General features: G+C 53.1%; 57 protein-coding genes and 1 riboswitch (2 of these 58 running past the window's edge). Of the genes, 47 read left to right on the top strand and 10 right to left on the bottom strand.

Translation table 11 applies throughout. The annotated features are described in order from the left end of the window. The 15 genes from BUC22_RS04990 to BUC22_RS04920 form a co-directional block, all read left to right on the top strand. On the top strand, positions 1-462 hold the 3' portion of the coding sequence (locus BUC22_RS04990) for an acetyl-CoA carboxylase carboxyltransferase subunit alpha (RefSeq protein WP_013379915.1). Its footprint begins 345 nt before the window's first position; only the last 462 of its 807 coding nucleotides appear in the window; its start codon lies off the left edge, out of view; the stop codon is at positions 460-462. 2 nt (positions 463-464) lie between these two features. Further along, positions 465-1,403: a beta-ketoacyl-ACP synthase III gene (locus tag BUC22_RS04985; protein ID WP_013379916.1), complete on the top strand. Its 939-nt coding sequence runs from the start codon at positions 465-467 to the stop codon at positions 1,401-1,403. A 130-nt stretch (positions 1,404-1,533) separates the two neighbouring features. Beyond that, positions 1,534-2,490: a DUF561 domain-containing protein gene (locus tag BUC22_RS04980; RefSeq protein WP_013379918.1), complete on the top strand. Its 957-nt coding sequence runs from the start codon at positions 1,534-1,536 to the stop codon at positions 2,488-2,490. Beyond that, positions 2,474-3,559, top strand: coding sequence for an NAD(P)H-dependent flavin oxidoreductase (locus BUC22_RS04975; protein WP_013379919.1), 1,086 nt, complete (start codon positions 2,474-2,476; stop codon positions 3,557-3,559). Before BUC22_RS04980 ends, BUC22_RS04975 begins: the two co-directional genes overlap by 17 nt. Then, the gene (gene fabD / locus BUC22_RS04970) at positions 3,556-4,473 is read left to right on the top strand and encodes an ACP S-malonyltransferase (protein ID WP_013379920.1); all 918 of its coding nucleotides are present in this window, start codon (positions 3,556-3,558) and stop codon (positions 4,471-4,473) included. The genes BUC22_RS04975 and fabD overlap by 4 nt, the downstream gene beginning before the upstream one ends. A gap of 14 nt (positions 4,474-4,487) precedes the next feature. Beyond that, complete coding sequence (gene fabG / locus BUC22_RS04965) at positions 4,488-5,225, top strand: 3-oxoacyl-[acyl-carrier-protein] reductase (RefSeq protein WP_013379921.1); 738 nt, start codon at positions 4,488-4,490, stop codon at positions 5,223-5,225. After that, entirely contained in the window at positions 5,222-6,457 is a 1,236-nt protein-coding gene (fabF, locus tag BUC22_RS04960; RefSeq protein WP_013379922.1) for a beta-ketoacyl-ACP synthase II, read from the top strand. The genes fabG and fabF overlap by 4 nt, the downstream gene beginning before the upstream one ends. A gap of 2 nt (positions 6,458-6,459) precedes the next feature. After that, on the top strand, positions 6,460-6,885 hold the full coding sequence (gene fabZ, locus BUC22_RS04955) for a 3-hydroxyacyl-ACP dehydratase FabZ (protein ID WP_013379923.1): 426 nt from the start codon (positions 6,460-6,462) through the stop codon (positions 6,883-6,885). Between the two features lie 166 nt (positions 6,886-7,051). Continuing rightward, complete coding sequence (locus BUC22_RS04950) at positions 7,052-9,688, top strand: valine--tRNA ligase (protein ID WP_041690150.1); 2,637 nt, start codon at positions 7,052-7,054, stop codon at positions 9,686-9,688. 90 nt (positions 9,689-9,778) lie between these two features. Then, entirely contained in the window at positions 9,779-10,483 is a 705-nt protein-coding gene (locus BUC22_RS04945; protein WP_013379926.1) for a response regulator transcription factor, read from the top strand. Then, positions 10,473-11,492 (top strand): sensor histidine kinase, encoded by a 1,020-nt coding sequence (locus BUC22_RS04940; protein ID WP_013379927.1) that lies wholly within the window; start codon positions 10,473-10,475, stop codon positions 11,490-11,492. The genes BUC22_RS04945 and BUC22_RS04940 overlap by 11 nt, the downstream gene beginning before the upstream one ends. Before the next feature lie 171 nt (positions 11,493-11,663). After that, entirely contained in the window at positions 11,664-12,653 is a 990-nt protein-coding gene (locus BUC22_RS04935) for an efflux RND transporter periplasmic adaptor subunit (RefSeq protein WP_013379928.1), read from the top strand. Continuing rightward, entirely contained in the window at positions 12,643-13,371 is a 729-nt protein-coding gene (locus BUC22_RS04930; RefSeq protein ID WP_013379929.1) for an ABC transporter ATP-binding protein, read from the top strand. The genes BUC22_RS04935 and BUC22_RS04930 overlap by 11 nt, the downstream gene beginning before the upstream one ends. After that, positions 13,358-14,614: an ABC transporter permease gene (locus BUC22_RS04925; RefSeq protein WP_013379930.1), complete on the top strand. Its 1,257-nt coding sequence runs from the start codon at positions 13,358-13,360 to the stop codon at positions 14,612-14,614. Before BUC22_RS04930 ends, BUC22_RS04925 begins: the two co-directional genes overlap by 14 nt. A gap of 389 nt (positions 14,615-15,003) precedes the next feature. Then, a complete protein-coding gene (locus BUC22_RS04920) occupies positions 15,004-17,691 on the top strand; it encodes a calcium-translocating P-type ATPase, PMCA-type (protein ID WP_013379931.1) in 2,688 nt (895 codons plus the stop codon). A 47-nt stretch (positions 17,692-17,738) separates the two neighbouring features. On the opposite strand, the gene BUC22_RS04915 is transcribed toward BUC22_RS04920, so the two are convergent. Further along, positions 17,739-18,269 (bottom strand): DUF4364 family protein, encoded by a 531-nt coding sequence (locus BUC22_RS04915; RefSeq protein ID WP_013379932.1) that lies wholly within the window; start codon positions 18,267-18,269, stop codon positions 17,739-17,741. Between the two features lie 87 nt (positions 18,270-18,356). Here BUC22_RS04915 and BUC22_RS04910 point away from each other — a divergent pair, with 87 nt between their 5' ends. The 5 genes from BUC22_RS04910 (at position 18,357) to BUC22_RS04890 (ending at position 22,999) form a co-directional block, all read left to right on the top strand. After that, complete coding sequence (locus BUC22_RS04910; protein ID WP_073382426.1) at positions 18,357-19,049, top strand: 4Fe-4S double cluster binding domain-containing protein; 693 nt, start codon at positions 18,357-18,359, stop codon at positions 19,047-19,049. A 23-nt stretch (positions 19,050-19,072) separates the two neighbouring features. Continuing rightward, entirely contained in the window at positions 19,073-19,750 is a 678-nt protein-coding gene (locus BUC22_RS04905) for a DUF975 family protein (protein ID WP_070081172.1), read from the top strand. 101 nt (positions 19,751-19,851) lie between these two features. Continuing rightward, positions 19,852-21,150, top strand: a complete 1,299-nt coding sequence (locus tag BUC22_RS04900; RefSeq protein ID WP_154557243.1) for a DUF512 domain-containing protein — start codon at positions 19,852-19,854, stop codon at positions 21,148-21,150. A gap of 11 nt (positions 21,151-21,161) precedes the next feature. After that, on the top strand, positions 21,162-22,481 hold the full coding sequence (gene der, locus BUC22_RS04895) for a ribosome biogenesis GTPase Der (RefSeq protein WP_013379938.1): 1,320 nt from the start codon (positions 21,162-21,164) through the stop codon (positions 22,479-22,481). Positions 22,482-22,537: 56 nt separating this feature from the next. Next, positions 22,538-22,999 carry a GNAT family N-acetyltransferase gene (locus BUC22_RS04890; protein WP_013379939.1) on the top strand — a complete coding sequence of 154 codons (462 nt, stop codon included), beginning with the start codon at positions 22,538-22,540 and terminating at the stop codon, positions 22,997-22,999. A gap of 42 nt (positions 23,000-23,041) precedes the next feature. Here BUC22_RS04890 and BUC22_RS04885 read toward each other — a convergent pair whose 3' ends face one another. From BUC22_RS04885 to BUC22_RS04875, 3 genes are read right to left on the bottom strand one after another with little or no spacing between them, the layout of a single operon-like run. After that, positions 23,042-23,251, bottom strand: a complete 210-nt coding sequence (locus BUC22_RS04885; RefSeq protein ID WP_013379940.1) for a hypothetical protein — start codon at positions 23,249-23,251, stop codon at positions 23,042-23,044. Position 23,252: 1 nt separating this feature from the next. Next, a complete protein-coding gene (gene trpD / locus BUC22_RS04880) occupies positions 23,253-24,362 on the bottom strand; it encodes an anthranilate phosphoribosyltransferase (RefSeq protein ID WP_013379941.1) in 1,110 nt (369 codons plus the stop codon). A 24-nt stretch (positions 24,363-24,386) separates the two neighbouring features. Further along, a complete protein-coding gene (locus BUC22_RS04875) occupies positions 24,387-25,424 on the bottom strand; it encodes an alcohol dehydrogenase catalytic domain-containing protein (RefSeq protein ID WP_013379942.1) in 1,038 nt (345 codons plus the stop codon). Between the two features lie 96 nt (positions 25,425-25,520). Beyond that, positions 25,521-25,695: riboswitch (cobalamin riboswitch) on the bottom strand. A 123-nt stretch (positions 25,696-25,818) separates the two neighbouring features. Between BUC22_RS04875 and BUC22_RS04870 the strand changes: the two genes are divergently transcribed. The 12 genes from BUC22_RS04870 (at position 25,819) to BUC22_RS04815 (ending at position 39,632) form a co-directional block, all read left to right on the top strand. Beyond that, positions 25,819-26,289 carry a hypothetical protein gene (locus tag BUC22_RS04870; protein WP_013379943.1) on the top strand — a complete coding sequence of 157 codons (471 nt, stop codon included), beginning with the start codon at positions 25,819-25,821 and terminating at the stop codon, positions 26,287-26,289. A gap of 183 nt (positions 26,290-26,472) precedes the next feature. Then, positions 26,473-27,174: a response regulator transcription factor gene (locus BUC22_RS04865; protein ID WP_013379944.1), complete on the top strand. Its 702-nt coding sequence runs from the start codon at positions 26,473-26,475 to the stop codon at positions 27,172-27,174. Then, entirely contained in the window at positions 27,171-28,928 is a 1,758-nt protein-coding gene (locus tag BUC22_RS04860; RefSeq protein ID WP_013379945.1) for a sensor histidine kinase, read from the top strand. Before BUC22_RS04865 ends, BUC22_RS04860 begins: the two co-directional genes overlap by 4 nt. A gap of 445 nt (positions 28,929-29,373) precedes the next feature. After that, positions 29,374-30,315 (top strand): radical SAM/SPASM domain-containing protein, encoded by a 942-nt coding sequence (locus BUC22_RS04855; protein ID WP_013379947.1) that lies wholly within the window; start codon positions 29,374-29,376, stop codon positions 30,313-30,315. Positions 30,316-30,567: 252 nt separating this feature from the next. Then, positions 30,568-32,370, top strand: a complete 1,803-nt coding sequence (locus tag BUC22_RS04850) for a YfjI family protein (protein ID WP_013379949.1) — start codon at positions 30,568-30,570, stop codon at positions 32,368-32,370. Between the two features lie 249 nt (positions 32,371-32,619). Next, positions 32,620-32,931: a hypothetical protein gene (locus BUC22_RS04845; RefSeq protein ID WP_013379950.1), complete on the top strand. Its 312-nt coding sequence runs from the start codon at positions 32,620-32,622 to the stop codon at positions 32,929-32,931. Between the two features lie 341 nt (positions 32,932-33,272). Continuing rightward, positions 33,273-33,944 (top strand): response regulator transcription factor, encoded by a 672-nt coding sequence (locus BUC22_RS04840; protein WP_013379953.1) that lies wholly within the window; start codon positions 33,273-33,275, stop codon positions 33,942-33,944. A 1-nt stretch (position 33,945) separates the two neighbouring features. Further along, complete coding sequence (locus BUC22_RS04835; RefSeq protein WP_013379954.1) at positions 33,946-34,968, top strand: sensor histidine kinase; 1,023 nt, start codon at positions 33,946-33,948, stop codon at positions 34,966-34,968. Positions 34,969-35,038: 70 nt separating this feature from the next. Continuing rightward, positions 35,039-35,710, top strand: a complete 672-nt coding sequence (locus tag BUC22_RS04830; RefSeq protein WP_013379955.1) for an ABC transporter ATP-binding protein — start codon at positions 35,039-35,041, stop codon at positions 35,708-35,710. A gap of 32 nt (positions 35,711-35,742) precedes the next feature. Continuing rightward, positions 35,743-36,432, top strand: coding sequence for an ABC transporter ATP-binding protein (locus BUC22_RS04825; protein ID WP_041690155.1), 690 nt, complete (start codon positions 35,743-35,745; stop codon positions 36,430-36,432). Positions 36,433-36,434: 2 nt separating this feature from the next. After that, positions 36,435-38,636: an ABC transporter permease gene (locus BUC22_RS04820; RefSeq protein WP_013379957.1), complete on the top strand. Its 2,202-nt coding sequence runs from the start codon at positions 36,435-36,437 to the stop codon at positions 38,634-38,636. 231 nt (positions 38,637-38,867) lie between these two features. Next, positions 38,868-39,632 (top strand): electron transfer flavoprotein subunit beta/FixA family protein, encoded by a 765-nt coding sequence (locus BUC22_RS04815; protein ID WP_013379958.1) that lies wholly within the window; start codon positions 38,868-38,870, stop codon positions 39,630-39,632. A gap of 72 nt (positions 39,633-39,704) precedes the next feature. Here BUC22_RS04815 and BUC22_RS04810 read toward each other — a convergent pair whose 3' ends face one another. Then, a complete protein-coding gene (locus BUC22_RS04810; protein WP_013379959.1) occupies positions 39,705-40,853 on the bottom strand; it encodes a 1-deoxy-D-xylulose-5-phosphate reductoisomerase in 1,149 nt (382 codons plus the stop codon). Positions 40,854-41,063: 210 nt separating this feature from the next. Here BUC22_RS04810 and BUC22_RS04805 point away from each other — a divergent pair, with 210 nt between their 5' ends. After that, a complete protein-coding gene (locus BUC22_RS04805) occupies positions 41,064-42,488 on the top strand; it encodes an ATP-binding protein (protein ID WP_013379960.1) in 1,425 nt (474 codons plus the stop codon). Between the two features lie 192 nt (positions 42,489-42,680). Here BUC22_RS04805 and BUC22_RS04800 read toward each other — a convergent pair whose 3' ends face one another. Continuing rightward, the gene (locus BUC22_RS04800; RefSeq protein WP_013379962.1) at positions 42,681-43,136 is read right to left on the bottom strand and encodes a DUF3021 domain-containing protein; all 456 of its coding nucleotides are present in this window, start codon (positions 43,134-43,136) and stop codon (positions 42,681-42,683) included. 10 nt (positions 43,137-43,146) lie between these two features. Then, positions 43,147-43,587 (bottom strand): LytTR family DNA-binding domain-containing protein, encoded by a 441-nt coding sequence (locus tag BUC22_RS04795; RefSeq protein WP_013379963.1) that lies wholly within the window; start codon positions 43,585-43,587, stop codon positions 43,147-43,149. Between the two features lie 252 nt (positions 43,588-43,839). Between BUC22_RS04795 and BUC22_RS04790 the strand changes: the two genes are divergently transcribed. Then, positions 43,840-44,172 carry a GDSL-type esterase/lipase family protein gene (locus BUC22_RS04790; RefSeq protein ID WP_073382423.1) on the top strand — a complete coding sequence of 111 codons (333 nt, stop codon included), beginning with the start codon at positions 43,840-43,842 and terminating at the stop codon, positions 44,170-44,172. 174 nt (positions 44,173-44,346) lie between these two features. Here BUC22_RS04790 and BUC22_RS04785 read toward each other — a convergent pair whose 3' ends face one another. Then, the gene (locus BUC22_RS04785; RefSeq protein WP_013379965.1) at positions 44,347-44,892 is read right to left on the bottom strand and encodes a phosphatase PAP2 family protein; all 546 of its coding nucleotides are present in this window, start codon (positions 44,890-44,892) and stop codon (positions 44,347-44,349) included. Positions 44,893-45,018: 126 nt separating this feature from the next. On the opposite strand from BUC22_RS04785, the gene BUC22_RS04780 reads away from it, so the two are divergent. The 12 genes from BUC22_RS04780 (at position 45,019) to BUC22_RS04735 (ending at position 54,776) form a co-directional block, all read left to right on the top strand. Continuing rightward, entirely contained in the window at positions 45,019-45,576 is a 558-nt protein-coding gene (locus tag BUC22_RS04780) for an LptM family lipoprotein (protein ID WP_013379966.1), read from the top strand. 25 nt (positions 45,577-45,601) lie between these two features. Beyond that, complete coding sequence (locus tag BUC22_RS04775; RefSeq protein WP_013379967.1) at positions 45,602-46,096, top strand: hypothetical protein; 495 nt, start codon at positions 45,602-45,604, stop codon at positions 46,094-46,096. A 751-nt stretch (positions 46,097-46,847) separates the two neighbouring features. Beyond that, positions 46,848-48,314, top strand: coding sequence for an anthranilate synthase component I (gene trpE / locus BUC22_RS04770; RefSeq protein ID WP_013379969.1), 1,467 nt, complete (start codon positions 46,848-46,850; stop codon positions 48,312-48,314). Then, positions 48,314-48,895, top strand: a complete 582-nt coding sequence (locus BUC22_RS04765) for an anthranilate synthase component II (RefSeq protein ID WP_013379970.1) — start codon at positions 48,314-48,316, stop codon at positions 48,893-48,895. Before trpE ends, BUC22_RS04765 begins: the two co-directional genes overlap by 1 nt. Beyond that, positions 48,892-49,920 (top strand): anthranilate phosphoribosyltransferase, encoded by a 1,029-nt coding sequence (trpD, locus tag BUC22_RS04760; RefSeq protein ID WP_013379971.1) that lies wholly within the window; start codon positions 48,892-48,894, stop codon positions 49,918-49,920. The genes BUC22_RS04765 and trpD (BUC22_RS04760) overlap by 4 nt, the downstream gene beginning before the upstream one ends. Then, complete coding sequence (gene trpC / locus BUC22_RS04755; protein WP_013379972.1) at positions 49,907-50,695, top strand: indole-3-glycerol phosphate synthase TrpC; 789 nt, start codon at positions 49,907-49,909, stop codon at positions 50,693-50,695. Before trpD (BUC22_RS04760) ends, trpC begins: the two co-directional genes overlap by 14 nt. Beyond that, a complete protein-coding gene (locus tag BUC22_RS04750; RefSeq protein ID WP_013379973.1) occupies positions 50,692-51,321 on the top strand; it encodes a phosphoribosylanthranilate isomerase in 630 nt (209 codons plus the stop codon). The genes trpC and BUC22_RS04750 overlap by 4 nt, the downstream gene beginning before the upstream one ends. After that, positions 51,318-52,502 (top strand): tryptophan synthase subunit beta, encoded by a 1,185-nt coding sequence (gene trpB, locus BUC22_RS04745; protein ID WP_013379974.1) that lies wholly within the window; start codon positions 51,318-51,320, stop codon positions 52,500-52,502. Before BUC22_RS04750 ends, trpB begins: the two co-directional genes overlap by 4 nt. Continuing rightward, entirely contained in the window at positions 52,495-53,295 is an 801-nt protein-coding gene (gene trpA / locus BUC22_RS04740; protein WP_013379975.1) for a tryptophan synthase subunit alpha, read from the top strand. Before trpB ends, trpA begins: the two co-directional genes overlap by 8 nt. 353 nt (positions 53,296-53,648) lie before the next feature. Then, entirely contained in the window at positions 53,649-53,813 is a 165-nt protein-coding gene (locus tag BUC22_RS21715; protein ID WP_013379977.1) for a hypothetical protein, read from the top strand. A gap of 11 nt (positions 53,814-53,824) precedes the next feature. Next, on the top strand, positions 53,825-53,950 hold the full coding sequence (locus BUC22_RS22420) for a hypothetical protein (protein WP_013379978.1): 126 nt from the start codon (positions 53,825-53,827) through the stop codon (positions 53,948-53,950). Positions 53,951-54,032: 82 nt separating this feature from the next. Continuing rightward, entirely contained in the window at positions 54,033-54,776 is a 744-nt protein-coding gene (locus BUC22_RS04735; RefSeq protein ID WP_013379979.1) for a GH25 family lysozyme, read from the top strand. Between the two features lie 192 nt (positions 54,777-54,968). Here the strand turns inward: BUC22_RS04735 and BUC22_RS04730 are convergent, their stop codons facing one another. Next, positions 54,969-55,394, bottom strand: coding sequence for a hypothetical protein (locus BUC22_RS04730; protein ID WP_013379980.1), 426 nt, complete (start codon positions 55,392-55,394; stop codon positions 54,969-54,971). A gap of 421 nt (positions 55,395-55,815) precedes the next feature. Here BUC22_RS04730 and BUC22_RS04725 point away from each other — a divergent pair, with 421 nt between their 5' ends. Next, positions 55,816-56,979, top strand: coding sequence for an NAD(P)-dependent malic enzyme (locus tag BUC22_RS04725; protein ID WP_013379982.1), 1,164 nt, complete (start codon positions 55,816-55,818; stop codon positions 56,977-56,979). Positions 56,980-57,022: 43 nt separating this feature from the next. On the opposite strand, the gene BUC22_RS04720 is transcribed toward BUC22_RS04725, so the two are convergent. Next, positions 57,023-57,199, bottom strand: the final stretch of a protein-coding gene (locus BUC22_RS04720) for a DUF3089 domain-containing protein (RefSeq protein WP_013379983.1). The gene runs 825 nt beyond the window's last position; 177 of the gene's 1,002 nt are visible here — the last part of the coding sequence; the start codon falls outside the window, past its right edge; it ends in the stop codon at positions 57,023-57,025.

Here is a 57,199-nt window from a genome sequence, read left to right as displayed (position 1 = left end):
GCTTACCCGGGCAGGGGAGCAGAGGAGCGGGGACAGGCCTCGGCCATTGCCGAATGTCTCAAGGTTTTTTCAGACCTCAAAGTGCCGGTGCTGTGCCTGGTTATCGGTGAGGGAGGCAGCGGCGGCGCTTTAGCCCTGAGTGTGGCAGACCGTATTTATATGATGGAACATGCTGTATACTCGGTACTGTCGCCCGAAGGCTTTGCGAGTATCCTGTGGAAGGACGATTCACGCGTGCAGGAGGCGGCTGAGGTCATGGAGCTTACCGCCCAGGATCTGCACCGCAAGGGCATTGTGGATGAAATCATCAGTGAACCGGAAGATGGTGTGGAGCAGTGCGTGGATTTCGTCGTCTCACAGATGGACGCTCTGATTGAGCGTGACCTCAGGGCGTTGGGCCGGAAAAAGACAATGGAGCTGACAGCAGAACGCTATGAGAAGTTCCGAAAAATAGGAGCGTAGCAATGGGAATACAAATATTATCAAGCGCTTTTTCCGTACCGGAAAACTGCGTGACCAATGATGATCTGGCCAAGAAGGTTGATACCAGCGACGAGTGGATCAGGAGCCGTACTGGAATCGGCGCGCGTTTTATCGCAGAGCATGAGACTACCTCGGATCTGGGATATGCAGCGGCAGCCAAAGCCATTGAGCGTGCCGGGCTGAAACCGGAGGATATTGACTGTATTGTCACTGCGACCTTTACGCCAGAAAATTTCACGCCCTCCTGCGCCTGCCTGATCCAGGAAAAGCTTGGAATAAGGGAGCTGCCGGTTATGGCGTTTGATGTCAACGCAGCCTGTTCGGGCTATCTCTACGCTATGAATGTGGCTTCAGCTTTACTGGAAACAGGACAGGCAAACCATGCCTGTGTGGTGGGGGCTGAGGTGATTTCAAATGTGCTGGACTGGGAGGACCGGAGCACCTGCGTGCTTTTCGGAGATGGCGCAGGCGCCATGGTGTTAAAGGCAGACCCGGCCAGACAGTCCTGTTTTTACGCGGCGGCCAGAGGGGATTCTTCAGGGGCGCTGGAGACAAAATCACTTCCAGTGCACCGGCCGGTAACCATGGATGGCAATGCGGTTTTTCGCTTTGCAACAAAAGCCATGTCGGAGGCAGTGGACAGGGCCTTGGAAAAATCCGGCCTCACCATCGCCGACATTGACTGGATCATCCCGCACCAGGCCAACATCCGCATCATCGACTATGTGGCTAAAAAGGCAAGGATTGACCGGAGCAAGGTTTATGTCAACATTGACCGTTACGGCAACACCTCCTCTGCCAGCATTCCCATCGCCTACGCGGAGATGGCGGAAAAGGGACTGCTGAAGCCTGGCATGAAGGTGATCATGGCTGGCTTTGGCGCAGGCTTTACCTGGGCTGGAGCGCTGATCGAAATTTAAAATTGAAAATGAAAAATTATGGGACGAATTTGCGCCGCAAATTTGATTATAATCAAATCGGCTCTGCCGATTTGTTCCTTCATTTTCCATTCATAAATCTTATGCATAAAAAGTAGCAAGGAGTATAAAATTGATCAATCAACTACTGAACATAAAGTATCCCATTATCCAGGGAGCAATGGCGAATATTGCCACACCGGAGTTTGCGGCGGTGGCCTCAAATGCCGGCTGTCTTGGTATCATCGCGAGCGGGTCCATGACGGGTGAGGAAACGCGTGCGGCAGTCCGCCGCTGCCGTGAGCTGACCGACAAGCCCTTTGGCGTCAATGTCATGCTGATGAACCCCCATTCTGATGATATCATGACGGTTTTAATTGAAGAAAAGGTTGCGGCGGTAACCACTGGCGCAGGAAATCCGGGCAAATATCTGGACGCGCTGAAGGAGGCTGGTGTTAAGGTTTTTCCAGTGGTGGCAAGCGTTGCGCTGGCCAAGCGCCTGGCACAGAATGGAGCAGACGCCATCATTGCTGAAGGAACCGAATCCGGCGGACATATAGGCGATATTACCACCATGTCCCTCGTCCCGCAGGTAGCCGCAGCAGTGGACGTACCTGTGATTGCAGCCGGCGGCATCGCTTCCGGCAGACAGCTGAACGCTGCGCTTTGCCTGGGAGCAGAGGGGATTCAGATTGGGACCTGCCTGCTTCTTGCAGAGGAGTGCCCGATCCATGAAAACTACAAAAAAGCAGTGATCAAGGCAAAGGACCGTGACACTGTCGTGACAGGCAGAAGCCTGAATGCGCCGGTGCGCGTTCTGAAAAACGCCATGACAACAGAGTACCTGAAAATCGAGCGCGAGGGGATTGAGCGGGAAGAAATGGAGCGCCTGACGCTGGGCTCCCTGAGAAAAGCGGTTGTGGAGGGCGATGTAAAAAACGGCTCTTTGATGATGGGCCAGGTTGCAGCCATGTGTAAGGAAGTCAAGCCTTTCTCACAGATTATCGACACCCTTTTGGCGGAAGCGGCAGAAGATAAGAAGGCCTTTGAGAAAAAAAGTCAGGAACTGATCTATGGTAAAGAGTGTTAAGATTAAAGATAAGATGCTGGAGATTCCCATTATTCAGGGCGGCATGGGCGTTGGCGTCTCCCTCGCGAATCTGGCGGGCAATGTGATGAAAAACGGCGGCATGGGTGTTTTATCCATGGCCCATCCCGGCTATCGTGAGCCCGATTTTTTGGCGGACAACCTGGCTGCCAATATCCGCGGCTTTGCGGGAGAAGTAAAAAAAGCGCGTGAGACCGCAGGCGGCAGAGGACTTTTGGGTGTTAATATCATGGCGGCCCTCAAAAATTTTGAGGCCTATGTGCGGGCTGCGGCAGACGCCGCTGTGGACGCCATCATCGTTGGGGCAGGGCTGCCTTTGGAGCTTCCTAAATATGTGGAGGATGACCGCATCGCCATTGCGCCCATTGTGTCCAGCGGCCGGGCAGCCAAGCTCATTTTAAGAGCCTGGGATAAGCACTACGGGCGGACCGCAGATTTTATTGTCATTGAAGGGCCCCTGGCAGGCGGCCACCTTGGATTTAAGGAAGCCGACTTGCTTGAAGGCAAATGCCCGTCCCTTGAGGAGATTCTCGCGGATGTTAAAAAGGAAACCGCCGGCTTTGAAGAAAAGTTTGGGCGGAAGATTCCTGTCTTTGCAGCAGGCGGTGTCTACGACGGAGCGGATATTGCCCGTTTTCTGAAGCTGGGCGCAGACGGCGTACAGATGGCTACCCGGTTTATCGGAACCTATGAATGTGACGGCGCGGAGGCCTACAAGGCTGTGCTGTTGAACGCAGAGGAAGAGGACATCGAAATTGTCAAAAGCCCGGTCGGCTTTCCGGGGAGAGCTGTGAAAACAGATTTGATTGAGCGGCTGTCCCGCGAGGGCCGTATTCCACCGGACAAATGTGTGGACTGTCTGAAGCCCTGCGATCCGGCAAAGGCGCCCTACTGTATTCAGAGCGCGCTGATAGCTGCTGTTGAGGGGAATGCGGACAAGGGCCTGTTTTTCTGCGGAACCAACGCGTACCGTATGAAGGCGCTGACCAGTGTCAGAGAGATCATGGAGAGCTGTGTGGATGAAGCCAGCAGACTGATGGAGGAAATATGAAAACTGCATTTTTATTTGCCGGACAGGGTGCCCAGAAGGCAGGCATGGGAAAGGATTTTTACGATGCTTTTCCAGAGGTCCGGGATTTTTATACAGATAATGATTTGGATTTTGATTTGGCCAGGTGCTGCTTTGAAGGGCCGGAGGACAGGATCAATGATACCGCTTATGCCCAGAGCTGTCTGCTGATCACATCCTATGTGATGGCGCGCTGCCTTAAAAGGGAGGGCGTTATCCCGGATATTACCGCAGGGCTGAGCCTTGGCGAGTACACAGCCCTGACCTACGGCGGGGCGTTTACGCTGAAGGACGCTTTGAAGGTTGTACGCAAAAGAGGCCAGCTCATGGCCCACGCGCTGCCAAAGGGCACCGGTATGATGGCGGCAGTGCTGGGAGCTGACGCCGAGACCATCCGGCAGGCCTGCACAGATGCCTCTGATTTAGGCGTCTGCGAGGTGGCGAACTATAACTGTCCGGGACAGATCGTGATCAGCGGTGAAACCCTGGCAGTAGAAAAGGCCAGGGCACTGCTCCTTGAACGCGGTGTGCGGCGTGTCATGCCGCTTAATGTCAGCGGCGCTTTTCATTCCTCATTACTTTTGGAGGCTTCAAAGGAGCTCTCCGATTTACTGGATACGGTTGAGATCAAAACGCCGTCGATCCCGGTGGTTTCCAACGTGAGCGGCGATGTTGAGACAAGGCCTGTGAAAGCTGTACTGGTACAGCAGATCCATTCCTCGGTTTATTTTGAAAAGGGCATCCGCCGCATGATTGACATGGGCGTCGATACCTTTATCGAGGTGGGTCCGGGCAAGGCATGCAGCGGTTTTGTCAAGAAAACTGACCGGTCTGTAAAAGTGATGAACGTGGAAAATATGGAGACTTTTGAAGCGGTGTGTAAAGCGCTTCGTTAAATCAGGAGATAGAAATGGAAAATAAAACAGCATTGATCACCGGTGCCAGCCGGGGAATCGGCAGAGCCATTGCTCTGAATCTGGCAAAGGAAGGCTATAACATAGCCATCAACTACAACGGAAACGCTGAAAAGGCCGCTGCCGTTAAAGAAGAATGCGAAGCCTTCGGCGTACGTGCCATGATCTGCCAGTGCAACGTGGCAGATAACGCAGCGGTCAAAGAGATGGTGGACCAGGTGGTCACTGAGTTTGGGACCATTGACGTGCTGGTCAACAATGCGGGTATTACCGATGACGCGCTGATCCTGCGCATGAAGGAAGAAGCCTTTGACCGGGTTATCGACACGAATCTCAAAGGCTGCTTTAATTGCACACAGTATGTATCCAAGGTCATGCTAAAGAAAAAGAAGGGGAAAATCATCAATATGGCTTCAGTCGTCGGTATCGGCGGCAATGCCGGACAGGCGAACTATGCGGCCAGCAAGGCCGGGGTCATCGCTTTGACAAAGACAACCGCCAAGGAATTCGCGTCCAGAAATATTACCGCCAACGCCATTGCGCCGGGCTTTATCGAGAGTGATATGAGTGGCGCTTTGTCCGAAAAGGTGCAGGAAGAGATCCTGAGCCAGATCCCGCTTAAACGTTACGGCACCCCTCAGGATGTGGCCGACCTGACCGTTTTTCTGGCAGGGGATAAGAGCAGCTATATGACCGGGCAGGTCTTCAGTATTGATGGAGGTATGAGCATATGAGACGTGTTGTGATAACAGGGTTGGGCATTGTCTGCCCGATTGGAAACACCCTTGACGAAACCTGGGAGAGCGTAAAGGCAAACCGCTGCGGCGTGGGCGAGATCACCGCCTTTGATACCAGTGACTACAAGGTTAAGCTGGCCGCTGAGGTTAAGGATCTGGACACTGAGCAGTATTTCAGTAAACGGGAGATGAAGTTTAACGAACGCTTTACGCAGTTCGCCCGCATTGCAGCCAGGCAGGCTTATGCAGATGCAGGTCTTGAGGATTCCGGGCTCGACCGTGACCGTTTTGGCGTTATTGTGGGCTCCGGTGTCGGCGGACTGCGCAAGATTGAGGAATCCACCGAAACACTGAACAGCCGGGGACCGGGCCGGGTATCGCCGTTTTTTATCCCCATGGCCATTGTCAACCTGGCGCCGGGAAACATTGCCATTGATTTACAGGCAAGAGGTATCTGTTCCAGCAGTGTGACGGCCTGTGCCTCAGGAACGAATTCTATCGGGGAAGCCTTCCACCGCATCCGTTTTGGCTACGAGGACGTTATTGCGGCCGGCGGCAGCGAATCCACCATCACGCCCCTCGGCATTGCGGGCTTCCAGTCTATGCGCGCACTTTACAGCGGCGATGACCCCAGACGCGCGTCCATTCCGTTCGATAAGGAGCGCAGCGGCTTTGTCATGGGTGAGGGTGCAGGTATCCTGATGCTCGAGGAGCTGGAGCACGCAAAGGCCAGAGGCGCGAAGATTTACGCCGAAGTCGTGGGCTATGGCACCAGCTGTGACGCGCACCACATTACCGCTCCTCTTGAGGACGGCAGCGGTGCAGTAAAATCCATGAAAAATGCGTTAAAGGACGGCGGACTGGCGGTTAGCGATGTGGATTATATCAATGCCCACGGCACCAGCACTGCCTTGAATGATAAAGGTGAAACAGCGGCAGTAAAGACACTTTTCGGCAATCACGCCAAAGAGCTGATGATTTCCTCTACCAAGTCCATGACCGGGCACCTGCTGGGCGGCAGCGGGGCTGTAGAGGCGGTTATCACAGTTAAGGCCCTTCAGGATGGCTTTGTGCCGGCAACTCTGAACTATCAGGTGCCCGATCCCGAATGCGACCTGAATGTGGTGCCAAACGAAGGCGTGAAAAAGGATATTCACTGTGCCATCTCCAATTCCTTTGGATTTGGCGGACACAACGCAACTCTGGCGTTTGCGAAATGGGAGGATTGAAAATGCTGTTAAACTCAAATCAGATACAGGAAATTATTCCGCATCGTTATCCATTTTTACTGGTAGACCAGATTATTGAGATGGAGGACGACCATGTCGTGGGTGTCAAATGTGTCACGGCCAATGAAATGCACTTTATGGGGCATTTTCCGCAGCAGCATGTCATGCCCGGCGTTCTGGTCATTGAAGCGCTGGCCCAGGCGGGCGCGGTGCTGCTTTTGTCCAAAGAGGAAAACAAGGGTAAGCTTGCGCTGTTTGCAGGCATCAACAAAGCACGTATCCACCGTCAGGTCATTCCAGGGGATAAACTGACTCTGGATGTCACCTTCAAAGGGTTCCGGGCAGGGATCGGCTTTGCGGATGCGCTGGCAACCGTGGACGGCGAAAAGGCTGTGAAATGTGAGCTGATGTTCGCGGTTCAGCAGTAATAAAAAAGGGCCGCTTCCATTTTTGAAGCGGTCTTTAATTTTACAACTAATTTTCAGTCCACCCTTTCAAAATAGCCGATGGTTTGGTATAATAATAAAATATCGAAAAATTTATCACGGTTTAAAAACATTAACATAGAGAGAGGTAAGCAGATTGAAAAAAGAAATGTCAAAAGTCTATGATCCGAAGGACGTAGAAAGCCGTATATATGCCTGGTGGCAGGAAAAGGACTATTTTAAGCCCGAGGTACACCAAGGCGGAAAATCTTTTACTATTGTGATGCCGCCGCCGAATATTACCGGGCAGCTGCACATGGGCCACGCCTTTGATGACACTCTTCAGGATGTGCTCACCCGGTTCAAGAGAATGCAGGGCTATGCGGCATTGTGGGTACCGGGGATGGACCACGCCAGCATTGCCACCGAGGTAAAGGTTGTTGAAAAAATTCGTAATGAGGAAGGCAAAACCAAGGAAGAACTGGGACGCGAGGAGTTCCTCAAGCGTGCCTGGGACTGGGCTTTGACCTATAAGGACCGTATCCGTGAGCAGGTTAAAAAGCTCGGCGCCTCCTGTGACTGGGACCGCGAGCGCTTTACCATGGATGAAGGCTGCAGCGAGGCGGTCAAGGAAACCTTTGTCCGTTTATACGAAGAGGGCCTGATCTACAAGGGAAGCCGTATTATAAACTGGTGCCCGGACTGTAAAACCGCCCTTTCTGATGCGGAGGTAGAGTACGCTGAGCAGGCAGGCCATTTGTGGCATATCCGTTATCCCATCGCGGGCAGCGACGATTACGTTATTGTTGCCACAACCCGTCCGGAAACCATGCTGGGCGATTCCGGCGTAGCGGTCAATCCAAATGATGAACGCTATAAGGATCTGGTAGGCAAAACCGTTATCCTGCCGCTGGTGAACAAGGAGATTCCGGTAGTTGCCGATGACTATGTGGATGTGGAATTTGGAACCGGTGTGGTCAAGATGACCCCTGCCCATGACCCCAATGACTATGAAGTCGGAAAACGCCATAACCTTGAAGAAATCAATGTCATGAATGAGGACGGCACCATGAACGAGCTGGCTGGAAAATACGCTGGTATGGACCGCTATGAATGCCGCAAGGCGGTTGTGGAGGATCTCAAGGAGCTGGGCCTTCTTGAAAAAATTGAGGATCACGTCCACAATGTCGGCGAGTGCTACCGCTGTGGCACTACCGTTGAAACCATGACTTCTGAGCAGTGGTTTGTAAAGATGGAGCCTCTGGCAAAACCCGCCATCGAGGCAGTCAGAAACCGTGACACCCAGTTTGTGCCGGACCGTTTCAGTAAGATTTACTTTAACTGGATGGAAAATATCCGCGACTGGTGTATTTCCCGTCAGCTGTGGTGGGGACATCAGATTCCCGCCTATTACTGTGATGACTGCGGCGAGATGGTTGTCGCCAAGGAAATGCCGGCAGTTTGTCCGAAATGCGGCGGCACCCACTTTACACAGGACGAAAACGCTCTGGACACCTGGTTCAGCTCTGCGCTGTGGCCCTTCTCAACCCTGGGCTGGCCGGAGAAAACCCCGGATCTGGAAAAATTCTATCCCAACGATGTTTTGGTGACTGGCTATGACATTATTTTCTTCTGGGTTGCCCGCATGATCTTCATGGGTTTGTACAACATGGGTGAGGTTCCTTTCGCCGATGTCTATATCCACGGTTTGATCCGTGATTCCCAGGGCCGCAAGATGAGCAAATCTCTGGGCAACGGCATTGATCCGCTGGAAATCATTGAGCAGTTCTCCGCAGACGCGCTGCGCTTCTCGATCATCACAGGGAATTCTGCGGGTAACGATATCCGCTGGCAGGACGAAAAGCTGGAAGCCAGCAGAAACTTTTTAAACAAAATTTGGAATGCCGCTCGCTTTGTGCTGATGAATCTGGATGAAAATATCATGGATCAGCAGGACGCTGCACTTGCCAATTTGGAAAATACTGATAAATGGATTCTGAGCCGCATGAACGACGTTGTACGGGATGTGACCCAGAACATGGATAAATACGAGCTGGGAATCGCAGCCCAGAAAGTTTACGATTTTGCCTGGAACGAATACTGTGACTGGTATATCGAACTGGTAAAACCAAGACTGTACGGCGATGATGAAACCACCAAGGCAGCGGCGCAGTACACCCTGAACCTGGTACTGACCAACATCCTTAAGCTGCTGCATCCGGTCATTCCCTTTATCACCGAAGAAATTTATGGCTACCTGCCAGGTGCCGGCGAGGCCATCATTGTGTCTGAGTGGCCGGAATATGACGAAGCCCTGCATTTTAAGCAGGAAGAGGAGGATGTCCGCTTCCTGATGGCCTGTATCAAGAGCATCCGCAATATCCGTTCCGAGATGGATGTGCCAAACGCCAAGAAAACGCAGCTTTTTGTCATCACAGACAATGCGGCACGTGGGGAGCTGATGCTTAAGTCGGCTGTTTACTTCGAGAAACTGGCCTCTGTCTCTGGAATCTCCGCCATTGTCAAAGATGACGTTCAGGAAAACTATGTGAGCGCTGTTGTCGAAGACGCAGAGCTGTTTTTGTCCATGGACGAGCTGGTAGACAAGGAAAAGGAAATTGAGCGTCTGAACGGCGAGAAGGCCAAGCTTGAGAAGGAGCTGGACCGTGTGGACAAAAAGCTGTCCAACAAGGGCTTTACAGATAAGGCGCCTGAAAAGGTCGTGGAGGGCGAGCGTGAAAAACAGCGCAAATATCAGGAAATGCTGGATAAAGTGCTGGAACGCCTGGCCTATTACAATCAGTAAGAAAATAAAACAGAACAGGGCGGAAGGAGACTTCCGCCTTTTCTTTAAAGGAAAGTTGTATTTATTGCCGACTAAATGAAAGGAGTTCCCATGAACGAAGAAGGAAAGAAACGGATTTTGATTGCAGACGACAATCAGGATATTTGTGAGCTGGTAGAAATTCTGCTGACAGCAGAAGGCTTTGAGGTCGTTCAGGCTAAAAACGGTCAGGAGGCAGTGGACAGGACAGATGATTCCATTGATCTGATCATACTGGACGTCATGATGCCCCAGAAATCTGGCTACAAGGCCTGTTCAGAGATAAGGGAAAAGACACGGGTGCCCATTTTATTTTTAACAGCCAAGGACCAGGATTCCGACAAGGTTATGGGTTTTTCTGTGGGCGGTGATGATTACCTGTCCAAGCCCTTCTCCTATACCGAGCTGGTATCCCGTGTGAAATCCCTGCTGCGCCGCTACTATGTGTACCAGGGCAGCGCGCCGGCGGAAAAGAGCAACAAGCTGGTGATCCGCGACCTGGTGCTGGACAAGGATGCGCAGAATGTCGAGATAGGCGGGGAGATCGTCACCCTGACCGACATTGAGTACCGGATACTGGAACTCATGATGGACAACCGGAAAAAGGTATTCTCTGCCCAGAATATTTACGAAAGCATCTGGAACGAGCCCTATTTCTACTCTGCCAACAACACGGTCATGGTGCATATCCGAAACCTGCGCAAAAAACTCAAAGATAATTCTCAGGAGCCCCAGTATATTAAAACCGCCTGGGGAAAAGGCTACTATGTTGACTAAGCAGGAGGAAAGTATTTTCAGGTCGAAGCTCGGGCTGACAATCATGAAATACTTTGGCATTTCCTTTGTCATTGCGCTGGCTTCAGGGGTTGCCACCACGCTGCTGCTGAACTGTTTTATCCGTGAGAACGGTATCTCAGGCGAGACGGTGGAGCTTTTGTCCTACATGGTGACCATCGCGGTGCTTTTCGTCGTGTTTTTAAAGCTGTTTCATAAAAAGATCCGTTATATTCATACCCTGGAGCATGGCATTGAGATCATTGAGGGCGGCGGGCTGGAGTATCCCATTCCTGTGGAAGGAGATGATGAGCTGACTGCGCTGGCCATACAGCTCAACGATATGCGGCGCACACTGCAAAAGCAGATAAACGAGCGTGAGACCGCGATCCGTGAAAATCATGAGATGGTCACCGCCATATCCCACGATATCCGCACACCGCTGACCTCAGTGATCTGCTATCTGGATCTGATCAGGGACGGCAAAGTCAAAAGCCCGGAGGAGGAAGCAGTTTATATCAATAACGCCCTGGAAAAGGCCTGTCAGATCAAAAACCTTACCACAGCCCTTTTCAGCCATTCAGTGGCAGAGAATGAGGAGGTCATGTTCCATTACGAGCTGATCGACGGCAACGAGCTGCTGGCACAGGTTTTATCAGAGAGCGTTTTTCTGCTGGAGGAAAAGGGACTTACCGTCCAGGTAAAGGACAGCATTGCGGAGGGCTTTGCCATCAATGTGGATATTCAGCAGTTTCGGCGCGTTTTTGATAATCTCTGCTCCAATGCCCTGAAATACGCTGATCCCCGGCGGCCCATCAGCTTTGACGTCATGCTGGAGCCGGATACCCTGCGGATTATCCAGACAAACCAGGTGCGCAAAAACAGTGGCGGCGAGAGCTTTGGCATAGGACTGAAAACCTGTGAAAAAATTGCGGAGCGCCATGAAGGGACCTTTAAAAGCTGGATTGAGAAAGGTGAGTTTGTGGCGATCTGGACTCTGCCGCTGTATTAGCCAAAACCCTGCCGTCAGGCGGTCCGGTGCTGTTTTTTATTTTGTTCCGCAAAAAGAACACATGATGTACGATTACAGATCAAATATTAATAAAATCTTTAGATTTCAGCCCGAATTTCTTCATGTTTTTATGTTAAAATGATTCACAACAAAACAAATAATGGAGGCACCATGAATAAGAAAAAAAGTATCATTATTACGCTTGTCATACTGGCAGTCGTTGTCGTAGCACTGGGCGTCTGGGCCTGTACGCGCACCAGCCAGCCGCAGGCGGCCGCTGTCAAAACCACAGCCCTCGAGAAGACCAATCTTCAGAGAACGGTTTCGACCAACGGTACGGTTGAGAGCACCTATGTAGAGCAGGTCAGCAATATGACCGGCATTCCGGTGTGGGATATTGATGTATCTGTCGGCGAATGGGTTGAAAAGGGCGACCGTCTCTGCCGCCTGTACGATGAAAAAAGCGATACCTGGGAACGTGTAGAAGCCACGACTTCCGGTACAGTGACAGCCATCAGCGCCCAGAACGGCGCCCCGGCTAACGGTGTGCTCTTTACCATTGAGGATACCAACAGCCTGCGTGTGGTCACGAATATCAAGGAGGCGGATGTGGGGACTGTACAGCCGGGAATGAAGGTAACCATTAAAACCGACGCGACCGGAGACAAGGAATATACCGGTACTGTGCAGAGCATCGCCCCCACTGCTGTCAAGCAGTCCAGCGCGTCCGGCACAGGTGCGACAGCCGCGGCTTCCTCGGGAAACCAGAACCCGGAATTTGAAACCAGGGTCCGCATTGACTCGGACATCAGCGGTCTGCTGATCGGGATGAAGGCGCGTCTCAACATCATTGTTGAGGAAAGAAACGGCGTTTACAGTGTTCCATTCGATGTGCTGACCACAGGTGCGAACAATGAAAGCTGTGTACTGGTAGCCGCTGACCCCAAGGACGGCGTCTATACTGTGAAGGAAGTACCTGTCACCACTGGTACGGAAACGGACTTCGCCATTGAAATTTCAGGCGACCAGCTGACAGAGGGGATGCAGATCATCACCGATATTGACAAGGTTAAGGCCGGCGATTCTGTCACACTGCAGCAGGCAAATAACAACAGTACAGCCCAGGCAGATACTGCCCAAGGAGACACCAATGCGCAATAAGATCATCGAGATGAAGGGCATTGTGAAGCGCTTCTATGTGGGTTCGCCCAATGAGCTTGAAATCCTTCATGGCCTTGATCTGGAAGTCTTAGATGGCGAGTTTATATCCATTATCGGGGCATCAGGCTCAGGCAAGTCCACGCTGATGAACATCATCGGCGCCCTTGACCGGCCCACAGAAGGCGAGTATTATCTGGATCAGCTGCTGGTCAGCACCATTAAGGACAGTGGCCTCTCTAAAATACGCAACCAGAAAATCGGCTTTGTGTTCCAGACCTTTAACCTGATTCCGCGCTCCACAGCGCTCAGCAACGTTGAGCTGCCCATGCTTTACGCGGGCGTGCCCAAGGCGGAACGCCGTGAGCGGGCAGAGGAGCTTCTGGCTCTGGTGGATATGTCGGACAGGGCAAAGCACCGTCCCAACGAGCTTTCCGGCGGACAGAAGCAGCGTATCGCCATCGCCCGCGCCATGGCCAACGACCCGTCCATTATTCTGGCCGATGAGCCCACCGGCGCGCTGGACAGTAAAACCGGCCGCATGGTCATGGATATTTTCCATGAGCTGCATGAAAAGCAGGGCAAAACCATTATTTTGATCACCCATAATCCAGAGCTGGCTGATGAAACCGAGCGGATTATCACCCTGAGTGACGGCAATATTGTCGGCACCCGGGCGGGCACAGGAGTGAGATTGGAGCGACACCATGAACTTGCTTGAGAATATTAAACTGGCCCTGGAAGGGCTGCGCGCCAACAAGATGCGGGCGCTGCTGACCATGCTGGGCATCATTATCGGGATCGCCTCGGTCATTGCCATCACCTCTCTTGGTGATGCCATGTCCAATACCCTGAACGAGACGCTCTCCAACGTGGGTGGGCGCAACATTCAGCTGTACGTCATGCCCAAGGATGTGGACGGTACTTACTCCAACAGTGATGAGGACAACATTACCGATGAGATGATTGAACGTTTCAGACAACGCTACGGCGATGAGATTGAGGGCCTTGAGATCAGCAATAACGTGGGGGCGGCCAAAACCGTTGATGTTATCCCACAGCAGGAGATGAAAATCACGGGCGCCAATCATGATTACTTCACCGTTGAAAATGTTAAGATCGTCCAGGGACGCGCCATCAGCGACCGGGATGTTGAGGGCGAGAAAAACGTCATCGTCATTTCCAGTATTATGCAAAAAAATCTGTACGGCGAGGGAAGCGATCCTATCGGTAAGGAAATAAAGGTGGAAACCACCTATGGAACAGAGAGCTTTTATGTGGTAGGGGTTTATCAGGACCCCATGGAGGATGCGACCCAGAGCGCCATGATGGTGGCGATGGGCGGCAGCGGCCGTTCGACGGCCTATATTCCCTACACAACCGCCAAGAACATCACAAACGATACAACAAAGGGCTACAGCATGATCATGCTCATGGCTTCTCCAAATGTCAGCTCCACAGAGCTTGCCACTAAGGCGGCAGCCTATTTCAATAAATTTTATCCTGAAAGCAGCAACAGCAAGGTAGAAGCCCAGAGTATGGAAAGCATCATGAAGGAAATGAACACTGCCATGTCTCAGGTATCCATGGCCATTGCGGTGATCGCGGGCATATCGCTGCTGGTTGGCGGTATCGGGGTTATGAATATCATGCTGGTATCTGTTACCGAGCGTACGCGGGAGATCGGGGTGCGCAAGGCTCTGGGAGCGCCCAACAGCGCCATCCGGATACAGTTCCTTGTTGAATCTATGATCATCTGTATCATCGGTGGTATCCTTGGCATCCTGCTGGGTGCGGGCTTTGGCGCTCTTGGCGGTCTGCTGCTCAAGACGGCGGTGGTGCCGTCCCTTGGCTCCATTGCTCTGGCTGTAGGCTTCTCAATGGCGATCGGCGTGTTCTTCGGGTACTACCCGGCCAATAAAGCCGCCAAGCTTGATCCCATCGAAGCCCTGAGGTATGAGTGAGAGCAAAACCGTGATCTTCGGATAGTTTGGCTGTTGCCTTCCTTTTGGCGTAGGGAACCACGCCCTCGTGGTTCCGCGCTATTGGATTGCCCCTGACAGGCTTAAACACTCCATCTGGATTTCCTGGATTATGTGTTTTTAAATTTTATCTTTACTTCCTGTGGTTAAAGTGCTAAAATATAGTAAATTAACTAAATAAAAAGCACCCTGAAGGGGAGTAACTCAACCATTAAGGAGCTGCTTAGTCGTCATTTCGAGCGAAAGCTCCGGCTAAGCATCAAGCGTTATACTTGAGAGTAAGACCTTTATTTCTAATTTCGCGTTTGTCTTTGGGCAGGCGGGGTAATTTAGAGATAAGGGTCTTTTATTTATAATTCAAGGAGGACAGAATGACAAACGAAGAAAGCAACAAGTCAAGGGAATCTTTCTTACTATCCGTAACGGAAACCGAGAAGGTTTATGACACCGATGCGCGCACCGGGCTCAGTGATGCCCAGGCAGCCGCCAGGCAGCAGACCTACGGCAAAAACAAAATGGCTGAGGGAAAGCGAAAATCGCTGCTGCGGATGTTCCTGGAACAGTTTAAGGATTTTCTGATTCTGGTACTGGTCGCTGCCGCGGTCATATCCGGGTTTCTGGGAGAAATCAGCGATGCCATTTTAATTTTAATCATTGTTATCCTCAACGCTGTCATTGGGATGGTGCAGGAAAATAAGGCTGAGAACTCCATGGAGGCGCTTAAAAAGCTGACCATACCCGAAGCCAAGGTGCTGCGGAACGGCGTGCAGACGGTCATTAAGGCCGAGGATCTGGTGCCGGGGGACGTGGTTTACCTGGACGCCGGGGATAACGTGCCCGCAGACGGCCGGCTCATCGAGGCCGCAGCCCTGCAGATACAGGAATCTGCCCTGACAGGGGAATCGGTGGCGGTTGAGAAAAACCTCTCTGATCTGAGCAACCCCGAGACGCCGCTGGGCGACCGGCTGAACTCGGTTTATATGAGCAGCACCGTAACCTATGGCCGCGGGAAATTTATTGTGACGAAGACTGGCATGGACACAGAAATCGGCAAGATCGCCGGGATGATCCAGGGAACAGTATCCATGCAGACGCCGCTGCAGAAACGGCTGACGGAGCTGGGAAAAATCCTGGCGGTGGGCTGTCTGGGCGCGTGTATTGTGATTTTCTTTATCGGCCTGGTGCGGGGCGGCGATATGCTGGAAATGTTTATGACCGCTGTAAGTCTGGCTGTGGCTGCCATTCCAGAGGGCCTACCCGCCATCGTTACCGTGGTGCTGGCCATGGGCACCCAGCGGCTGGTGGCCAAGCACGCCATCATAAGAAAGCTGCCCGCGGTCGAAACACTGGGCGCAGCGTCTGTGATCTGCTCAGATAAAACCGGAACGCTGACTCAGAATAAGATGACCATCAAGAAGGTCTATGCCAATGACGGGATCGTAAGCGCCGAGGATATCAAGGATGATGGCTTTACCGACAGTGAGCGTCTGGTTGTGCGGATCGGCCTGCTCTGCAATGACGCGTCCATCGTGACAGACGGCAGCGGCGTGAAGGAGATCGGTGATCCCACAGAGGTGGCGATGGTCGCCTATGCGGCCAGCCTCGGCTATCAGAAAAACGAGTATCTTGAAAAATATCCAAGGGTCAATGAAATCCCCTTCGATTCGGACCGTAAGCTCATGACCACAGTGCATAAGGACGGCGAGCATTATTACAGCTTTACCAAGGGCGCGCCGGATGTGCTGCTGAGCCGATGCAGAAATTATCTCAAAGGGACGGGAAGTATTCCCTACGAAAGTGTGGCTCTTCCCTTTGACGCTGAAGCCAGGGCCGAGGTTGAAAAGGCCAACGAAACCTTGTCCGATGACGCCTTCCGTGTGCTGGGCTTTGCCTTTAAACGCTATGACAGCGAGCCAGAAGTGACCATGGAAGAGCTCGAAAATGATATGACCTTTGTGGGGCTGACGGGCATGATTGACCCGCCGCGTGTGGAGGTCAAGGACTCTATCCATGAGTGCCACACCGCAGGCATTAAAACCGTTATGATCACCGGGGACCACAAGAATACCGCGGTGGCCATCGCAAAGGAGCTGGACATCTACGGCGAGGACAGTATCGCCTTGTCCGGCACGGAGCTGAGCAGTATGTCGGATGCGGAGCTGGAGGAAAAGATCGACCATGTGGCCGTGTACGCCCGGGTGTCGCCTGAGCACAAGGTGCGCATTGTGGACGCCTGGCAGAAGAAAGGTGCAGTGGTTGCCATGACCGGCGACGGGGTCAATGATGCTCCGGCGCTGAAGAAGGCCGATATTGGCTGTGCCATGGGCATTACGGGCACCGACGTCTCCAAGGAGGCGGCTGAAATGATTCTGACAGACGATAATTTTTCCACCATTGTCTCCGCGGTCAAAGAAGGCCGTGGAATCTACGAGAACATCAAGAAGGCTGTCCACTTCCTGCTCTCCTGTAACATTGCAGAAATACTGATCCTGTTTATCGCCACACTCATCGGCTGGATTCAGCCTTTGCTGCCTGTGCATATTTTATGGATCAACCTGATTACCGACAGCCTGCCGGCGCTGGCGCTGGGGGTTGAAAAGAACGACGATGACATTATGACCAAAAAACCAAGAGATCCCAAGGAAAGCATTTTTGCCCACGGATTGGGCGGACGCATTATTTTCCAGGGCGTTGTGCTGGCGGCCATCTCATTGTTTGTCTTTAATTACGGCAATTCCCACTTTGGCCTGGACGAGGGACGTACCATGGTCTTCGCGGTTCTGGGCTTATCCCAGCTGACCCATGTGCTCAATGTCCGGTCTGAAAGCAAATCGGTGTTCAGCAAGCAGTTTTTCACCAACCGGTACCTGTGGGGCGCGATTCTGATTTCAGCGGTCCTGCAGCTGTCCGTCATTCTGATACCGGCAGCCCACCCGCTGTTCAGCGTGACCTTCCTGAACCCTCAGGAATGGCTGATCATTGTGGCCGCGTCACTGGCGCCGCTGGTGGTTGTGGAAATCACGAAGCTCATCGGCCGGCTTGTACGCCGGGACAAATAAAAATAAAGCCCGCAGACAGTAAGGGTCTGCGGGCTTTTCTATTTGAGCTAGCTGGTCTGCGTGAGCAGCTTGATGATGGAAGCGTAAAGGTTCTGAGTGTCATTTTTCCAGTTGTCACAGATATTCAGCGCCTGTTTCTGGGACGGTGTGTTGATGTTCAGTTCCATCAGGACAATGTTATTTTCATGGAGCTTGAGCTGTACCTGGTAATCGCCGTCGGTATTTTTTGTATAGTTGCCGATGACCTTGACTTCTCTGAAAATGCGGTCCCGGTTCTGTGAGATGTAGAGCTCCAGCATTTCGCGGATATAGGCTGGGATGTCCTTCTCAAAAATATTCAGGGTCTCCCGCCCCTTGGCGGTGATGGCGACCACGGTTTTATCATCATCCATCTGGTATAAACGGATAAAATCATCCTCGATGAGGTTGTCGATATAGAGCTGAATGTCAAAATAGCTCATCTGCAGGTTTTCAATAATGATAAAGGCCACCTGCTCGCGGGTGATGCCGGTTTTGATTTTATTGAGTACGTATAGTATAATAAGCTTATCTTCAGCCTGATGTTGAGTGTTAAGCACGCGATGAACCTCCCTTGGAAAAATTGAAGTTACCCTATCATTATAGCACAGATTTAAAAACAAATGTGGTAAAAGGAGAAGATTTTTATGAATCCATTAAACGAAAAAATAGAGGCTCTGGGAAAGGGGCTTGGGGCGGCACAGGTTGGCTTTGCGGATTTAAGCGGCCTGCCGGACGGGTTAAACCTGGGCTATCCTGGCGCTGTGTCGGTGGTGGTGCGCCTGTCAAAGGGGATTTTAGCCCAGATGGACGACGCGCCCACAGCCACCTATTTCAGCCATTACCGCATTGTCAACCGTCTGATTGATGAGATTACCCTGAGGGTGGCGCTGGCCCTCGAGGAAGGGGGCGCGATGGCGGTAGCCGTTCCGGCTTCACAGTCGCTGCCGTCTGTAAAGGGCGAGAACCCATACCGCGGGCTCTTCGCCCACAAAACCGCAGCCGTCATTGCCGGCATGGGCTGGATCGGGAAGAGCGCTCTGTTTATCCACAGGGATTACGGCCCCGCGGTGCGGCTGGGAACCGTACTGACCGACGCGCCGCTTGACATTGTGGCCGCTCCTGGAAAGAGTGAATGCGGCAGCTGTCAGGACTGCGTGAAGGCCTGCCCGTCCATGTCCATCGAGGGAACGATTTGGGAGCCGGGCATGGAGCGCAGCTATCTGTTAGACGCCCACAGCTGCAGCGAGTATATGAAGGAAGCCTACCAGCACATTGGCCGCGGCTCGGTCTGCGGGCTGTGTATGGTGAGCTGTCCGCATTTCGGGAAAAACCTGTGAGTGCGCTTAAGAAGGAGAAATAAATGAGAAACAGGACAAGCCAGGACATGAAGCTGTCTGCTAAGGTACAGCTCAGAGGACACTGGGGGCCGGCGATTTTGATCATGTTCATCACATGGCTGGCCATCGCGGGGGTGCCGACCATTATGCTCCTGCTGGAAAAGGTGGTTTTTAACGTGGATCTGGACGCGGAAATCTATGACCGGGTTTCAAACATCGTATCGTTTGTTTTGGCAGGCCCGCTGTCCTATGGGGCCGCGCGCTTTTATATGAACCTGTACCACGGCCGGGAGGCAGGAGCGGCAGATCTGTTCACAGGCTTCAACCGGTTTGCCCGATGCTTTTTAGCCAATCTGGCCATGGGCGTCTTTACCTTTCTGTGGGCGCTGCTGCTCATTATTCCGGGGATTATCGCTGCCATCAGCTACTCCCAGACCTACTACCTGCTGAACGATTATGAGGAGCTGTCCTTTATGGATGCCATCACCCTGAGCAAGCTGATGATGCGGGATTACAAGCTGGAATATTTTCTGCTGTGCCTGACCTTTATCGGGTGGTGGCTTCTGGTCATCGTGACTCTGGGCATTGCCATCATTGTGGTGGGGCCTTACCTGAATGCCACCTTCGCCAATTTTTATATGGGCCTGAAGGAAGAGCGGCAGGCGGTTATTGATCATTTTATGGCTAGGAAGCAAAACTAAGCTTTCCAAATAAGGGGAAAGTATGGTATAATAAAAAACTGCGCTGCAGGCCTTTGACAGAGGCCTTGAATAGAAGAAAAATAGATTAAGTGAGAAAAACATTGGGTAAATTTAAAATAGAGGGTGTTGCCCCGGGCAGCATCTTTGAAGAACTGGAAATTGAAAAGGGCGACACACTGCTCACCATCAACGGAATGCCTGTGGCCGACATCATGGACTACCGGTATCTGCAGGCAGACGAGCAGTTGATGATCGAAATTGAAAAGCCAAGCGGCGAGATCTGGGAGCTGGATGTGGAAAAGGATTTTGAGGAGGATCTGGGGCTGGTATTTGATGAAAATATGCTGGAAACCCGGACCTGCAAAAACAATTGCGTTTTCTGCTTCATTGACCAGATGCCCCCGGGAATGCGGGAAACCTTATATGTCAAGGACGACGATGAGCGTCTCTCCTTTCTGCTGGGCAACTATGTCACGCTGACCAACCTGACCGAGGCGGAAATGGAGCGCATTGTACGCTACCGGATTATGCCCATCAACATCTCTGTGCATACGACAAACCCGGAGCTGCGGTGCGCCATGCTGCACAACCGCTTTGCCGGGTCGATTGTGGAATCCCTGCGGTATTTTGCCGATAACGGCATTGGCATGAACGGACAGATTGTGCTGTGCCCCGGCTATAATGACCGCGATGAGCTGAGACGGACCCTGAATGACCTAATGGGCTTTTACCCGCAGATGGCCTCCGTCTCTGTGGTGCCTGTGGGCCTGTCCAAATACCGTGAGGGGCTGGCAAAACTCGATAAATTTGACGCAGAGGGTGCCAGAGAGACCCTGTCCATCATCAGCGATATTCAGGATCAGATGCGGAGCCAGTATGGTACAAATTTTGTCTACGCCAGCGACGAGTTTTTCCTGCTGGCCGGCGAAGCCTTGCCGGATTCCAGCTATTACGACGGTTTCCCGCAGATTGAAAACGGCGTGGGCATGATGACAGATTTTAGGGAAAGCCTGGACGCCGCCCTGAGCGAAGCCCGCGGGGTACGTGGAAACGACGTATCCCGCAGAGTCGGCATTATCACCGGGCAGTTGGCTGCGGATTTTATGCGGGACTGCGCCAAAAAGGCAAGCGCCGTCTGCGGCGTGGAGCTGTCTGTTTATCCGGTCACCAATGATTTTTTTGGCGAGGACATCACAGTGTCCGGGCTGATCACGGGGACGGATATTATCAGGCAGGTGCCTCCGGGGGCAGACTGTTACCTGATCCCGGAAAATATGGTCCGCAGTCAGTCCCATGACCTGCTGGACGATGTGACAACAGAAGATATTGAAAAGGCGCTTCAGGCAGAGGTGCGCATTGTCCCGGTGGACGGCGCGGCCTTTCTGGAAGCGATGAAATAAGGAGGAATACTATGGCAAAACCGATTGTCGCAGTGGTGGGACGCCCGAACGTGGGCAAATCCACCCTGTTCAACAAGCTGGTGGGCGAGCGTATCGCCATTGTGGAAGACACGCCCGGCGTTACCAGAGACCGTATCATTGCGGATGCGGAGTGGCAGAACCATCATTTTACACTCATCGACACCGGTGGGATCGAGCCCCACACTAAGGATGATATTTTATTGCAGATGCGTGTCCAGGCAGAACTGGCCATCGACATGGCAGATTTGATCGTGCTGCTGGTGGACGGGCGTGAGGGGATGACTGCCTCCGATTTAGAGGTGGCCAACATGATCCGCAAGCACAGCAAAAACGTTTTGCTGGCTGTAAACAAGGTGGACAGCCAGCAGTTGGAAAACAATATTTTTGAATTTTACAATCTCGGCATTGGTGAGCCAATCGCCATTTCCGCCGAGCAGGGCCTTGGCCTTGGCGATTTCCTGGACGAGGTAATCGAACGGGTTAAAAAGGTCTATGATGAGGACGCGCAGGAGGATGATAACCTGAAAATCGCGGTGATTGGAAAGCCAAACGCGGGTAAATCCACCCTGATCAACAAAATGGTGGGCCATGACCGGCTCATCGTCAGCGATGTACCCGGCACTACCCGGGACGCCATCGACACAGAGGTGCGCTTTAATGGACGGGATTACACCCTCATCGACACTGCGGGGCTGCGGAAGAAGAAAAAAATTTATGAGGATATTGAGCGTTACAGTATTGTGCGCGCCATCGCCGCTGTTGACCGAAGCGATGTGGTTCTGGTGCTCATTGACGGGGAAAAGGGTGTGACCGAGCAGGACGCTAAAATTGCCGGTATCGCCCACAACCGCTCCAAGCCGTCCATCATCATTGTCAACAAATGGGATATTGTGGAAAAGGACACCAAGACCATGGATAAAATGAAAAGGGAAATCCGCGATACCCTTTCCTTTATCGACTATGCGCCCATCCTGTTTATCTCGGCCAAAACCGGGCAGCGGGTCAGCAAGATTTACGAAACCATTGATTTTGTCAAGAGTCAGACGGAAAAACGCATTACCACCGGTAAGCTCAACGAGGCCATGACAGAATTCATCATGATGAAGCAGCCGCCGACCAAGAGTGGCCGCCGTCTCAAAATCTTTTACGCGTCACAGACTGGTGTGAACCCGCCGACCTTTGTGGTATTTGTCAACGACGCGACGCTGATGCACTTTTCCTATCAGCGTTATCTGGAAAACAAAATCCGCGATACCTTTGATTTCGATGGCACGCCCATCCGGTTTTTTGTGCGGGAACGAAACGACTAACACAAACACAGGCCTCTTCATTGCGGTGGAGAGGGCTTTTTTATAGGGAGGATAAAATGAAACAGGAATACAGCATTGAAAGGATCGGCCGCAGAACCGATCAGGAGATCGAAAAACTGGCTGAAATATGGGAGGCTTCTGTGCGGGCCACCCATGATTTTCTGGGAGAGGAAGATATTCAGGGACTGGTCCCTGAGGTGAAGGCCGGCCTGAAGGGCGTGGAGCAGCTGATGCTGGCCCGTAACCACCTGGGCACAACCGTTGGATTTATCGGGATTGACAAACAGAAAATTGAAATGCTTTTTGTGGAGCCGAACTGGTTTGGAAAGGGCGCCGGCAGTTTTCTTATCTGCCATGCCCTTGAGAACTGCGGTGCCACCGCCGTAGATGTGAATGAGCAGAATCCCGGCGCAAGAGGTTTTTACGAGCATATGGGTTTTCGCGTAGCATCAAGGTCGCCCTTAGATGAGCAGGGGCGGGAGTTTCCGATTTTACATATGGAAAGAGAAGAAAAATAAGGCGATTATTAAAAAAGGACCGCTGCTCAGCGGTCCTTTTTTCTATTGCAGAAAATAATCCTCTTCCTCAAGCACGAGTTTTACGATCCTCAGATTTTCGAGCTCGGGCTTCAGGGCGGCGAGCTGCTCCTTCAGGCTGTCAAGTCTGCTGTCATCATAGACGCTGGCTTTATGGATGCCGACCAGAATGTAGGCGCCGTCGGGAGCTATTTTCAGGTAACCATTGTCAGCTTTAAAGGCGTAGAGATTCATTTTACACCTCGGCGGCCAGGGTGAGGGCTTTCAGCTTCGCGAGACCGGCCTGGGGATCGCGGTTCTGGGCAGCGACCCATTTTTCCAGCGCCTTGTAGGCCGCGCCGCTTGCGATGAGCTCATGGCTGCGCAGATAGCCTTCCGGAATGCTTGCAGCTTTTCCCGCAACATAGAGAATCAGCGCGCTGTTCAGGCAGACGATGTTGGTGCGGGTGGGGGTGGAGACGCCCTTCAGGATACGGACAATGCCCTGGGCGGCCGCGTCCACAGAGCCCCAGGGAGCCAGCTCGTCCAGTCTGCCCGGCTCAATCCCAAGGCTTTCCGGCGTCAGGATACTGCGCTTTACAGTGCCGTCGGGCATCAGCTCAGCCATGTGGGTGGCGCCGACTGTGGAGGCTTCGTCGATACAGCCGTCTCCGGCTTCGCCGTAGACGATCAGTGCGTGCTCATAGCCGATTTCACGCATGATGTCCGGGACAAATTCCAGCATATCCAGGGAGTAGACTCCGCGGACTGCGTATTTTGGCAGGGCGGGATTGGCCAGAGAGGCGGAGATGTTTAAAACGCTGCCGAAGGAGATCTGTGACAGCACCCGGCCGAGGGCAGTGGGATGGACCTCGGAGCTCATGCCGTTAAAGATGCCGATGCCCGCGTTCTCGATGCTGGCCTTTACCACGTCCACGCTGCAGTCCACATCCACGCCCAGGGCCTCCACCGCGTCGATGGTGCCGCACACAGAGGTGAGCGCCCGTGAGCCATGCTTGGCCATGGGGACGCCGTCTGCGGCGGCGATGATGCCGGCGACCGTGCTGATATTAAAGGTCTTAAAGGTATCCATGCCCGTGCCGCAGTTTTCCACCACAGGCACAGCGGTCTGAGGCGTGACCTTGCAGGTGTCAATTTCGTAGATGGCCTCAAAGCTGCCGGCTACTTCTGCGGCGGTCGGGCCCTTGGCGCTGAGGGCGGCCAGAAAAGCCCCCTGCTGCATGGGCGTCTGGCGGTCGCCCAGGATCTCCATAAACATTTCCTTTGATTCTTCCTTGGTCAGATTTTCACGGTTGATGAGGCCGGTGATCACCTGGCCATATTCTTTCATAGTAACTGCTTCCATTGTTTTACTCCTCCATATGGTGTGTTAATCAAAAACGACGATGGTCGACAGGGTTTCAAGCTGACGTACGCGCTCAAGGCCGTGCCGCAGCTCCTCGAGCGGAATGCGCTCAGTGATCAGGTCTTTTACAATCAGACTGCCGTTCTCCAGCAGTGCCTTGGCCCGGCGGCTGTGCGCAATGCTGCACCCGTAGGCGCCGGTCATGATCTGCTCCTTGTAGTGAATGGTGTTGATCTCGGGCTGGGTGGCGCCGTCTGGGATAATACCGCTGAAATGGCCGAAGCGCCCCTGCTTTTTAAGCACCCGGAGCGCCAGGTTCATGGCGTCTGCGGCTGCGCAGCAGGGGATCACCGCATCCACGCCCTGGCCGTCTGTCAGTTCCCTAATGGCGCCCTCGGCCTCCTGCCCGCTCGCGAAAACAGCGTCAAAGCCCAGCGTCTCGGCGCGGGCGGCCCGTTCGGGGTCAGACTCAAGCAGAAGGACCTTACGCACGCCCAGGGCTCTTGCCACACGCAGGTTGAGGATGCCCATACGGCCTGCGCCGATGATCAGCAGGGTGTCGTCAGGCGCAAGCTTCAGCTTTTCCTGGACGTTGACGCAGCAGGAGAGAGGCTCGATAAAGGATATCTCCTCAAAGCTCAGCGCGTCATTTTCAATGATGTTGATGATCTGGCCCCGGACGCCCTCCGCAGGCACCACCAGGTATTCCTGGAAGCCGCCATCATAGTTAAAGCCCATGATGCGCACGTGGTCGCAGAGGTTATCATCGCCCTCTTTACAATAGGCGCACGCGCCGCAGGCAATCCCCGGGTGCACGTGTACCCGCTGTCCCTCCTGGTAGCCTGTGACTGCAGCGCCCACACCGGCGATAACACCGGAAATTTCATGGCCCAGCACACGCGGGTATACCAGGTCACGCTGACCCATGGTCAGGCATTTGAGATCGGTTTTGCATAAATTGCAGGCCATGACCCTGACAAGGACTTCGTGGTCGCCGCAGGCCGGAATGGGCCTTTCGGTCATTTCCAGCTGGCCGGGGCCTGTTAAAACAACTGCTTTCATTTGGTATCTCCTTATTTTTCAAACAAAAAAAGCCCGACCTTAATCTAAGGTGCGAACTTTCCATCATTCCCACAGGCCTCCACCGCTCAGATAAAGACCGTCGACACATTTCAGGCAGGTTTTCTGACTGAGGATTAACGCCGGGCTCCCTTCCCATCCTTTTGGACAGTGGTGATGAGCCGGGCAATCCACTTACAGCGGCGGGCCCGTCTAAGAATCTCACTTAGTTCCCTATTATCTGCCATGCAGCACCTGAAATGTTTTATGCTTTTTTATTATCATATCACATTTGTTTTGGGTGTCAAGACAAAATGTAAAAGTTTTAATCCAAACGTGATATAATAGCGGTATTAACTGTGCGGCGACGCTGTTTATAAAAAATGAGGAGGAAAAAATGGGACATTTTGGATTTTCATACATCGGTGTACTGTATCTGCTGATGCTGTTTATCCCCAACCTGATCTGGACAAGGAGGCAGCCGGAGGGCTATGATTTCAGACATGAGCATAAACTGCTGGTGTGGTGTGAGCGTGTGGGGCAGGTGGGGGTGAGCTGCTGCGCCCTGATCTTTACGGATTTTAACCTCCGCCCTCTGACGCCCTGGAGCCTGTGGCTGGCGCTGTCCTTTGGGCTGATGCTGCTGTACGAGGGCTACTGGGTCCGGTATTTTAGAAGTGGGCAGAAGCTAAAAGATTTTTATTCGAGCTTTTGCGGTGTGCCGCTGGCAGGGGCAACGCTGCCGGTGGTTTCGTTTCTGCTCCTGGGGATCTACGGGAGGGTCATTTTGATGGTGGTGTTTGTGGTGATTTTGGGCATTGGGCATATCGGGATTCACTGGCAGCATTTCCGGGAGCTTAAGGAGTGACAGGTAAGGATCTTGAGAGACGAAGCCTTTTTCTTATCTGGACAAAAGGCGCAGTCTCGGTTTGCGCCGCTTTTTTAACAGTCACAGATTTGCCTTCTAAATTTAATCTAGATTTTACATGCCTTTAACACAACATATGCTATAATCATATTATGTTAAAATTGAGCGAGAATTGGAGAGAAAATGAAAAAAATTCTGATTATAGAAGACGAACTTAATATATTTGAGCTGATTAAATTCAATCTGGAAGCCCAGGGATTTGAGGTGGCGGGGGTCCACGAGGGGACCGGCGCGGTTGAGAAAATCGTGGATATCCGGCCGGATCTGATCATTCTGGATTTAATGCTGCCGGGCAAGGACGGGCTCACCATCTGCCGCGAGGTGCGGGCGGATAAAAACCTGTCTTACATTCCAGTCATCATGCTCACCGCCAAGAGCGAGGAGTTTGACAAGGTCCTTGGCCTAGAAATGGGCGCAGACGACTATATGACCAAGCCCTTCAGCGTGAAGGAGCTCTACGCCCGGGTAAAGGCTGTCCTGCGGCGCACCGAGATGATCAAAAGCTCAGACACAGAGGAGATCGCAGTGGGCAGCCTGCGCATTCTGCCCGGCTCCTTCGAGGTATACAAAAACGGCAAAAAGCTGTCGCTGACGCTGAAGGAATACGAGCTGCTCCTGTATCTGGCAAACAATAAGAACAAGGTGCTGACCCGGGATCAGCTGCTGGACGAAATCTGGGGCTATGAGTATTACGGCGAGACCCGGACAGTGGATGTCCACATCCGTTACCTGCGGAAGAAGATTGAGGACGACCAGGAAAAATACATCGAAACCGTGCGCGGCGTGGGCTACCGCCTGGTAGAAAACCTGGGAGGTGATCAATGAAAAAACGCATCACCATTGTCTTTTCAATCCTGATCGTGCTGGTCACTGCCTTTTCAGGCGTTTTCTCCTATGTGATCTTCAAAAACGCCTACTATGAATCCACCGAGAGCAACCTGAAAAGCAACAGCGAGTATATTGTCGAGGACCTGATGCCCGGCTACATCAAGACCGGCGACGTCACCGGGCTCGAGCATTATGCAAACAGCACCAACCAGCGCATCAACATCATAGATGTGGAGGGGAACGTCCTGTTTGAGTCCCTGAGCGGTATCGGTTCGCTGGACAACCACCTGAGCCGGCCCGAGGTCCAGGGCGCCATGAAGGGGACGCCCACCACCTCGGTGCGCTATTCCGACACCATTATGAAGAATATGCTCTACCTGGCAGCGCCATACTATCAGGATGGGCAGATAACGCATATTGTAAGGATCGCAGTGCCTCTTGACGTCATGGAGGATGTGAGCTACAGCATTATTAACAACCTGATTTTTGTGGCGCTGGCCAGTATCCTCATCGCCATTGTGATTTTTGCCTTCCTCTTAAATAACGAGACAAGACCCCTGGACGAGGTCACCATTTTCGCCAGAAAGATTGCCCGGGGCGATTATAAGACAAAGCTCACCATGCTCAGGGACGATAAAATCGGCGATTTGGTCGACTCGCTCAATACCATGGCCGAGCAGCTGGATGCCTCCTTCAGCAAGATCAACCGCAAGAATATTGAGCTGTCCTCTGTGCTGTCCAGCATGAACCAGGGCATTATCGCCGTAGACCGGGATAATAAGATCATCCTGATTAACGATACGGCCCGGGGCATCTTTAACATCGACCTGAAGAAGGAAATCAAGGGGAAAAATATCCTGGAGGTTTACCGCGACCCCTTTGTGTACGAGCTTCAGGACAAGCTGGCAGAGACCGAGGACGGGCGGCTGGACTACGAAACCCGTATCGAGGAGCGTATCTACAAGGTCACAAGCTCCCAGATGCTGGACAAGGGCGACCAGACCTACAATGGCAATATCATCATTCTGGAGGATATTACCATGATCAAGGGGCTGGAAAATATCCGCCGGGACTTTGTGGCCAATGTGTCCCACGAGCTGAAAACCCCCATTACCACCATCCGCGGCTTCATCGAGACCATTCAGGAAAACCACATTACCGACGAGGCCACCCTTGGCCGTTTTTACAGCATTATCGCCGATGAGAGTGAACGCCTGACCCGCCTGGTCAACGATATTCTGATCCTCTCTCACCTGGAAAACAACCAGCGCAGCGGCGAGGACAAGCGCGAGGTCATCGGTGTGAACCAGGAAATCCTGCGGATCTTCGACATTCTCAAAATGACGGCTGAGTCCAAGCGTATCGAGCTGCGCTATCAGAAGGAGGGCGACATCAGCGTTATCATCAACCCGGACGATTTCAGGCAGATGATGATCAACCTGGTGGACAACGCCATCAAATACACGGACGAAGGCGGCAGGGTGGATGTGTCGGTCTACGAAAATGGCGCGCATTTCTGCATCCTGGTGGAGGATACCGGCTGTGGCATCCCCGAGGAGGACATCCCGCGGATCTTTGAGCGTTTTTACCGTGTGGATAAGAGCCGTTCCAAGGAAAACGGCGGCACTGGCCTGGGCCTTGCCATTGTCAAGCACATTGTCCAGAACAACAAGGGAACCATCGAGGTGACTAGCTCAGTGGGGATTGGCACCACCTTTAAGGTGACCCTGCCAAAGAATTGTGACGCGTGATGCAAAGGCGGAACCAATTGAAAATGCAGAATGGAGAATTAGAGGAACAAAATGCTGCGCATTTTGAATGAAACGGCGGCCGAAGGCCACTGTCTTAATCGCTTTTGCGGCAGCAAAAGGGGTCTTTTAATTCTCCATTCTCAATTCTTCATTTTCCATTAATAAACCTCTGCGGAACACTTTTTCTCGTAAGGCTAACGTCCCCCCCACCGATGATGTGCTGTTTCAGCACATCATCTTTTTTTATGGCCGAGGGCGGTTTGGGCCGGTCTGGAAAGTTAAAAAAATATCAATTCAAATAAAGCTTTACCAGCAGGACGTTGGGTGCTATAATGGATATAATAAATTATTAGATTGAATAAAAATTCTTATAATGGCATAGCTGCAACAGCCAGCGCAGAAGCCAGCGTGAGGCCCTGAGAATCAGGCGTGGGAGGAGGATAATATGAACCAGAGGAATCCCTATTTAAAACATGTAAAGCGGCTAGAATTCAGCGTGACACACCGCTGCCGGAGCCGGTGCGCGCACTGTGCGCTGGGCCCGGACAGGCTTGACGGGGAGCTCTTGCCAGAGGATGCCGCCGCTGCCCTTGAGGCGGTGGACCGCGCCTGCGCGCTGGAATCGGTGCTGACCTTTGGCGGCGAGCCCCTGCTGTGCGTGCCCACTGTCTGCGCTGTGCACCAGCAGGCAGAGGACCGTAGCATCCCCAGGCGGCAGCTGATCACCAGCGGCTGCTTTACCCACGACAAGGCGCTCCGGGAGCATACGGCCGACCGGCTGGAGGCCAGCGGCGTTAATGAAATCCTTTTATCTGTGGACGCCTTTCACACCGAGCACCTGCCAATCGCCGAGCAGTACGCCTTTGCCCGCGCCCTGTGTGAAGCCGGGCTGGGCAGCGTCACCGTTCTGCACCCCACGTGGCTCAAGGGCCCGGAGAGCCGCGATCCCTATGACGCGAAAACCAGGGCATGCCTCAGGCGCTTCGAGTCTCTGCGCCTGCCTGTGGGGGTGGGAAACCGCGTTTTTCCGGGCGGAAACGCCAGGATTTACCTCGCCGATTATTTCCAGAGGACGCCGTTGGATGCCGGCTTTCAGTGCGGCACGGCTGCCTATACCGAGCGCCTGGACGCCCCCACATCCCTGGCGGTGGACCCGGACGGTAGCGTACGGGTGTGCGGCTTTGTCATCGGAAATCTGCACCGGGAGGCGATGGCCGATATACTGGGAGGCTATAATCCCAACCGGCAGCCCCTCATGCGCGCCCTGCTTGAGCAGGGTATCCCTGGCCTGATCGCTGCCGCCAGAGACTGCGGGATCGAGGTGAGCCCCGGGGACTACGATTCACCCTGCGCGCTCTGCCGAGCGGCGGCCCGGCAGCTTAAATAAAGAACAAAGCCCTGATGAAAAGCAGAGCCAGCGTTTCAAAAAAGGCAAAGTGTTAAATAGAGGACAGTTTAGTTGAAAATGGAAAGTGAAAAATGGATAATGGGGAAGCCTTTTTTCATAACGCAATTTTCCGAAGTCAGCCCATGTGTTATGAGAAATGGCCAAAACCCGCATAAACAGGCGTTTTGCGGCCTGTCAAAATACATAACGTCATAACGCACATAGCAAGGCGCGTTTTGAAGAGAGGAAATAATGATGCAAACAGATGAAAAAGACGCGCGCCTGGAAACAGCGCCCAAGCCGCCTGAGGAGATGCTGGAGGTGGTGATGATTGATGATGAGGAAGAAGAGCGTGAGCGGTGGAAGGACAAGGCGGGTATCACAGTGGTGCCGCCCAGAAGAACCGTCAGTCTGCCCATCATCGAGGAAATTGATGAGAACGGTGAGACCCGGTACCGCTATGGCGAAGAGGAAATAAAGGAATATCAGGGAGAAATCTACTACGAAGGGGAATGCCGCCAGCTTGACCAGGAAGAATACAAGCGAACGCTTGAGTCCATTAAACAGGCACAGGCCTGGAAAGACGGCTTCAAGCCGCTGCGTCCCCTGGAGGAGAATACTACCCTGCCCAGGTTCCCGATGGAGAATCTGCCCATCGAGCTTTTCGAGTACTGCAAGAATCTGTCCGAATCCATGGAGATGTCCGCTGATCTGGCCGGCACCGCCATGCTGGGCACCCTGGCGGCCCTTTTGCAGGGGCGTTATGGTATCAGCCCCGAAACCGGATGGTACGAGCCCCTGGGACTCTTTGTCCTAGGCGTGGCCCGGCCCGGAGAGGGGAAAAGCCACCTTATGAAAGCCGTGACCAATCCCCTTTTTAAGCACCAGACAAAGCTCTTTAGAGACTATGCCGACAAGGCCATCTCGGTGGAGGTGCGGCTGGACATGGCCCGCAGCGCCTACGAGGCCATGCGCAAGGCGTGCGGCGGTCTTAAGGGGGATGAAAAGGAGGCCAAGCTCATCGAGATGGAGGATCAGCTGCGCGAGATCAAAGCCCTGGAAAAATCCGCGCCGCCCAGGCTGGTGGCCAACGACGTCACCTCCCAGAAGCTGGCCGGCCTGCTCCAGGAGAACAAGGGCCGGATCAGCATTATCTCCGCTGAGGGCGCAGTATTCTCCAACATCGCGGGCCTTTACGACAGCCAGCCCAATTTTACCAACTACCTCCAGGCCTATTCTGGAGAGACCATCATCGTGGACCGGGTTGGCCGCCCCGGGGAGTATATCAACGATCCCCGCCTGACCATGAACCTCATGGTTCAGCCCGATGTGCTGGACCGGGTGGTCAAGAATAAAATCCTGCTGGAAAGGGGCCTGCCCGCCCGTTTCCTGTTCAGCCTGCCGGAGAGCAAGCTGGGCAAGCGCAAAATTGAGGGCGCGCCCAAGCTCGATGAGGAAGTGAAAAAACGTTATGAAAATCTGCTGGAAGAGTTGATTGCCCTGGCCGAGGAGGATGCCTATGAGATGCTGACCCTGAGTGAGGATGCCGCCGAGCTGTTCAAGGGCTTCCGAAAAGCCGCGGACGAACGGAACAACGGCGATCTCGCCAACCTCAAGGAGTGGACCTCCAAGCTGCCCGGACAGGTGCTGCGCCTGGCAGGGCTCATGCATGTGGCCAAATACCGAAAAGAGGCAGGAAAAACGCCTGTGGACTATTTTAGCATGAAGGAGGCCTGTGATCTGGCCTGGACTTACTATATCGACCACGCCCGGCACGCCCACCAGATCATGGGCGATGACAAAAACATGGAGAAAGCCGGAAAACTGCTCAAGGCCATTGATAAGCATAACTTTGAGGTCTTTACCGCCTACGACGCTGCGAGGAATCTGAGAGACCTGAGCTTTAAAAAAGGCGCGGACGCGGAAATTTTCCTGAATATCCTGGTAGATTATGGTTATTTAAAAATAGAGCGGGACCAGAATGGCAGGCGTGTTTTTTACAAATATATCGTCAATCCCAAATGGATCGCTCAGTCTGAGGATCGCCCCGCCTAAAAAAGGCCCGGACGATGTGCGTTATGAGGTTATGAGTTTTGATGTCTTGCAAACCCGCATAAACAGGTGGTTTGCGCGGTTTTTCATAACGCATGGGCAGGCCCGGAAATTTTGCGTTATGAAAAATAAAGCCCTCCGGGTAGCAATAAGAGAAACCTTGTGTTAAAAAGTAAGATTTTCGGCAACGGCTGCTTAGAGAAAGCGCTTTCGGGTAAATAGAAAAACAACAAACCGAAAGGAGAATTTACCATGAAGGATCAAAACAATTCACCAGAAAAAGACGCCCGAGAACGCGATGATGAAATATTTTTTGGAGCAAAGGTCAACCAGGACCAGCGCGACACCGATGTCAATACCCAGGAGGACGACGCCTTCCGCTTCGGAGCGCCAGTGACCGCAACTGAAGAAAAGAAAGCCGAGCAGCGCGAGGAAAAATCCGAAAACGAACGGGAACGCGAGGACGAGGTTTTCTTCGGTGCAAAGCTTAACCCCGATGCTGACGATGACGTCAACGCCGAAAAGGATGACCGCTTCCGCTTTGACGCTCCTGACGAAAAATAAGAAAGGTGCGGAGACGGTGCGATGAAACGACGTCTCGTCCCAGCAGATTGGACATGATGTGCTGTTTCGGCATGCCATCTCTGACAGGATTTATGATTATAGAAATTGAAAAAGCAGGGGCGCTGTTTCGGCGCCCCTGCTTTTTGTATGCCCGGAAAAGGCTGTGGCGAAAGGGATTCAACAATTATGTTTAAAAATGACGCGAGTGTCGTTTTTGATCAATCCGCCCATTCAGGGCATTCCTGCGCCGGCTGGGACAAAGTTTAAGGGATTGTTCCGATCTGGGTTTTAAGGTAAAATGAAAGCAAAATCTTGAAATTAACCACAATGGGGGAACGAATATGCGACGAATATTAATCGTAGAAGATGAGCGGCAGATTGTAAAGCACCTGAGAGCCCTGCTGGAGGAGGAAGGCTTCTCTGTGGACACCGCTGCCACCAGAGCTGAGGCCGAGAGCGCCCTGGAGGGAGATCGCTTTGACCTGATACTCCTTGATTTAATGCTGCCCGACGGAAACGGTTACGCCCTGTGTACAGAAATCCTGCACAGGGGAAACACACCGGTGATCTTCCTCACCGCCTTGGACGACGAGGCCAGCATTGTCACTGGCTTCAATCTGGGGGCCGACGACTATATCACCAAGCCCTTCAAGCCAATGGAGCTGGTGGCGCGGGTTAAGAACAGCCTCCGGCGGAGCGGCAGGGCCCAGTCGGTCTTTCAGCTCGGAAACTTAAGCGTGGACACTGCCGGAGCGTCTGTGCGCAGAGACGGGCAGGAGATCGTGCTCTCAGCCCTCGAATACCGCCTGCTGCTCACCCTCCTGAGTCATCGGGGCGAGGTGCTGTCCAGAAGCCGCCTGCTCCAGGAAATCTGGGACGCTTCAGGGGATTTTGTCAATGACAACACACTTACCGTCTATATCAAGCGCCTGCGTGAAAAGATTGAGAAAGATCCCGCCGAGCCCCGGATCATCAAGACGGTCAGGGGCCTTGGCTACAAGGTGGAGGACTGAGATGGGGCTGCTCAGAAATCCGGAAATACGCAGGCTGGCAGGGCTTTACACGCTGCTCACCCTGGCAGTGGCCGCGGGCGGGCTGTGGATCAGCGCGGCCTGCGCGGCCTATGTGCTCTGCGTATGTGCTGGGGCAGGCGCGCTCTTTTACGGCTTCACGGCCAGGCGTTACCGCCGCCTGTCGGCCCTGAGCCTCCAGCTGGACCAGGTGCTGCACGGCGGGGACGCTCTGAAAGAAATCCCCGACAACGAGGGTGAGCTGGCGGTCCTGCAGAGCGCGGTCTGCAAAATGACCCTTCGCCTGCGGGAGCAGGCGGCTGCACTGGAGGCGGACAAGACTGCCCTCAGCCACGCCCTGGCCGACATCTCCCACCAGCTCCGTGTTCCCCTCACAACGCTTGGCCTGCTGGTACCCCGGCTGTGCAGTGAGGATACCGGCAGAGAAGCCCGCAGCCGCCTGGCCGCCGAGGCAGGCAGCCTGCTGGCCCGCATCCAGTGGCTTATCGACGCGCTGCTCAAGCTCTCCCGGCTGGAGGCCGGGACCGTGGGCTTTAAGCGCGAGCCCGTGCGGGTGTCTGAGCTCATCGCCAGGGCCGCCGCCCCTCTGGAGATCCCCATGGAGCTGAGAGAACAAACCCTCTGGGCGGAGGTGGACAGGGACATCACCTTCACCGGCGATTTTTACTGGTCAGCGGAGGCTGTGGGCAATATCCTGAAAAACTGCATGGAGCACACGCCCCGCGGCGGGCAGATCCGGGTGAGCGCTGAAGAAAACCCCCTGGCCACAGAGATCCTCATCGCAGACACTGGCCCCGGCATCGCGCCTGAGGACAGGCCACATCTCTTTGAGCGGTTCTACAAGGGAAAAGATTCCGGGGATGACAGCGCAGGCATTGGCCTGGCTTTGTCCCAGGCCATCTTCAGCCGCCAGCACGGCAGCATTACAGCCGAAAGTCCGGCGGGCGGCGGTGCGCTGTTCCGGATCAAGGTTTACAGGGGCTGGACGGACAGCGGGCGAAAGTGACATATTTGTCATTAACGGGTCACTGAGGTGTCATGAGAACTGTGCTATGCTTAGGAGGCGGAGAATACAAATGGAAATTTTAAGAACGGAAAACCTGAGTAAAATATACGGCAACGGAAACGCCAGAGTGGAGGCCCTGAAGGGCATCAGCTTCTCAGCCGGCAAGGGTGAGCTGGTGGCAGTCACTGGCCCATCGGGTTCAGGAAAGTCCACACTACTGCACCTTTTGGGTGGCGTGGAAGTCCCTACAGCGGGCACCGTCCGGATCGACGGCGTGGATATCCATACCAAGACAAGAGCCGGGCTGGCTGTTTTCAGGCGGCGGCAGATCGGGCTGGTCTATCAGTTTTACAACCTGATCCCAACCCTAAGTGTCGAGGATAATATCCTGCTGCCAATGCGTCTGGACGGGCGCAGAGTGAACAGGGATTACCTCGAGGAGCTGCTGTGCCTGCTAAAGCTTGAGGACCGCGCCAAGTGTCTGCCTAGGGAGCTGTCCGGCGGCGAGCAGCAGCGCGTGGCCATCGGCCGGGCCCTCATAGCCGCCCCGGCCCTGCTGCTGGCCGACGAGCCCACCGGCAGCCTTGACCGCAGAGGCAGCCAGGAAATCATGGCTCTCTTAAAAATTTCCAGAGAAAAATACAGGCAGACCATTGTCATCGTGACCCATGACAGGGACATTGCCAGACAGGCCGACCGCCGCGTCGAGCTACGCGACGGCCGCCTTGCAGGAGAGTGGTGATGGACTGAAAGTATAAGCACAGGAGGGAAAAAGTGGAAATTTTAAGATGTGAGGGAATTACAAAAGTCTACGGCGCCGGCGAAAACGCCGTGCACGCCCTGAGAGGCATTGATTTTACCGTCCGCAAGGGCGAATTCGTATCCATTATCGGAGCATCGGGCTCGGGGAAATCCACCCTGCTGCACATTGTCGGCGCGGTGGACAGCCCCACCGAGGGCAGGGTGTGGGTCGGCGGGGAGGAAATTTCTGCTCTGAGCAGAAAAGAAGCAGCTCTTTTCAGGCGCAGGAGCGTGGGGCTCATCTACCAGTTTTATAACCTGATCCCCACTCTCACGGTGGAGCGGAACATCAAGCTGCCCCTGCTTCTGGACAGGACCGAGCCCCAATCCCAGGACTTCGAGGCCATTGTCGGGGCCCTGGGGCTGGAGGATAAGCTGAACGCCCTGCCCAGCCAGCTGTCCGGCGGGCAGCAGCAGCGCACCGCCATTGCGCGGTCTCTGCTGTACCGGCCAGCCCTGCTGCTGGCCGACGAGCCCACCGGCAACCTGGATCAGGAAAACTCCAGGGAGATCATGGCAATGCTGAAGCGGTTTAACCAGACCCTCAAGCAGACCATTCTGGTCATCACCCATGACGAGCTGGTGGCCAGAGCGGCAGACCGCGTGATTTGGATTGAGGACGGCCGCATCGTCTCCAATGCGCCGGCGGCAGGGGAGGTCTGACCATGTGGAAAGCATACGCCGGGAGCGCAGTCCGGAACAACCGGGCCGCCGCGGCCGCCATCGTGGTGGCTGTGTTCATCGCCGCCACTCTGATCTCGACCATCACCGCTATCTTTTACAATCTGTGGACAGACAATATCCGAAGGATCGTCCGGGAGGAGGGCGACTGGCAGGGCAGACTAATCAGCGCTTTCACTGAGGAGGACGCCCGGCGGGCAGAGGAAACGCCCGGTGTGGCCCAGGCTGTGCTGGAAGAGGCCGGCCCCGGCCGCCAGGCCATGCTCATCCGCTTCGAAAATCCCAGGGCGGTCTACAGCGAGCTTCCCCTCCTGGCGGAGAGCTTTGGCCTCAGCAGCGCCGATGAGACAAGGGTCCAGTACCACACCGAGCTTCTCATTCAGTACTATATCTACTCCCCCGAGCAGCAAAAGCAACCGCCCCTGCTGCTGTCCTTTTATGTCTGCGTGATGCTTGTGGTGTGTTTTTCGCTGGTGCTCATGATCTATAACGCATTTGACGTTTCCATGAACGCCCGCATCCATCAGCTGGGCATCCTGCAGAGCGTGGGCGCCACGCCCGGCCAGATAAGAACCGCCCTGCTGGAGGAGGCCCTGGCCCTGAGCCTGGTTCCCCTGCTGGCAGGCATCGCCGCCGGGGTGGGGCTCAATATCCTGTTTGTGCGCGCCGCCAATGCCATCAGCACCGGCATGGGGACAGTGCCCACTGAGTTTGACTACAGCCTCTGGGTTTTTCTGGCGGGGTTTGCAGTCTGTCTCATCACAGTCGGCGTATCTGCTTGGGTGCCAGCCCGGCGCCTCAGCCGCATGACGCCCCTGGAGGCCATCCGCGGCGGGGACAGCCTGCCCGTGAAAAAAGTCCGGTCCTTCCGGTTTTTGTCAAAGCTCTTTGGCATAGAGGGCGAGCTGGCCCGGAAATCCCTTTACACCCGCAGAAAGGCCTTCCGCACCGCCACAGTGTCTCTGACCCTGTCCTTTCTGGTGTTCGGCGTCTTTCTCAATTTCATGACCCTTTCTGATATCAGCACACAGCTCACCTATTTTGAGCGCTATAAAGACCGCTGGGACCTGCTGGCAGCTGTGGAGGATACCCAGGGGCGTGAGGACGCCCTTCTCGGCGAAATCCGGGCCCTCCCAGAGGCTGCGGGCTGCACCGCCTACCGGAAGGCTACGGCTTACACCCAGCTCACAGAGGATATGCTCAGCCCAGAGCTGAGAGCCCTGGGCGGCCTTGAGGCCCTGAAGGATACGGGCATCACTGCCCAGAACGGCAGTTATCAGATCAAGGTGCCCATTGTCGTCCTGGATGACGCGAGCTTTGAGGACTACTGCGCCCAGGCAGGCATCACCGCGCCAGCCGGCGCGCCGCCTTCAGCAGTGACCGTTAACCAGATATGGGACAGCGCCCACAGTCATTTCAGAGAGCGGGCCTACCTGCCCTATATCAACCCACGGGAGGGCCAGTCTCTTAAGCTTTACGACTCGTCCGGCAACGCAGCGGCCAGCCTGGACATTGCCGCCTACACCGATAAAACCCCAGAACTCCGAGAGGAATATGACGATTTTGCCCTGCTTCAGATCATGGCGGAAAGCGCTTGGCAGCAGCTGGTGCCAGAGCTGGAGGCGGATACGGTGTACTTTAACATAAAGGCTGTATCAGAGGATCAGATCACTCCGGCTGAAGCTGCCGTTACCCGGGTTCTGGACACAGCGGGTGTAGACTTTACCATGGAAAACCGGCAGGCCGAGGCTGCCTATAACGTGGCCGCGCGCAAAGCCCTCAACATTTTTATGGGCATCCTCTGCGGGCTCTTGGCTCTCATCGGCATTGCCAATGTGTTTTCTAACATACTGGGGCACATCGGCCAGCGCAAAAGGGAATTTGCCCGTTATCAGTCCATTGGCATGACGCCTGAAAGCGTCAATAAGGTACTGCTCATGGAGGCCCTGATCATCGGCCTGCGGCCCATCCTCCTCAGCCTTCCCCTGAATGTGCTGTTCGTGATTTTTTCCGTGACAGCCAGCAAGCTTAAACTGACGATGTTTATCGGGCGGATGCCCCTGCTGCCCCTGCTGGCCGCCGCAGCTGCGGTGCTGGCCGCTGTCGGCCTGGCCTACCTGATCGGCGGGCGCATCATCTGCCGCGCCAACATCGCAGATACCCTCAGGGACGACACCCTGTTTTAGATAAATTAAAAAGCTGAAGCGACATCCTGTTTTTGTGGACAGCTTCAGCTTTTTTGGTATTCCTTTTACAGCTTCCATCAAAACCTCTTGACAATTAGCATGCAAAATATTAGTATTACAAAAGAAGCTTACCACTAAAGGTGCCCCTGCCAGGAAAAGGGGCATAAGGCCAGAGAGAGGGGTTTATTTTAAGCGAAGCTTCAAATTTCTGATGAAAGAGGGAAGCGTGAAATGATCCAATGTGTGGTGTGTATACGGCCATTCTCAGACAGTGTGCCTGTGCAGGCCGATCAGAAGGAGGGAAAGATGACAGCCCTGTCCGCACCGGGTGCCATGAACCCGGACGATAAGGCGGCGGTGGAGGCGGCTCTCCGGCTGAGGGAGGCCGGTGGCGGCACGGTTGCGGTCCTCTGCGCTGGCCCAGAAAAAGCAGAGGAAATCCTGCGGGAGGCTCTGGCCATGGGCTGTGACGAGGCAGTCCGGGCAGAGGTGCCATTTCCAGACGCTGCCTTCGCCGGGGCGGCGGCCAGCGCTTTAAAGGCCGCTCTTGAAAACCGGAGCTGGGACCTGATCCTGATGGGCGGGCAGGCCATTGACAGCGATGTGGCCCAGACCCCCGCGCTGCTGGCAGAGGCGCTAGGCATTCCCCAGCTCACCCAGGCCCAGAGGCTTTCTATGAGGGGAGGGCAGGTGCGCGCGCAGTGTCCTTTCGATGGCCGGGAGGTGCTTCTGGAAGCGCCGCTGCCCTGCCTGGCCACGGTGACGGATAAGCTGGCCGCGCCGCGCTACGCCACCTTTGCGGGCATCCGCGAAGCCTACGGCAAGCCGCTGCTGCACCTTGAAGATAAGGGAGAAGCCGCCGGGGAGGAAGCCCTCCGTGTAAAGACGGTCATGAACCGCCAGCGCGGCAGAAAAGGGAAAATCCTGAGGGGTCCGTCCCCCCAGGCGGCGGCAGACCAGCTGCTGTCCTTTATCCGGGGCGAGGGCCTGCTCTAGCGGGGCCGTCTGAAAAAATAAAAAGCCCTGCCGCACAGCCGGATGATGCTGTGCGGCAGGGTTTATGCTGTTTTACAGGCTTTTAGCCACGGTCCGGGCCCACTCGTCCACGTCCAGAATGTCCTCAAGGGTCGGCGCTTTAACCGGAACGTGCTGGTGCATGACCGCCTCGTTGATTCTCGGAATATCCAGGAAGGCGATTTCCTCCTTCAGGAAACGGGCGACTGCGACCTCATTGGCAGCGTTCAGGGCCGCGGGCATGGAGCCGCCGGCCTTCAGGGCTTCATAGGCCAGCGCCAGACAGCGGAAGGTATCCTTGTCCGGCTTTTCAAAGGTCAGGGTGCCCACCTCGGCGAGATCGAGAGACGGCTTGGTGTTTTCGACACGGCCGGGGTAGAAGAAAGCGATCTGGATGGGCAGGGCCATGTCCGGCAGGCCAAGCTGCGCCATGACCGCGCGGTCCTTATATTCCACCATGGAGTGGATAATGCTCTGGGGGTGGACCACCACGTCAATCTGGTCCGGCTCCAAGTCAAAGAGCCATTTGGCCTCGATCACCTCCAGCCCCTTGTTCATCAGGGTGGCGGAGTCGATGGTGATTTTCGGCCCCATGGACCAGCTGGGGTGCTTCAGCGCCTGGGCGAGGGTCACCTGCTCCAGATAAGCGCGGTCCTTGCCGCGGAAAGGGCCGCCGGAGGCTGTGATGATGACCTTTTTCAGCTCCTCATGCGCATTGCCCATGAGGCACTGGAAGATGGCGGAGTGCTCACTGTCCACAGGCAGCAGGGCCACGCCTTTTTTCGCCACAGCCTCCATGACAATGGAGCCGCCTGCCACCAGGGTTTCCTTGTTGGCCAGGGCGATGTCGATCCCGGCCTCAATGGCGGCCAGCGTGGGCCGCAGCCCGACCATGCCGGACACAGCGGTCAGCAGCATTTCCGCAGAGTCGCAGGTCGCTACAGCGATGAGCCCCTCCATGCCGGAGAGCACCTCGATGTCCGGAAACTCCGCCTGGATACGCTTTCTCAGGTCAAAAGCAGCGTCCGGGTCCATCACGCCCACCAGCTCAGGCTGGTATCGGCGGATCTGTTCCTCCAGGGCGTCAATTTCGTTGAAGCAGGAAATACTGACAACGTTCAGCTCCTCAGGAAATTCGTCCACCACCGACAGCGCCTGTGTGCCGATGGACCCCGTAGAGCCTATGATACTGATATTTTTCATCGTGTCACCTCGAATAATCTTTGTTTATCTCTTTATTATAGCATAATGTGGCCCCACTTAGTAAAAAAGATGTAAAATTCATCCTGCTAAGTGAGGCTGAATTGCTTGTGTTTCTCTTAAAATGTCGCCAGAGTCCATAAAAACCTTGAACCTCTGCGGGTTTAAGCGTATAATTATCATAGGATAATTTTTTGTTAGGAGGCATCGAATATGAGACCTTTTATAGGCAGAAAGCAGGAGCTTCAGCTTCTTGAAAACGCGTATACCAGTAAAAATGCCTTTGTCATGGTGAACGGACGGCGCCGTGTTGGCAAAACCGCCCTGGTCCGTCATTTTTTGAAAGGCAAGCGGGCGCTTTACTTTACCGCGAAAGAAGAGGTTGATGTTTTAAGCCGACGGCGCTTCCTTAAAACTTTTGCAGAATATTGCGGAGAAACCCTCAGCTCTTCGGCAAAGCTGCCGGACTGGAAGGAAATTTTCAAGGCCTTTGCCGAGCGGGTAGAGACCTCCAGAAAAGTGCTGGTCATCGATAATGTCGCTTACCTGATGCTGGCAGACCCTTCCTTTGCCAGAGCTTTAAAATACGCGTGGGAACGTTACTTCAAGCAGGCTTCCGTGATGCTGATCGTGGTAATGCCCAACAACAGCCTCTTAGTCAATCTTGAAGGCAAGAGCAACACCCTGATCGGCTGCGTGACCACCCAGCTGAAGCTGAAGCCCATCAGCTTTGTAGAGATGATCAAGGACTACCCCCATCAGGATTTTAACCAGCTCATGACCCTGTACGCCATTGCGGGAGGGGTTCCCAAATACTGGGAATTCTTTGCCGCCTGCGAGAAGACCATTGACTACATGGGCGTGGTCCGTGAGGATATGCTGGACCAAAACAGCCTTTTATACGAGGAGCCCATGAACCTGATCGAGCGGGATGTCTGGGAACCATCCTACTACAACGCGGTGTTAAAGGCTGTAGCCGACAACTACCACCGCCCGGCCGATATCGCCAGGTATCTGGAAATGAAGCCAGGCGCAGTGAACCACTGCCTGAGCAACCTGGCGGTCCTTGGCTACCTGGAGGCCAGAGTGCCCATCACCGAGAAAAAGGCTGGTCCTTCTAACCGCAAAGTCCAGTACTATTTCTCCGATCCCTTTATGGATTTCTGGTATACCTTCATTTTTGAGAATAAAGAACACCTGGAGGCAGGCCAGGAGCTTCAGATTTTTGAAGCCATCAAGCGCGCTTTTCCAGGTTATATCCAATTTTGGTTTAAAACAGCCTGCAAGGAGATTTTTGCTGCGGCCTGCAAGCAGGGGGGCATCCCCTTTAAAATTGACCGCATCGGCACATTTTGGAACAAAAATGAGGAAACCGTGGACATTGTGGCAGTGGATGAACAGCGCAAGCGCATCTTTCTAGGCGACTGTCTGTACAGCAACAAGCCCTATACCATGGAAGCCTACGATGATTTTGTGGAAAACTGCAGCGATATAAGAGAGTTTAAGGTCTTTAAGGACTATGACTGGACACACGGCGTCTTTACCGCCAACCCCTTTGACCCCGCCCTTATGGATTACGCCATGATCACCTCCGATGTCTATCTGTTTAACGGGATCACGGTTTATTCCAGAAAATAAAAAACACGCAGACAGCCCCAGGAGCTGCCTGCGTATTTTTTATTTGTTTATTATTTGGATTTGCCAAGGGCCACACAGCTGAGAACCAGACCGGTCGTGCCCGCCGCCAGTGCCACAATGCTGAGCACAAAGGATGCCACTTTCATTTTAACACCTCATTTCGATAAAGTAGATACCTCTATTATAACACGTTTAGGGCCTTTTTTCATAAAGACGGTCGTTCATTTTGGAAATTTTGTGCCGGATAATCAGGTACTGGACAATCCAGATAATCAGGTAGAGCGCCGCGAAAACCACGAAATAGATCAGTATGCTGATAAAACTGGGAGCTACCCAGCGGCAGGCAATGGAGATGGGCAGCAGGGTAAAGGTCAGCAGCAGAAAATGGATGAGCGTTTTCCTCAGAAGACTCCAACGCTCCACTGCCCAGATGGCAGACCCGAACCCGCAGATAAAGCCAAGGGCTACGCTGGCCAGGTACTGGAAAAGAGCCGCGTTCATCAGGCCGCCCATCAGGTCGATGAGCGGGGGGGATACCGGGGAGTAGCTGCCAAAGAACAGAGAAATCGCCAGCGCGATGGTCGTGGAGATGGCAATGCCGATGGGGATGCCCAGAAGTCCGAAGCCCAGTGCTTTTTTTACAGTCATTTTAATTACCTCACAATCCTAAGTATTTTTTGATTTTGGAGACATAGCGCCTTGACACATAAGCCTTGTCCCCGTTGGTCATCCGCAGGCTGATGGTGCCGCTGATGCTGGTGTCCAGGCTAGTGACATGGCCGAAATTGACAATTTCCGAGTTGGAAATCCGGACAAAGCTGCTGCCCGACAGCATTTCCTCCAGCGCGTACAGCCGGAGCTTTACCCGGTAGGTCTGCTGTGCGCAGCGGACAAAGGTTTTCTGCTCCTCCGTGTAAAAACGGAAAATCTCTTTTTTGTCCAGCAAATAAATCCGGTCGCCGGAAATTGCGGTGATCATGCTGGGGTGGTCAGCCGAAAGGCGCTCAGCCAGGGCAGTGATTTCAGCGGTCAGGGCGTTTGTGCAGATGATTATCCGGGGTTTTTGCAGCCCAGGGTCAATTTTTATTTCAACATCCATTTTGAGAAGCCTCCTTGGTGTTTCCGTTAACGGTTGATTTAATTATACGTGAAACCAGCCCGGACGCAAGGCTTTTTCGCTAAATGGTCGTAAACAGCCGGTAAGTGGCAGGTTGACGGCGGGCAGAGGGTAGGGTAAACTTTTAAGAGCAGATGTGCGCAGACTGCGCCTTTTATCCAGATAAGAAAGGCTTTGTTTTTTTGTCATACTGTATAGCGGCAGTGCCGCGGATAATGGATTCTGAGGTGAGAAATGAAAAGCGATGAAATATTAATGATTGGCGACAGCCTGATCGAATACGGCGACTGGGACGATCTGCTGGGAACAGAGGTTATCAACCGGGGCATGGGCGGCGATACCACAGAGGGCGTGCTCATGCGCGTCGGCAGAAGCCTGAAGCGGGAGCCGGGCAAAATCTTTCTGATGGTCGGCGTGAATGACATCATCAGCGGGGAGAGCACTGGCTTTATCGCCCGCAATTACGAGGCGATCCTGGAGAAAATAAGGGCACTCTCGCCTGAAAGCGCCGTCTTTGTGCACAAGGCGCTGCCCTGCAGTCCTGAAAAGCTTTTTTTTTGTTTTTGACAACAGCCGGGTGACAGCTCTCAACCGGGAAATTGAAAGGCTGGCAAAAAAATACGGCGCGGAATGCGTCGATCTGTGGGATGTCCTGACAAAAAAACGGAGAGCTGCTGCCCGAGTACACCACCGATGGTGTACACCTGACAGCGTCGGCCTACACGCTGTGGGCAGGCAGGCTTAAGCCTCTTCTTTAGGGGCTGGCAGCGCCTTTTTCTCAAGGGCATAGGCCGCAGAACCCAGCCCGATCCCCAGAGCGGTAGCCGCCGCAATATCCGAGGGATAGTGGACAAAAAGGTACATTCTGGAAAAGCTGATGAGTGCGGCCAGCGGAATGGCGCCAAGGCCAAAGGACTTTTTGTTCAGAGTCAGAATGGTGGCGGCAGTCACTGAGGTCAGTGTATGGCCGGAGGGGAAGGATGCGCCAAAGGGGCGCCGGATCTTCAGAGCTACTGTTTGGTCAACGTCACAGGGCCGAGCGCGGTGGAAAAGATTTTTAACCAGAATATTGTTGGCGAAAACGTCAAAGGATACCGCCGCTGCGAGCGTAAACCCGCAACGGCGGTATTTTTTTGAGAGCATCATCAGGCCGCCGATGCCAATCCAGACAGCGCCGGCAGTCCCGAGCCTTGTGGCCCCGATCATCACCTTGTCCAGCGTCGGCGAGCAGAGGTTTTTCTGTATTTTTTTTAGTATCTTAAGATCAAATTTCGTGATGTTTTTCATAGAGTGGTGTATTCTCCTTATATCGTAAAGCACATTATACCTGAAAATGGATAAGTTTTCATTAAAAGCAGAATGACGTTCGTTTTCAGATGTGCTATAATGAGAGAAAGGAAAGGGGTGAGCGGAATGAAAAAGCTGTTGATTGGAATGGCGGTGCTGGCTGTGTGCTTTGTTTCTACCGGGTGCGGGCAGGGCGGCGATATCGTCGGAACCTGGAAGGAAGAATATTTTGAGAAGACCTGCCCGATAAAGGATGATATGCAGAACCACCAAATCGTGTTCAACGACGACGGAACGTTTTCAGACGGACGGGGTGTTAATGTGGACGGGCACTACAAAGTTCTGTCCTTTGAAGGCAGCTACGGCAGCAATCCCGACTCCGGTTATCTGAAATTAAGCCGAATATCCTACCTGCCGTCTGAGGAAGCCCTGTTTATTGACAAGGACGCGACTGCGTTTTATGAAAAGCAGATGACAGGGTCAGACGATTGGGAGAAGAAGCCTCTGATCGACGCGCCTCCCGGTAAATTTGACGAGGGACTGGCCCTGACGAACTATGCCAGAAGAATGGATAATCGCGAATTTTACTATAAGCTGCTGGGCAATAAGCTCTACATTATGAGCAAAAAAGTAAATGTTGAGAAGGGCAGTATGGTCAATGGAATATATACGTTTGTGCGATAAGGGTATGGAGAGGAGGCAGGCTGAAATGAAACGAGGAATGCTAATCATGGTGATGGTGGGGCTCCTGGCCCTGCTTGCGGGTTGCGTGCCTGAGAAATCCCCCTTAGTGGGTGTCTGGCATAAGGATAACGCCGGCGAGCTGCCAGTGGAGAGTCTGGAAATTAAATTCAATGATGTTGGAAAGTACGACGCTGTCAGGAATTTTGTGTTTGGCAAACACGATTATTACGGTTACGGCCCTTCCGGCACCTACGCCATCGCCGATAACCACCTGGTCTTTACCGTCACGGGCGTCTCAGGCTATGCCAGTGACGACTCCTACAGCGATCTGTACCAGTCCGGAATGCGTGAAGCGTACCCCGACCGTACTCAGCGCTATTATGAAATCGACGGCGATACGCTGTATCTCTATGAATCAGAGGAAAAAAGAGAGACGCCAGGCGTCTTTCTGACCGGCACCTTCCACCGCGGAGAAATCAAAAAATGCAGCTTGTACGAAGCGTATTATCGCTATGACTGAGTTTGGTAAGGGGGATTAAAGCCCAAAAACAAGATTGCTCTAAAAAAAGAACAAAAACTTTAATCCATAAAAGCTTGACAGCATAAATCTTGAGTGCTAAAATAAATCACAATTAAAACAACAACTGAATACTTGCCTTAAAAACCATTGACGTGAAGATAAAAACAGTTCGTGCACTTACAGAGAGCCGGGAATGCTGAGAGCTTGGCAGAACGCAGCCTGTTAAATGGATCACCGAGGGCGCAGTGAACAGAGCGCAAGCTCCCATTACTCTGCGACGCACCTTCTGCGTTATTGAAGAGGCGGTTGATGGACCGCTGCAAAGAGCATGGGATCTTTTTGCGTCCCGTGAATAAAGGTGGCACCGCGGGTGTTTTCATAGAACTTACAACACTCGTCCTTTAATATAGAGCTTATATTACAGGGCGGGTGTTTTTTTGATGTTTTGTCCAATTTTTGAAAAAAATTGGCAGGGGGAGAGCGTTGGAGGAAAGTGGAAGTTTGATTCAAAGTCAAAGAAAGAGGATTTTTCAATGGAGAATTGAGAATTGAGAATGGAGAATTACAGGAACAAAATGCTGCGCATTTTGATTAGGATTGCGGCTGTAGGCCGCTGTTTAATCGCTTTTACGTGAGTAAAAGGGTTCAAAAATTCTCCATTCTGCATTCTCAATTCTCCATTAGCCAGCCTTCTTCACACCGCTTTGCCCGCTAATGACCAATCTTATCATCATCATAAAAGGAGTATCCCATGAAAATACCATCATTAGAAACAGTACAGCGACAATCCGAGGGCTTTGCGGCCTTTCCTGTCAGCTGCGAAATCTTTGCGGACATCAAGACACCGATTCAGGTGCTGAAAATATTAAAGAGTATCAGCTCACGCTGCTACCTGCTGGAGAGTGTCGAGGGTGTTGAGAAGTGGGGACGCTACTCCTTTCTCGGCTTTGACCCAGTGGTCGAGGTGAAGTGCAAGGACGGGCTCATGGAAATCAAAAACGGTACGGCGGTCAGGTTAGAGACCGATGATCCGGGACAGGAGATAAGACGCATCCTGTCCGAGTACAGAAGCCCTAAGGTGGCTGAGCTGCCGCCCTTTACCGGCGGCTTTGTCGGATATTTTTCCTACGACTATCTGAAGTACAGCGAGCCGTCCCTGCGATTTGACGGCGACGACAGCGCGGGCTTTAACGATCTGGACCTTATGCTGTTTGAGAAAGTCATTGCCTTTGACCAGCTGCGGCAGAAGATCGTGATTATGGTTACCATCAAAACCGATCATCTGGCGGTGAACTATAACCGGGCCGTCAGGGAGCTGGATTACCTGGTGGGCCTGATCCACAGCGACGTGCCGGCGAGCGGCCAGCTGCCAAGACTGCTCAGCGATTTCAAGCCCCATTTTGACAGGGAAGCCTACTGTGAGATCGTGAAGAAGACCAAGGGCTATATCCGCGAGGGCGATATTTTCCAGGCAGTGCCCTCCAACCGACTGACCGCTGAGATGGAGGGGAGCCTATTTAATACCTACCGTGTGCTGAGGACCATCAACCCTTCGCCCTACATGTATTATATCGCATGCGATGACCTCGAAATCGCCGGGGCATCCCCCGAGACGCTGGTAAAGCTTCAGGACGGTGAGCTCTCAACCTTTCCCATTGCCGGTACCAGCCCGAGGGGCAGAACCAGTGAGGAGGATGCTGAGCTTGAGGAGCGCCTGCTCAAAGATCCCAAGGAGCTGGCAGAGCACAATATGCTGGTAGACCTGGGGCGAAACGACCTCGGTAGGGTAAGCCGGTACGGCAGCGTTAAGGTGCAGGAATATCTGAAAGTCCAGAAATATTCCCATGTCATGCACATTACCTCTGTGGTAACCGGGCAGCTGAGAGAAAACATGGATCAGCTTGACGCGGTTACGGCAGTTCTCCCAGCGGGCACACTCTCGGGTGCGCCTAAGATAAGAGCCTGTGAGATCATCAACGAGCTTGAAGGGATACGGCGGGGCATTTACGGCGGTGCCATCGGCTATATCGACTTCACCGGAAACATGGATGTCTGCATTGCCATCCGGACAGCAGTGAAGAAGGACGGCCGGGTCTATGTCCAGTCGGGCGGCGGTGTGGTCGCAGACAGCGATCCGGAAAAGGAATACCAGGAGAGCATCAACAAAGCCATGGCTGTGGTTGAAGCGGTAAAACAATCGGTGGAGGTAATGGACTGATGATCTTAATCATAGATAACTACGACAGCTTTTCATACAATCTTGTGCAGCAGGTAGGCAGGGTAAACCCGGACCTGAAGGTCATCCGGAATGACGCTCTGAGCGTGGACGAAATCGAGGCGCTGCACCCATCCCACATCATTCTGTCCCCGGGCCCTGGGCGGCCTGCTGACGCGGGAGTCTGTGAGGCGGTGGTCCGGCGGTTTTCCGGAAAGCTTCCGGTTTTAGGTGTGTGCCTCGGGCATCAGGCCATCTGTGAGGCCTTCGGCGCAGAGGTCACCTACGCCAGTGAGCTGATCCACGGGAAAAGGAGCAGCATTCACATTGCCAACGGGAGCCCGCTGTTCAAAGGCCTGCCGCCCATTATGGACGCGGCCCGCTATCATTCGCTGGCAGTCAGTCGGAGCAGCCTGCCCGATGAGCTGCTCATCATCGCTGAGGACAATGCCGATGAGGTCATGGGCGTCAAGCACCGGGATTTTGATGTGTACGGGCTTCAGTTTCATCCGGAATCCATATTGACACCACAGGGAAATATCATCATTGAAAATTTTTTAGCGCTGGGAGGTAAAATACAATGATACAGGATGCGATCTATACGGTTTTAAACGGACATGATCTTGATCTGGACGCCACTAAAGAGGCCTTCAACCAGATTATGGAGGGGAAGGCCACCAACGCGCAGATCGGCTCCTTCCTTACCGCCATGCGGATGAAGGGCGAGACCATTGAGGAGATCACAGCCTGTGCAGCGGTGATGCGTGAAAAATGCACAAAGCTGGACCCGGGCATGGACGTGCTGGAAATTGTGGGCACCGGGGGCGATGAGGCCAACACCTTTAACATCTCCACCGTCTCCGGCATTGTGGTCTCAGCCGGCGGAGTGCCAGTCGCCAAGCACGGCAACCGGAGTGTTTCCAGCAAATGCGGCGCCGCGGACTGCCTGGAAGCCCTGGGCGTAAAGATTGACCTGAACGCAGAGCAGAACGCGCGGATGCTGAGAGAGGCAGGCATCTGCTTCATGTTTGCGCCGGTTTACCATGCCTCCATGAAGTATGCCGGCCCAGTCCGCAAGGAAATCGCAGTCCGCACTATTTTTAATATCCTGGGGCCTCTGGCCAACCCGGCCGGCGCAAATATGCAGCTGCTGGGCGTCTACGACGAGAATCTGGTAGAGCCCCTCGCCAGAGTGCTCTCAAACCTTGGCGTTAAACGGGGCATGGTGGTCCACGGACACGACGGGCTGGACGAGATTACCCTGTGCGATACAACTACCATCTGCGAGATAAACGATGGCCAGCTCAACAGCTTTTTCCTCTCACCGGAGCAGCTGGGGCTGGCGCGCTGCACAAAGGAGGCGCTGGTGGGCGGAGACCCTCAGGAAAATGCTGAGATCGCCCGGGAGATCCTGAGTGGTGTTCGCGGCCCCAAGCGCGACGTGGTGCTCTTAAACGCGGCGGTATGCCTGTATATGACCTATAACCAGATGACCCTCCGGGAATGTGTGCGCTATGGGGAGAACCTGATTGACAGCGGCAAGGCCATGGAACAGCTGAATCGTTTTATCGCTTTGTCCAACGAGGTGCAGCGTGATGATTTTAGATAAATTAGCGGCCAGCGCCAGGGTACGGGTCGACCGGTTAAAGGGAGAGCGGCCTTTGGAAAGCGTAAGAGAGGAAGCCCTGTCCATAAAGCCCGAAAAGCCCTTTTGCTTTGAAAAGGCGTTAAAAAAAGAGGACATTGCTTTTATCTGTGAGGTCAAGAAAGCGTCCCCCTCAAAGGGGCTTATCGCTCCGGATTTTCCCTATGTGCATATCGCCAGAGATTACGAGGCTGCCGGCGCAGACGCGATCTCAGTCCTCACCGAGCCCCAATACTTTTTAGGCAGTGACGATTATCTGAGCGCTGTCAAGAGGGCGGTGAGCATTCCGGTTATCCGAAAGGATTTTACCATTGACCCCTATCAGATTTACGAGGCCAGAATCATCGGGGCAGACGCTGTTTTGCTGATCTGCGCGCTCCTTGACACAGAAGCCCTGACGGAATATATCCGCATTGCCGACAGACTGGGCCTGTCCGCCCTGGTGGAGGCCCACGACGCGGCAGAGGTCTGCTCGGCCCTTGAGGCAGGCGCCCGGGTGATCGGCGTCAACAACCGGAACCTTAAAACCTTTGAGGTCGACATCGAAAACAGTGCGCGACTCAGGCAGCTGGTGCCAGAGCATATCACTTTTGTCTCTGAAAGCGGCATTAAAACCCCCGGGGATATTGACGCGCTCAGGAAAAACGGCACCGACGCAGTGCTCATCGGTGAGACTCTGATGCGCAGCAGCCGCAAGGCGGAGGAGCTGGCAAGGTTGCGGGGAGAGCGTCTGGCATGAAGACAAAGATTAAAATATGCGGCCTGACAAGGCCACAGGATGTCGAGGCCGTCAATGCGGCCCGGCCAGACTATATCGGCTTTGTATTTGCCGAGAGCAGACGCCGCCTCACACCACAGCAGGCCATCACGCTGAAAAGACAGCTCGACCCGGAAATCCAGAGTGTGGGTGTTTTTGTCAACCCCAGTCTGGAGACGGTTCTGGACATTACCAGCCGGGATATTCTTGACATTGTCCAGCTTCACGGCGATGAGCCCCCAGCCTTTGCCGAGAGGGTGCGCCGCGAGACCGGCTGCCCGGTGGTAAAGGCCTTTAGAATCAGGGGAGAAGAAAGCCTGGCGGCGCTTAAAGCCTATGACCAGGCGGATTACCTGCTGCTGGACACCTATAATAAGAACGCCTACGGCGGCACCGGCAGGGCTTTCAACTGGGCGCTGCTGAGAGGAAATACGAGCGGTAAGCCCTTTTTCCTGGCAGGCGGGCTGAATATTGAAAACATCGAAACGGCCATAAGGACCGTCCGGCCATATGGTGTGGATATCAGCAGCGGTGTGGAGACAAACGGGCGCAAAGACCCCGGTAAAATAGAGGAAATCATTAAAAAAATAAGGAGATTCGATCAATGACAAAAGGACGCTACGGACAGCACGGGGGCCAGTATATCCCTGAGACATTAATGAACGCGGTGATTGAGCTCGAGGAGGCTTACGAGCATTATAAAAAGGACCCGGCCTTCAATGCCGAGCTGAATGACCTGCTGAAAAATTACGCAGGCCGCCCTTCATTACTATACTATGCAGAAAAAATGACAAGGGATCTTGGAGGCGCAAAGATTTATCTGAAGCGTGAGGACCTGAACCATACAGGCTCACATAAAATTAACAATGTGCTGGGGCAGGTGCTTCTGGCAAAGAAAATGGGCAAAACCCGCGTGATCGCAGAGACAGGGGCCGGGCAGCACGGTGTCGCCACCGCCACCGCCGCGGCGCTCATGGATATGGAATGTGAAATCTTCATGGGGAAGGAGGACACCGACCGCCAGGCTCTGAATGTTTACCGGATGGAGCTGCTCGGCGCAAAGGTCCACGCGGTGACCAGCGGCACCATGACTTTAAAGGACGCCGTCAATGAAACCATGCGGGAATGGACCAGCCGGATCATTGATACCCACTATGTGCTGGGCTCAGTGATGGGACCGCACCCCTTTCCCATGATGGTGCGCGATTTTCAGTCTGTGATCAGCAGAGAGGCCAGAGAGCAGATTCTGGAAAGAGAAGGAAAACTGCCCGCGGCAGTTCTGGCCTGTGTGGGCGGCGGCAGCAACGCCATGGGGATGTTTTACCATTTTATAGAAGATCGGGATGTGCGGCTCATCGGCTGTGAGGCGGCAGGAAAGGGCGTGGACACCGACAAACACGCAGCCACCATCGCCAAGGGCACACCCGGCATTTTTCACGGCATGAAATCCTATTTCTGTCAGGATGTCTACGGCCAGATCGCCCCGGTATACTCCATCTCAGCCGGGCTGGATTATCCCGGTATCGGCCCGGAGCACGCTCACCTGCACGATCTTGGCAGGGCGGAGTATGTGCCAGTCACCGATGACGAGGCCATCAGCGCCTTTGAATACCTCTCGCGGACAGAAGGGATTATCCCGGCAGTTGAGAGCGCTCACGCTGTCGCTTACGCCAGAAAGCTGGCGCCGTCCATGTCAGCGGATGAGAGCATCATTATCTGTTTATCGGGCCGCGGAGATAAGGACGTGGCAGCCATCGCACGTTATAAGGGGGTAGATTTACATGAGTAACCATCGCATCGCAAAGACCTTTGACCACGGAAAAGCCTTCATTGGTTTTATTACAGCGGGTGACCCGACCCTTGAAAAAACAGAGGAGTTCATCACGCTCATGGAGCGGGCAGGGGCAGACCTCATTGAGCTGGGGATTCCTTTTTCTGACCCCATCGCTGAGGGACCGGTGATCCAGCGGGCAAATATCCGCGCGCTCAGCCAGGGCGCCACAACCGACAAAATTTTTGACATGGTGGCCCGGGTGCGTAAAAAGGTTCAGGTGCCGCTGGTTTTTTTGACCTATGTCAATCCGATCTTTACCTACGGCATTGACCGGTTCTGCGCCAGGTGTCAGGAGGCGGGAATCGACGGCCTCATCATTCCAGACCTGCCCTTTGAAGAAAACGGGGAGGTACGGCCCATCGCAGAGAAATACGATGTGGATGTCATCTCGCTGATCGCGCCGACCTCCGAACAGCGCATCGGACAAATTGCCAGGGAGGCTTCGGGCTTTATCTATACGGTATCCTCCCTCGGGGTTACCGGCGTCCGGTCTGAGATCACAACAGACCTTCAGTCGATGATCCGGGTTATACGGGAAAATACCAGCACACCGGCAGCTGTCGGCTTTGGCATCTCTGAGCCGGAGCAGGCAGAGAGCATCAGCGCATACGCAGACGGAGTGATTGTAGGGTCGGCCATTGTGAAGATGATCGAAGCGAACGGTGAAGCCGCAGGACCGGTTATCGAGGAGTACGTCCGGAAAATGAAAGCAGCCTGCATGAAAAATAACAATGATTTGAAGCGTTAAAATTTTTTAAATTTTATCATGAGAAGGCGAAACGTTAAAGAGAGGATTGTCAATGGAGAATTGAGAATGGAAAATGAAGAATTACAGGAGCAAAATGCTGCCGCATTTTTGATTGGATTTGCGGCCAAAGGCCGCTGTTTTAATCGCTTTTTAGGTAGAAAAGGATTCATATAATTCTCCATTCTCAATTCTGTATTCTCCATTTATAAAATCGCCTCTTATCTTAACTTTACAGCTTGCTTACAATATTCTCAATCATCTGAAGGTGTCATCCGGCTGTGACATCTTCTTTGTTTTTTGGAAAACTTGTGTTACAATAGAGCCGAAAATAGAGAACAGGAGGAACATAATAAGTGGAAGAATTCCCTAAGATACAAATGCAGTTTGATAAACTGGTGATGGTGGTCAACCACGCGGAGCGCAAGGAGACAGACCCTAATAAGGCAGAATATTTACATTGGCTGAGAACACAGCTGGAGGCCATCGCCATCGATGAAAGCCAGCACCGTGAGTTCTGAGGAGGCGAAAAATGCAGCTACCGGCATGGATGTGGGGCGTTGTGCTTTTGTGCTTTTGTGTTGCGATTTTTTACCGTAACAAGCATAAGGACGATGACAATGACGACAACGAAGACCGCCATCACCGTCACTGGTAAGGTGCCGGCAGGGGCTTTTACCAGCTAATATTAAGAATGAATCGATATACTGTAATGCAGAATTTAAAGGAGTAGCGGTTATATGGAAAAATTTAAACAAACATTTTTGAGCAAAAAGGGCCTGATCATCGTTGCTGGTGCAGCCGCAGCGGTATTGGTGGCAGTGGTCCTTTTCTTTGCGATTAACAGTGTGCGAAACAGCGGAAATCACGTAAAGGGTGTAGATGTTTCGGCCTATCAGGGTGATATTGACTGGAAAAAGCTGGCGGACCAGGACATATACTTTGCCTTTATTAAAGCTACAGAGGGAAAAGACCATGTGGACAAAAATTTTGAGAAGAACTGGAAGGAAGCGCGCAAGGCTCATCTGAAGGTCGGCGCTTACCATTTTGTGAATTTTGACCAGGATGGAAAAACACAGGCCGATCATTTTATCAATACAGTTCCCAAGGAAAACGACAGTCTGCCGCCGGTTATCGACCTTGAGCTTTATGGGGACTATCTGAATAAACCGATGGATAAGAACAAGGTACAGGCCATTGTCAATGATATGATCGTAAGGTTTAAGGATTATTATGAAAAGACACCGATCATCTATACCAATTACAATACCTACAATACCTATCTGTCCGACGCTTTCGCTGAGATTCCGATCTGGATCTGCGATATTTCGGACCAGGAGCCTGATCTGAAGGGCGGCCATGAGTGGCTGTTCTGGCAGTATTCCCAGAGAGAAATCCTCAACGGCTACAGCGGCGAGGAACGGTTTATTGATATGGACCTTTACAATGGTGACCTCCGTCAATTTAAAAAACAGTTTGAATAAAAAGAAAACAGGCGTCAAACGCCTGTTTTTTGTTTGGATAAGTAACAGAAAATAATATGGGTTACGTGTGCAAGATGTTTACAGAACAGCCAGATGGGTATAACAGTAAAGACAGATTTTATTACTGTGATCTCCTAACAAGTCTGATACCTCTTCTTGCTTACCCCCGGTCATTTCCCGCCGGGGGTATTTTCAATTCAGGTCGTAGGTGTCGGAATCCGGATGATAAGTGATTTTCTGAGTCTTTTTATCTTTCTTTACGGTATAGTCAATCTGAGAAATGTAGAGTTTTTCTTCATCCAGGGAATGCACATAGCTCTGGGTGACCTTTGAGAGGTCTCGGCTGGATTTGGAATTGACGCTGTCTGTGCTCTCCTCAATGGTGTGTGAAGAATCCTTAATGCCGTAGGTAACCTTCAGGTCTGTAATCTCATAGTCTGAATTGTTGACCGCTGTACTGATGATCTGCGTGTTCTTAGCATCGACGGGGACAAATCCATAGGTGATAAAAAGCCCACTGCCTTCATCGAATTTTACCAGAGGTTCGGACTGGCCGCAGCTGCTCACTGTAAACAGGGTAGTGAAAATCATTAACAATATCAATAATCGCTTTTTCATGTGTCCTCTCATCAAAAGTGTTTTATTTGTTTCTATTAATTATACCAGAAGTTTATTAAAAGAAAAAGAAAAAACAGGTTCTGTTCATGAACAATAAGGTTTTGATAAGCCTCTGAAACTTAAATTAAAAAAATTCTAAAAAATAGGGTTGACAAAGCAGACAGAAGGCACTATAATATAATTAAAGTTAGTTAAACATAACAAATTAATTTTTCTAACTCCAACTATACTCCTTGATTTTATGAATTTTTACCATTCATAACTTGTTCTAACCCGGAAAAGGCTCGCATCCCCAAGCGAGCCTTTTCTTTTGCTGCTTGTAAGATTGAAAGTTTCTGGCAAATCGGCTTTAAACCCACATAGGGTTATGTTATAATAAGGCCGTTATTTCATTACATAAATGTAGAAACCGGAGGAAAATATGGATTACAATAAAGAAGCGCTGAAAGCTCATGAAGCGTGCAGAGGCAAAGTAGAAGTCGTTTCTAAGATGAAACTTGAAAATAAAGATGATCTGAGCATCGCCTACACACCGGGTGTTGCAGAGCCCTGCCGCAAAATCGCGGAGAATAAAGAGGATGTTTATAAATATACCGCCAAGGGGAACCTGGTCGCGGTTTTATCTGACGGCTCGGCGGTTTTAGGCCTTGGCAATATCGGCGGTGAAGCCGCTATGCCGGTTATGGAGGGCAAGGCTGTGCTGTTTAAATCCTTTGGCAATGTCGATGCATTCCCGATCTGTGTGAGTACACAGGACGCTGATGAGATTATTCAGACAGGCATCAATATCGCGCCGACCTTTGGAGGAATTAACCTGGAGGATATCTCTGCGCCGAAATGCTTTGAAATTGAGGAAAAGCTTCAGGAAGCCCTGGATATTCCGGTTTTCCATGATGACCAGCACGGTACGGCCATTGTTGTCTCCTCTGGGCTCATCAACGCTCTTAAAATTGTTGGGAAGGATATTTCTGAGATCAAGGTAGCCATCAGCGGCCCGGGGGCTGCTGGAACAGCCATTGCAAAAATGCTGATGTCCTTAAATGTAAAAAATATCGTCATGTGTGACCGCACCGGCATCATTGATATCAGCCGTGACGGCCTGACCGGCCATAAGCTTTGGCTGGCTGAGCACACCAATCAGGAACACATTACCGGAAGCCTGGAGGATGCCATCAAGGGCGCGGATGTCTTAGTCGGCGTGTCTGGCCCTGGTATTGTCACAGAGGAAATGGTCGCTTCCATGAATAAAGACGCCATTCTTTTCGCCATGGCGAATCCTATTCCTGAAATTATGCCGGATCTGGCTAAAAAGGCGGGCGCGCGTGTCATTGGCACTGGCCGCTCTGATTTTCCAAACCAGATCAACAATGTCCTGGCGTTCCCGGGGATTTTCAGAGGCGCGCTGGACGCAAGAGCGTCACGCATCACTGAAAGCATGAAGGTAGCGGCAGCCTATGCCATTGCTGACCTCGTAAGCGCAGAGGAACTGAATGAAGACTATGTGATGCCGAGCCCGTTTGATAAACGTGTGGCTCCGGCGGTTGCAAAGGCTGTTTACGATGCCTGGATGAAGGAAGTAAAATAAAAAAATAAGAAAAAAGCTCTCTCAGGCTGAGGGAGCTTTTTGATTAAAGAGCGTATTTTCTGCCAGTCTGAGAATGGCTTGAGAAGTAGGATTTTATACGTGTTTTGACATTGTTTTGGAGATCGTAGTAGTAAAGCGGGTAATCGCCGGTGTGTAAAACACCGGTAGGGAAGGCATCCTCCTGGCCGATGACCCTAAAGGCATCGGGGTCTGCGGTGCT

Origin of the sequence: Eubacterium callanderi (assembly GCF_900142645.1) — a bacterium.
In the GTDB taxonomy this organism is placed as follows: Bacteria; Bacillota; Clostridia; order Eubacteriales; family Eubacteriaceae; genus Eubacterium; species Eubacterium callanderi.
Note: the sequence above shows the minus strand (reverse complement) of the source record. Positions and strands in the feature narration are given on the sequence as shown.

Coding starts and splice junctions, on each gene's coding strand:
- BUC22_RS04870 (WP_013379943.1), top strand. CDS start 25,819: ATGGGACATTTTGGATTTTCATACATCGGTGTACTGTATCTGCTGATG.
- BUC22_RS04860 (WP_013379945.1), top strand. CDS start 27,171: ATGAAAAAACGCATCACCATTGTCTTTTCAATCCTGATCGTGCTGGTC.
- fabZ (WP_013379923.1), top strand. CDS start 6,460: ATGCTGTTAAACTCAAATCAGATACAGGAAATTATTCCGCATCGTTAT.
- BUC22_RS04725 (WP_013379982.1), top strand. CDS start 55,816: ATGGATTACAATAAAGAAGCGCTGAAAGCTCATGAAGCGTGCAGAGGC.
- trpC (WP_013379972.1), top strand. CDS start 49,907: ATGATTTTAGATAAATTAGCGGCCAGCGCCAGGGTACGGGTCGACCGG.
- BUC22_RS04845 (WP_013379950.1), top strand. CDS start 32,620: ATGAAGGATCAAAACAATTCACCAGAAAAAGACGCCCGAGAACGCGAT.
- BUC22_RS04910 (WP_073382426.1), top strand. CDS start 18,357: ATGAATCCATTAAACGAAAAAATAGAGGCTCTGGGAAAGGGGCTTGGG.
- BUC22_RS04805 (WP_013379960.1), top strand. CDS start 41,064: ATGAGACCTTTTATAGGCAGAAAGCAGGAGCTTCAGCTTCTTGAAAAC.
- BUC22_RS04890 (WP_013379939.1), top strand. CDS start 22,538: ATGAAACAGGAATACAGCATTGAAAGGATCGGCCGCAGAACCGATCAG.
- BUC22_RS04820 (WP_013379957.1), top strand. CDS start 36,435: ATGTGGAAAGCATACGCCGGGAGCGCAGTCCGGAACAACCGGGCCGCC.
- BUC22_RS04830 (WP_013379955.1), top strand. CDS start 35,039: ATGGAAATTTTAAGAACGGAAAACCTGAGTAAAATATACGGCAACGGA.
- BUC22_RS04875 (WP_013379942.1), bottom strand. CDS start 25,424: ATGAAAGCAGTTGTTTTAACAGGCCCCGGCCAGCTGGAAATGACCGAA.
- BUC22_RS04920 (WP_013379931.1), top strand. CDS start 15,004: ATGACAAACGAAGAAAGCAACAAGTCAAGGGAATCTTTCTTACTATCC.
- trpA (WP_013379975.1), top strand. CDS start 52,495: ATGAGTAACCATCGCATCGCAAAGACCTTTGACCACGGAAAAGCCTTC.
- der (WP_013379938.1), top strand. CDS start 21,162: ATGGCAAAACCGATTGTCGCAGTGGTGGGACGCCCGAACGTGGGCAAA.
- BUC22_RS04840 (WP_013379953.1), top strand. CDS start 33,273: ATGCGACGAATATTAATCGTAGAAGATGAGCGGCAGATTGTAAAGCAC.
- BUC22_RS04800 (WP_013379962.1), bottom strand. CDS start 43,136: ATGACTGTAAAAAAAGCACTGGGCTTCGGACTTCTGGGCATCCCCATC.
- fabD (WP_013379920.1), top strand. CDS start 3,556: ATGAAAACTGCATTTTTATTTGCCGGACAGGGTGCCCAGAAGGCAGGC.
- BUC22_RS04775 (WP_013379967.1), top strand. CDS start 45,602: ATGAAACGAGGAATGCTAATCATGGTGATGGTGGGGCTCCTGGCCCTG.
- BUC22_RS04945 (WP_013379926.1), top strand. CDS start 9,779: ATGAACGAAGAAGGAAAGAAACGGATTTTGATTGCAGACGACAATCAG.
- trpD (WP_013379971.1), top strand. CDS start 48,892: ATGATACAGGATGCGATCTATACGGTTTTAAACGGACATGATCTTGAT.
- BUC22_RS04940 (WP_013379927.1), top strand. CDS start 10,473: ATGTTGACTAAGCAGGAGGAAAGTATTTTCAGGTCGAAGCTCGGGCTG.
- BUC22_RS04930 (WP_013379929.1), top strand. CDS start 12,643: ATGCGCAATAAGATCATCGAGATGAAGGGCATTGTGAAGCGCTTCTAT.
- fabF (WP_013379922.1), top strand. CDS start 5,222: ATGAGACGTGTTGTGATAACAGGGTTGGGCATTGTCTGCCCGATTGGA.
- BUC22_RS04730 (WP_013379980.1), bottom strand. CDS start 55,394: ATGAAAAAGCGATTATTGATATTGTTAATGATTTTCACTACCCTGTTT.
- BUC22_RS04850 (WP_013379949.1), top strand. CDS start 30,568: ATGATGCAAACAGATGAAAAAGACGCGCGCCTGGAAACAGCGCCCAAG.
- BUC22_RS04950 (WP_041690150.1), top strand. CDS start 7,052: ATGTCAAAAGTCTATGATCCGAAGGACGTAGAAAGCCGTATATATGCC.
- BUC22_RS04810 (WP_013379959.1), bottom strand. CDS start 40,853: ATGAAAAATATCAGTATCATAGGCTCTACGGGGTCCATCGGCACACAG.
- BUC22_RS04905 (WP_070081172.1), top strand. CDS start 19,073: ATGAGAAACAGGACAAGCCAGGACATGAAGCTGTCTGCTAAGGTACAG.
- trpB (WP_013379974.1), top strand. CDS start 51,318: ATGACAAAAGGACGCTACGGACAGCACGGGGGCCAGTATATCCCTGAG.
- fabG (WP_013379921.1), top strand. CDS start 4,488: ATGGAAAATAAAACAGCATTGATCACCGGTGCCAGCCGGGGAATCGGC.
- BUC22_RS04795 (WP_013379963.1), bottom strand. CDS start 43,587: ATGGATGTTGAAATAAAAATTGACCCTGGGCTGCAAAAACCCCGGATA.
- trpD (WP_013379941.1), bottom strand. CDS start 24,362: ATGGAAGCAGTTACTATGAAAGAATATGGCCAGGTGATCACCGGCCTC.
- BUC22_RS04735 (WP_013379979.1), top strand. CDS start 54,033: ATGGAAAAATTTAAACAAACATTTTTGAGCAAAAAGGGCCTGATCATC.
- BUC22_RS04885 (WP_013379940.1), bottom strand. CDS start 23,251: ATGAATCTCTACGCCTTTAAAGCTGACAATGGTTACCTGAAAATAGCT.
- BUC22_RS04790 (WP_073382423.1), top strand. CDS start 43,840: ATGAAAAGCGATGAAATATTAATGATTGGCGACAGCCTGATCGAATAC.
- BUC22_RS04925 (WP_013379930.1), top strand. CDS start 13,358: ATGAACTTGCTTGAGAATATTAAACTGGCCCTGGAAGGGCTGCGCGCC.
- trpE (WP_013379969.1), top strand. CDS start 46,848: ATGAAAATACCATCATTAGAAACAGTACAGCGACAATCCGAGGGCTTT.
- BUC22_RS04865 (WP_013379944.1), top strand. CDS start 26,473: ATGAAAAAAATTCTGATTATAGAAGACGAACTTAATATATTTGAGCTG.
- BUC22_RS04835 (WP_013379954.1), top strand. CDS start 33,946: ATGGGGCTGCTCAGAAATCCGGAAATACGCAGGCTGGCAGGGCTTTAC.
- BUC22_RS04785 (WP_013379965.1), bottom strand. CDS start 44,892: ATGAAAAACATCACGAAATTTGATCTTAAGATACTAAAAAAAATACAG.
- BUC22_RS04815 (WP_013379958.1), top strand. CDS start 38,868: ATGATCCAATGTGTGGTGTGTATACGGCCATTCTCAGACAGTGTGCCT.
- BUC22_RS04750 (WP_013379973.1), top strand. CDS start 50,692: ATGAAGACAAAGATTAAAATATGCGGCCTGACAAGGCCACAGGATGTC.
- BUC22_RS04985 (WP_013379916.1), top strand. CDS start 465: ATGGGAATACAAATATTATCAAGCGCTTTTTCCGTACCGGAAAACTGC.
- BUC22_RS04975 (WP_013379919.1), top strand. CDS start 2,474: ATGGTAAAGAGTGTTAAGATTAAAGATAAGATGCTGGAGATTCCCATT.
- BUC22_RS04935 (WP_013379928.1), top strand. CDS start 11,664: ATGAATAAGAAAAAAAGTATCATTATTACGCTTGTCATACTGGCAGTC.
- BUC22_RS04765 (WP_013379970.1), top strand. CDS start 48,314: ATGATCTTAATCATAGATAACTACGACAGCTTTTCATACAATCTTGTG.
- BUC22_RS04855 (WP_013379947.1), top strand. CDS start 29,374: ATGAACCAGAGGAATCCCTATTTAAAACATGTAAAGCGGCTAGAATTC.
- BUC22_RS04780 (WP_013379966.1), top strand. CDS start 45,019: ATGAAAAAGCTGTTGATTGGAATGGCGGTGCTGGCTGTGTGCTTTGTT.
- BUC22_RS22420 (WP_013379978.1), top strand. CDS start 53,825: ATGCAGCTACCGGCATGGATGTGGGGCGTTGTGCTTTTGTGCTTTTGT.